The following is a 57,407-nucleotide window of genomic DNA, read 5'->3' on the forward strand; positions in this document are numbered from 1 at the left end:
GTCCGCCTGGCCCAGGCCGGGCTCGACGTCGAGGTGCTCGAGGCGGCCACGGACATCGGTGGGGGAACCCGCAGCAGCGAGCTGATGCGGCCGGGTGTCCTGCACGACCACTGCTCGGCGTTCCATCCGCTCGGGGTGGCCTCGCCGTACCTCGCATCGTTGCCGCTGGAGCGGTACGGGCTGCGGTGGCGGTGGCCGGAGATCGACTGCGCCCATCCCCTCGACGACGGCACCGCCGGACTGCTGTACCGCGATCTCGATGCCACCGCGCGGGCGCTGGGTGCCGACGGTGCGCGGTGGAAGGCGCTGTTCGGCCCTATCGCAGCGCGAATGGACGACGTCGCCGTGGAGATCCTCCGGCCCGTCGCGCACCTGCCACGGCATCCGCTGGTCCTCGCGCGCACGGCCCTGCGGGTGCTGCCGCCCGCAACGATCCTGGCGCGCTACCTGCGCACCCCGCAGGCGCGTGCGCTGCTCACCGGGATGGCCGCGCACGGCTTCACCCGGCTCGACCGGCCGGGGTCGTCGGCAGCCGGCGTGATGCTCGTCGCCGCCGGGCATCGCCACGGGTGGCCGGTCGCGCAGGGTGGCTCGTCGTCGATCACCGCGGCGCTGGCGGCGCTGCTGGGTGATCTGGGTGGCCACGTTCACACCGGCGTGCACGTCCGTGATCGCGCCGATCTCGCCGACGCCGACGTCGTGGTGCTCGACGTGTTGCCGGAGGCCGCCGCGCAGATCCTCGGTGATGCGATGCCCCGTCGGATACGCCGCACGTTCGGACGCCGACGACCGCGTGCGGCGGCGTTCAAGGTCGACTACGTGATCGACGGTGAGGTCGGCTGGACCGCGCCGGGCTGCGAGCGTGCCGGCACGGTCCACCTCGGCGGGACCTACACCGAGATCGCCGACGCAGAACGACAGGTGCTCGCCGGGACGATGCCGCAACGGCCGTTCACCCTGGTCGGGCAGCAGTGGCTCGCCGACCCGGGTCGCGCGGCCGGCAACCTGCATCCGTTGTGGGCGTACGCCCACGTACCCGCCGGATATGACGGTCCGGCGGCCGAGGCGATCACCGCGCAGATCGAACGATTCGCGCCGGGTTTCGCCGAACGCATCGTCGACATGCACGTCACCTCGCCCGCTCAACTGGCACAGGACAATCCGAACAATGTGGCCGGTGACATCGGCGGCGGTCCGAATGATCTGCTGCACCTCGTGGCGCGGCCTCGGGCCACGGTGCGGCCGTACGGTACCGGCGTGGACGGGGTCTATCTGTGCTCGTCGTCGACCCCGCCGGGCGGTGGTGTGCACGGCATGTGCGGGTTTCACGCTGCCGGAGCGGCGCTTACCGATCTCGATCGGTAACGGTGAGTGGTCGGGGCCTCCATGAACAGTGTGTGGCAGCAACGGACACGTCGTGTCGGGCGCGTCGCTGATGGTTCGCTGTGAGCTAGTCTCGGTTCGGGTTGGGGTGACCGCAACTCGCCACGTCCACCGAATATCGAGGGCCGATGCAGCAGGAAAATGACCGGATGTTGGTACAGCGAACTCTGTTCGCGGGGCCGAATCCCCGTGTGGTTCCGGGGATGTACGTCGACGCCAACGCCGCGTTGGTGCGTTCGGATCGGACCGCGGTCCGGATGGAGCCCGGTGCGATCCTCAGTACCAACACGTATTTCGGCCGTTTCGCCGCAAGCTACTGGCAGCGCTACACCACGCTCTCGTCGGTCCGGCTGGAGTTCGATCACGAGTGTGCGCCCGATGCGCTGTTGCGAGTAGAGGTCAAGGCCTCCGATCCGAGCGGCCGGTGGCGTCCGATCGACGCCGTCGAGGTGACCGGTCGTGGCCGGGCGGTTCTCGATCTCGATGTCCGGCGCTTCGTCGACGGTGGCGCAATCTGGTTCGACGCCACCGCAATCGGTGGTGGTGCACGGATCCGGGAGGTGACGTGGTCGGTGCCGCGGCCGCAGCGCAACCGGCTGATGTCGGTGGTGATGTGCACGCACAACCGCCCCGCCGACGCCATCTCGACGCTACTCACCCTGGCCTCGGACCCGGTGGCGCTGGACCTGATCGACTCGGTGTACGTCGTCGACCAGGGCACCGCGCGCGTCGACGCCCACGAAGACTTTCCGAAGGTCAAAGATGTTCTGGGGCCAAGGCTTCAGTACCTGATCCAGCCGAATCTCGGTGGTGCGGGAGGATTCAACCGCGGTATCCACGAGCTGACGAAGACCGGCGAATGTGAGACCGACATCGTCGTCATGGACGACGACATCCTCTGCGAGCCGGAGTCGGTGGTGCGACTGTCGGCGCTGGCCAACAATGCGTCCCGCCCGGTCATCGTCGGCGCGCAGATGCTGTTGTTGTCGGAGACCTATCGCGTGCACATGACCAGCGAGTGGGAGGCTCTCGACGAGCTGAAGGCCGGAACTCCCGGTGCTTTCGGCAAGTCGGGGCTCAACGCGCTCAAGAAGCATCAGGATGCGCGCAGCGACGCCGGATGGAACGGCTGGTGGACGTGTCTGTTGCCGGCCGAGGCAGTGGTGGCCGCGGGACTGTCGTTGCCGCTGTTCTTCCAATGGGACGACATCGAATTCGGCATCCGGGCCCGCAAGGCCGGGTTCGCGACGGTGACGCTGCCCAATGCCGGTGTGTGGCATGCCGATTTCCACCTGAAGGATTACGACGACTGGTCGCGATATTTCAGCTGGCGGAACGCGCTGATCGTCGCCTCGATCCACGGTCGGTTCGATCCGACGGAGGTCGCCACCACCGTGGCCCGCGAGATCACCGGGCACATCGTCTCGATGCAGTACGGACTGGCCGAGACATTCCTGCTTGCGGTGCGCGACTTCATGTCCGGCCCGTCGATACTCGCCGACGGTGGACGCACCAAACTCGCCGAGCTGTCGGAGCTGCGCTCGCACTATCCGGACACGGTGCGCCACGAAGCCGTCGAAGGGTTGGTCGGCGACCCGCGTATCGTCACCAAAGGCCATGAACCGCAGGACAACAAGCTCGACCAGGTGATGGTCAAGCGGGTGGTGCAGCAGGTGCTCGGTCGTGTCGGCGGTGGGCGGGTGGCCATCCCGGCACACAGCGCTCGCTGGTGGCATGTGGGTCTGTTCGCGGAGGCGATCGTCACCGACGCGTCGCAGACCGGCGTCCGAATCCGTCGGCGTGACAAGCAGATCGCAGTGCGACAGCTTCGCGAGCTCGCCACGCTGTGCCTGGACCTGCGTAAGAATGCACCGGCGTTGGCCGCGCAATGGCAGGCGGCGCTGCCGGAACTCACGAGTCATGAGAACTGGCAACGACTTTTCGACGGCGACTGAGGCGCCACGCACCGACCGGCGGCGACTACTCGTCGCCTGCTCGGTCGTCGGTGTGGTCGGTGTGTTGCTCTCGGCGCTGGGGTCGTGGCGTCCATCGTTCTGGTACGACGAAGCTGCCACCGTCTCGGCGGTCGATCGCAGCTACGCGCAACTGTTTTCGCTCGTGCACCACACCGACGGTGTGCACGCCCTGTACTATCTCCTGCTCAAGCCGTGGACGGCGCTCTTCGGGTTGTCGGAGTTCTCGGTGCGTTTCCCGTCGGCGATCGCGGTCGGTGCGGCCGCCGCGGCGTTGGTTGTGCTCGCGAATCGCTTGTGGGACCTGCCCTTCGGGGTGATGGCCGGGCTGGTGCTCCTCACCGTCCCGCGGGTGATGTGGGCGGGCAGCGAGGCCCGGTCCTATGCGGGCACGCTGTTCTTGGCGGTCGTGCTGACCTGGTTGCTCGTCGTGGCCGCCGATCGTGGCCGATGGTGGTGGTCGGGCTACGGGGTCGTTGCGATCGTCGCAGTGGTGTGGTTCTTTCTCGCGGTCACCCTGCTCGCCGCGCATGCCGCTTACCTGGTGTTGCGGCAGCGCAGCGCATTTCGTGGCTTCGGTGTCACGGTGATCGCAGTGATGATCCTCGTGTCACCGTTCGCCTGGTGGGTCCACGGACAGCGTGCGCAGATCTCGTGGATTCCGGAGATGTCGGTGCAGCGGGTGGTGACCTACGCCCTGTGGGAGTTCTTCGTCGGGTCGTGGCCGTATTTGATCGTCGCCGGTGTGGTGGTGGCCGTCGCGCTCGTGGCGGCGGTGTTGACGTGGTCGGTCGAGCGCGCCGGGCTGTTCGCGCTCGCCTGGTGTTGGCTGTTGATTCCGGCGGCGGTGGTCTTCGTCATCTCGTGGACCGGGACCCAGTTGTATGCCCCCAGGTATCTGGTGTTCACGGTGCCCGCCCTTGCCCTTCTGCTGGCGTGGTCGGCGAGGACGGTGGCCCGCGAGAACCGTTGGATCACCGTGGTCGTGCTGGTGGCGCTCGCAGCTGCCGCGACACCGGAATACCTTGCTCAGCGTGGCCCGTACGGCCGTATGGGCGGTACCGATTTCTCCGCCGTGGGTGACTACATCGGTGCTCACGCCGCTCCAGGGGATTGCGTCGCCTTCGATGGAGCGCCGTCGTGGAGTCCGGAGTCGCAGCGGGTGGTGTTGCAGACCAAGCCGGGCGACTTCGCCGTCCTTCGCGACATCGGACCGAAAATCGATGCCGCACAGTCGGGCCGACTGTGGGACGTCCCGAAGCCGGTGTCGGCGTACCGAGTGTTCGCGCAGGGCTGCGCGGTGATGTGGGTGGTCACCGACGGTGAACGTTCACGCGCATCGGTGCTCTACCCCGGCGGCATGTCGGACTGGTTCTTCCAACCGTTCCACTTCACCAATTCGGAGCTCTACCGAGAGATCTCGGCCGCCGGACTCCACATCACCGGCCGCACGCAGTTCAACCACTCGCAGGTCGTGCGCATGCAGCGCTGAGCGGGTTGAACGCTCGGCCGGTCTCGAGGCTCGCCGCACGCGGCTCACACCTCGACCATCGGGGGGACCGTTCCCACCCGGGCTTCGTGCCCGATGGCCGTCCTATCCCGGTGGTCGAGGTGCCGAGGAGCGTTAGCGACGAGCCTCGAGACCTCTTGTGCCGACGGGCTTCCGGTCCACGGTGGTTCGGTTCCAGCTCTGCTGCAGGTGGTCTCGAGGCTCGCCGCACGCGGCTCGCACCTCGACCATCGGGGGAAGACGTCCATCCCGATGGTCGAGGTGCCGAGGAGCGCCAGCGACGAGCCTCGAGACCCCTTGTGCTGACGGGATTCCGGGCCACGGGCGGCAGCTCGAACACCTCGACCATCGGGATGGGACTATCTCTATGGAGTTCTCAAACAACAGATGCGGTCCCGGCGATGCCGGGTGCGGGAATCAGGTTGTGGGGCAGGGTAGGTCAGGCTGCGGTGTCGTCGAGTCGCATGGTTCTGCGGTGATACGACGGTATCGGCCGTCGTTTCGGGTCGACGCTTGCGGGTGGGATCAGCCAGGGGTGTCGGTCGAAGCCCATGATGATGTCCCAGCCGTGGTGGTGCACATCGTCGTGGCAGCTGGTGCAGAGGAGGCAGCCGTTGTCGAGGTCGGTGGGACCACCGTCGGCCCAGTGGTGCAAATGGTGTCCTTGGCAGCGTCCGGCGTGGGCGCCGCATTTGATACATCCGCGATCACGCACGAGCAACGCTTTGCGTTGTCCTGGGGTGAAGAAGCGTTTCTCTTGACCAACACTGAGCGGTACACCGTTGGGATCGAGCATGATTTTGGTGATGGTGGTGTCACAGGACAGCAGTTTGGCGGTGGCTTCGGTGATCGGACCCATGTTCTGCAACTCGCCGCCGAGTGCCGGGTTGTCGGCCGACCATGTCCACAACAGGCCGTTGGTCGGTTTCGCTGAGAAGGTGGTGTCGGCCAGTCCTTGTGCCGCGAGTTCGACGATCGTCTCGAACGCGGCAGCACAGATCTGCTCAGGCGTCCGCGGATCGGGTGACCCGTCGGGTTGAGGTTTCGGCGCCGACAAGGTTTCCATCAACGTCCGGGTCTTTTCGCCGGCGATGATGTCGAGGTTCGCTGAGATCTCCAGCCGGCCGTCGTCGGTGATGCGGTCGGTGTAGGAGTTGATCTTCTTGTCCTCTGAGGCCGGTAACCCGCCGGGCGTCTCCGCGGCGAGCTCGTTGCCCAGCTGCCGTGCGTAGAGGTTGATCTCGGCGGGAGTGAATCCGGCGAAGTAGTGCGACAAGAGTTTCCGCAGGTACTCACACCGTTGGACGGTGTCGAGGGGTTCGGGGGAGCGGGTGTCGATGTGCGCCAGTCCGCGGACGATGGCGTCGGTGTGTTCGGAGGAGATGGACCCGTCCGCAGCGTGCGCCAACAACAGATCGACATCGGTGGTGCCGGCCATCCGCACGTACCGACCTGCGACCGAGGGTGCGAAACCCATGCTGATCAACAACTCTCGCAGTCGGGTCGTCTTGTGGTCGGCGACCCCGAGTCGGTCCATCTCACCGGTGAGGGTCGTGGCGTGGTGATCAACCAGGTTCCGCAACAACAGGACCTGCTTCATCGCACCGAAGGCCTGGGGCCCGGTCATCTCCGGATTCCATTGCAGGCCGCTGAGTTGGGTGACGATGTCGGCGAAGACTGCCTCGGCGTCAACATCTTTGATGTCAAGAGAAGTGGTGGTGTCGATCATGGGCCCTCCCCAGCGGCTGATCGGTGCGATGCCTCTATGGTACTCGAACGTATGAAGTAAGGCAAGGGTGTTCGACAGATCTGTGCAGGGAAAGATGCTTGTGGACAACGGGATTGAGTGCCGGGCCCAACTGGAATCTCATGTCGGTGGGGTGTGATAGTGGCCTGTCGGCATTCGAGTTGCATCGGTTCGACGCTCCGCGCGCCACCCGCCGGCGAACTGGGTGCATGCGGAAGTGAGCACTGTGGTGACGGCCGGCCGCGGCAGCATGGGAAGTGAGTGGTGCGTGGCCCCGTCGATGATGTCAACCTGGCAGTGAGACAGAGAATTTCGTGCTGAGTCGGCGATCTTGCCGACGTCGTGGACTCTGCTGTTTGCCGCGAGGATCACCGACACCGGCACCGTCAACTCGGCCAGCGCCGCCGTCTTCGGTCGGCGCGGGACGCGTGGTCGAGTGGAGGGGAAGTGTGCGGCGCCGATCGCCGACAATTCGAGCCACTGATGATCCAACGCGGCACCGCCGGTTTCCCATTCGAGAAACGTGCGCTGCCGAGAGCGACTCGGCCGTAGCAGAATCGGTACTGCGTGGGCGAGGTATTGCATCCGCATTGGTCCAAAACATGAATTGGGGTCGAGCAGCACCAGTCCGCTCACCTGTTCCGGATGCCTGAGTGCAAAGGCCAGGGCGACCATCGCGCCGTAGGAGTGGCCGACGAGGATCGGACGGTCTGCGCGCAGAGAAGCCAGCGTCGTTTGGAGCCATTCGAGAACATCGTCGACCGACCGGATGCGGTCGCGTCCAGGGACGGATAGCCCGGGGTCTCCGATGAAGTCCACTGCGTGGCAACGCCGATGCGCGCCCAGGGGTTCGGCGACGGTGAACCATTCCGTCAGTGTCGCACCGGCTCCTGGCAGCAGTACGAGATCCGTGCCGCTGCCGCGGCCCCATGATGTCGTGTGAGTCGTGCCGAATCGGGATGGCAGATCGGCGTCTGTGGCGTCTGTCGGCCAGTGCTCACGTAAGGCTTGGTAGAGGCCGAAGAACTCGCGACCAGCGGGGGTTGAAGTGAACGCGTGGCCGTCAGCCATGACAGTCCTCTCGAAAATCGAGTAAGTCGATCATCAAGGTAATTGATCGATGAGGTACTGTCGAGCGATGCGCCGCGACGACAACCTCGACGATTCGCGACCGGAGTATCGGCTCATTCGTGAGTTGCGCGCGTTGACGGTCGAATTGGACCTGTTCGGGGCGCAATTCGCGAAGTCCGAAGGGCTTCACGCCACCGATCTGCGAGCGTTGATCGTCCTGCTGGAGGCCGAACGCGATGATCAGGCGGTAACGCCGGCGGTGCTCGGTCGTACCCTGGGTGGACTCAACTCGGCGACAGTGACTGCCATTCTCGATCGGCTAGAACGACGCGGGATGGTCGTGCGAACGCCGGATCGCGACGACCGGCGCCGAGTCCTCGTCGAGGTGACCGAGCACGCGGGAACTGTTGGAAGAGGTTTTTTCGGTCCGCTGATCGTCCCGGCGGTGGAGGCACTGAAGGACTATGGTCAAGCCGATCTGCGGCTCATCGAGCGCTTTCTCGACGATATGACGCGAATCGTCACCGACGTGCGGAAGAAGTGATCGCTGCCCTCAGTTGTTGACCTTGGCGATCACGTTGTCGGCGTACCAGTTCAGGTGATCGAGCTTCTTCTGTAGGGGTTCGGTGTCTTTGCCGATGATGTAGGGCAACCGGAAGCCGACGATGACATCGGTGATGCCTTTGTCCTCCAGTCGCTTACAGCCGTCGACGGTGTAGGCGTCGAGCGAGATGACGTGGATCTCGAAGGGGTCGTTGAGTTTTCCCTCGGCCTTGCGGATGTCGGTGATCTTGTCTAGCAGGGCGTCGAGTTCCTCGGGCGGCCCACCACCGTGCATCCAGCCGTCGCCGCGGACCACCGCTCGGCGCAGCGCCGCGTCGGCATGACCGCCGACGAGCAGGGGAATCGGTTCGGTCGGAGCAGGTGCCATCTTGATCTTCGGGATGTCGTAGAACTCGCCGTGGAACTCGAAGTACTCCCCGGAGGTGAGCCCACGGAAGATGTCCATGCATTCGTCCATACGCTTTCCGCGCCTGCGGAAGTCGACCCCCATGAAGTCGTAGTCCTCGGGCCAGGGGCTCGTGCCGACCCCGAGCGCGAGCCGGTTGTTGGTCAGGTACGCAACCGAACTCGCCTGTTTGGCGACGAGGGCCGGCGGGCGGACCGGCAGCTTGAGCACGAACGGTGTGAAGCGAATCGTCGAGGTGACCGCTCCCAGGGCGGCCGCCTCGATGAAGGTCTCGATGAACGCCTTGCCCTCAAGGAACTCTCGATTGCCGTCGGGCGTGTACGGATAGGTCGCGTCGGACTCTTCGGGGTAGGCGAGTGAGTCCGGAATCGTGAACCCCGCATATCCCGCTGCCTCGGCGGCTTGCGCGAGCGGCGCGTAGTAGGCCGGATCGGTCATCGCCTCGGCGAAGGTGAAACGCATGCTCTACTCCCGGATAGCCCGTCGTGGTCCGTCTCCACAGTAGAACACGTTCTAGTTTTGCGGGGCAAGGTTGCCGAATCGCTGACAAAGAGCCCAACGCGCAGGCTATCGAACCGCCGATCAGCCCGCCTATGCCGCCGGTGCAGTATCCGACGCCGGGAAGGGGCGGGAGTTGCCGGTATCAGTCGAGGGCGAGTTGACTCCGCCATCGGTCTTCTCGGCCGGCACATCGGAGGGCGCGCTCTGTTCGTCGGAGGCAGAATCTCCGGTACCCGACGAACCTCCGGCATCCGACGCTCCGACCGTGCCGCTCTCGGTCCTCGTGGTGGGGGCTTCCGGCGCTGCGTGTCGGGGAGTCGTCGTGCCGCTGCTGGAGAACTGCGACGCCTGGTCGTCCGGGAGTGCATGGCGTCCCGAGGCGGTGACATCCGGCAAGGGGGAGCTCTCGGCCGATGCGTTCGACGGCGCCGGGGCGTTCAACTCCGGGATCTGGGTTGCCGCAGTCGCGAGGGCGCCGGTCGATTCGGCTGCCTGAGTCGACGCCTCGACGAGTTGCCCGGACGATTGGTTGATCGCTGCGGTGGCGGCGTCGGCGAGCGCCTGCGAAATCTGTGTCGCGGTGGGCGTCACATATTTGGTGAACAGCGGTGACAGAACTCTCTGCAGAGTGCCGATCGGATCACTCAGGGCCCCGCCGGTGGGGTCTTCGATCTGGGCCAGCTGGAAGATCATGGCGGGCGTCAGTGCGATCACCGAGTTCGGGACGCTGCCCAGCAGATCCGAGATCACCTCGGGAATGGCTGTCGACGGCGATCCCGCAGGTGCGGAGCCGATTTGGAAGCCGGGTAGACCGACTCCCATGAACGACGGCCCGCTCATCCCGAAGCCGTTGGGGCCCATGTTGAATGATCCGAGCGAGTACACGATCGGGATGGTGGCCTCACCGAGGTCGATGGTCGCGATCGTCCATCCCGAATCGTAGGCAAAGCCGTCCGGTCCGAGATGGCTCGACTGCAGCAGCGATGTCTGCTGCGCTCCGATCCCCAGCGACGGGATCGACCACGACGACGACCGGCTGCCCAGCACGGTGTCGACCGACTGGCCGGTGGTGGTCACCAGACCGGGTGACAGTTGCATGCCGGTGGTGAAGAGGTTGTCGGGCAGGCTGATTCCCGCTGCGTAGACGGGGACGGTGATCACCTGGTCGTCGGCACCGTCAACGCCGGGGACGACCACCTGGGTCGCCGCGGCCAGCCATCCGGCAGTCCCGCCGAGTGCGCCGGCGTAGCTGCCGCCCGCCTGCCGCTGGATCACCGAGAAACCGCCGACCCTGATGCCATCAAGAGCCGAGAGCGCCTCCGAAACAGCACTATTCGGATCATACGTGGTGGTGTGGACCTGGTTGCCGTGTTCGTCGGTCTCGCCGACCCACTTGGTGCCGATGGGAACACAGATGCCCCACACGCATTTCGTCACGATCACCGTGGACCCCTCCGCCACCACCAGCGCATCGGGGTGATTGAGGTTCTGGCCGAACAGTGCTTTCAGTTCGTCGGAGGTGATGCCGTTCATCGTCACCTTGTCCTGGCTGATCCAGGTGGTGCCGGTGGCTCCGAGCCAGCTGGTACTTCCGGTCCAGCTCGTCGAGGTGCGGGTGCCGGTCCAGAAACCGAGAGCGTCGTCAATCGAGGGGATGCCTGTCAGCGTTCCGGCGTGTTGGGTCACGCGATCGCCGCCGAGTCCGTCGACGACGTCGGCCAGCCCATTCTGAATGGTCGTATTGACGTTGATCCCGTTCAGCTGCAGTAACGCGGCGCCCATCTTGGTGTACACGGATGCCCCGCTTCCCAGTGTGCCGGCGAGTGGAGCGGCTGCCAGGGCCTGCGCGACCTGTGGGCTGATCCCCGACAGCGTCGTCGTGGCGCCGGGTACGTGGCTGGTGTCGGGTACTGCGAGCAGCAACTGCCCACCCTGTGTCAGGGCTTGCAGAAAATTGAGCTGTTCTGTGCTGGTGGAGTATTCGCTCGTGGTCACCGGAACCCACCCGGCCGGCAGCGCGGCGTGCGCCGGTGCCAGCAGGGCGATCTGGGTTCGGCCGAGGTTGTCGGCAATGGTGATGAGGTTCTGGACCGTCGCATACGTGTTCTGCGAAACCTGTTGTGAATCGATGGATTCCGCATACGCTTGCCCGGCTGTTCCCGCGGCGATGACCACGCCGGCGCCCAGTGCGACGACGGCTCTGCGGAGCTTGCGAGTTCGGCGGGTCTCGGCGCGGGCGGCCATGCGGCGTTCTTTCCTGGTGGCTGACAGCATCGTTGCCGGTCCTCTCGTCTCGCGCCCCGCCCAGGAACGAGTGAAACGCAGGCAATCGAGGCCCGGTGTCGGTTTCGCGCACTTTCATCCGATCGAAGGAAAGTCGTCCGCCGCCCGAAGGATTCGCGTACATGTCGCCGATTCGGCTGCCGCACAGACGATCCAGCGATCCTTTGTCGGCGGAAAGGGGGACCTCGGCCTCGTCCCCGACTACTGGTTCGGCCGGACGAACCGCTCCCGCCGGCCGAGCCGCTGCAGGCGCAGCCACTCGGAGAAGCCCTTGACGTCGTGCTGTTGCACCAGGAAGTACCAGCCGAAACGCGCATACTCCTGCGGGAGCAGCTTGCGCATCCCGGGCTGACTCATCAGGTAGCCGCGGTTGCGGTAGGTGAAGAACCGCTTGGTCGGGTTGTCCGGGTACTGGGTGTGCATCCGGCCGCCCATGATCGGCCGGAACTCGTCGGAGCCGTAGGGGTGCAGATACGCAGTGGTCAAACAGGTTCCGAATGGCAGACCGGACCGCTGCAGCCGGCGATGCATCTCGACCTCGTCACCGCGGAAGAACAGACGCAGGTCCGGCACGCCGACCATGTCCAGCGTGTCCGCGCGGAACAGGGCTCCGTTGAACAGCGACGCGATGCCGGGCAACAGATCGTCGCCGCTGTCCTCGCCGTTCTCGAACAGCTCGGAACGCTTACGCCGCCAGGCGATTCCGCGTCGAAGCGGAAATGCAAGGGTATCCGGATCGTCGATGTTGACGACCACCGGTGACACCTCGGCGAGGTCGTGGCGGGTTGCGCAGCCCAGCAGGATCTCGAGGACCTCGGGCCCCTCGGGTCGGCCGTCGTCGTCGGCGCACCACACCCAGTCGGCGCCGAGGGCCAGTGCGTGCAGCATGCCCAGCGCGAAACCGCCCGCCCCGCCGAGATTCCGCTCGGATCCTAGATACGTTGTCGGAACCGGCTGAGCAGCAACGAGTTCGGCGACCGCTGCCTCATCGGCATTGTCGACGACGACGATGTGGTCGACGGGCCGGGTCTGCGTGGCGAGGACCGACAGTGATGCGGCCAGCAGCTCCGCGCGCCGATGGGTGACGACGACCGCAACGATCTTGTCGCGCATGCTCATTCGGCGGTGTCGGCTTCCTTCTTCAGGCCGTCGAGAACCTCACGCACATGCGATGCCGCCTCGGGACCCTCATAGGCGTTCACCACGTCCTCGATGCCGCCGTCCATGCGCACCTCGCCGTGATCGATCCACAGGGCGCGGTCGCACAGCTGGGCGAGGAATTCGTTGGAGTGGCTGGCGAAGACGAGGATGCCCGAGCGCTCCACGAGTGCCTCGAGGCGGGTCCGCGCCTTCTTCATGAACTCGGCGTCGACGGCGCCGATGCCCTCATCGAGGATGAGGATCTCTGGATCGATGCTGGTCACCACGCCGAGGGCGAGTCGCACCCGCATACCGGTGGAGTAGGTGCGCAGCGGCATGTTCAGGTAGTCGCCGAGCTCGGAGAACTCCGCGATCTCGTCGGTCTTCTTGAGCATCTCCTTGCGGGTCAGTCCCAGGAACATGCCGCGGATGATGATGTTCTCGTAGCCGGAGATCTCCGGATCCATGCCGACCCCGAGGTCGAAGACAGGCGCGACGCGGCCGGTCACCTGACAGTGGCCGCGCGTCGGCTCGTAGATCCCCGACAGTAGTCGCAGCAACGTCGACTTACCGGCACCGTTGTGCCCGACCAATCCGACGCGATCGCCGTGCTCGAGATGCAGATTGATGTTCTTGAGGGCCTCGACGACGATCACGTTCGACGCATTGGCGCCGATCACGCCGCCGGCCGCACCGATCACCGATTTCTTCAGCGAGCGCGTCTTGGCGTCGAATATCGGGAAGTCGACACACGCATCCCAGGTGTCCACCCGGACAGTGCTCTTGCTGGTCGCCATGGTTGTCGCCTTATCTCCGCCGGTCACACCCAGTAGGCCACGCGGGCGCGGTAGTTGCGCATCACGGCCAACGCCATCAGCCAGCCGACGATCGTGCAGCCGATCACGACCGCCCAGTGATAGAAGGCCACCGACTCACCGAGCAGCGGGCCGCGCGCGATGTCGAGGTAGTGATACATCGGGTTGAGTTCGACGAGTTTGAGTCGCTCGGACTTCTCTCCGGTCTGCTTGCCGAGGTTCTCGGTGGTCCAGATGATCGGCGTCATGAAGAACACCAACTGCACCGCGGTGGTCAGCAACTGGCCGATGTCGCGGAAGCGGGTCGAGAGGATGCCGAAGACGATCGACACCCACACACCGTTGATGACGAACAGCGCGATGGCCGGGATGACCAGCAGGGCAGTCCAATTCAGCGGCTGCGGGAAGATGATCAGGATCGCGATGTAAATGACGATGTTGTGGGCGAAGATGATCAGCTGCCGCCACACCATCCGGTAGACGTGCACGCTCACCGGCGACGGCAGCTGTTTGATCAGTCCTTCGTTCTTCGAGAACACCTCGGCGCCCTCGAGGATCGAGTTCTGGATGAAGTTCCAGAAGATGAACCCGAGCGTCACGTACGGCAGGAACGACTTGATGTCCATGTGGAACAGCTCGCCGTAGAGCAGGCCCATCGCGACCGCGGTGACACCGGTGGCGATGGTGATCCACAGGGGACCGAGCAACGAGCGGCGGTAGCGCTGCTTGATGTCCTGCCACCCGAGATGCAGCCACAGTTCGCGGGCGTTCAGACCCGCCGACAGGTCGTCGAACGCCCGGCGCATGGACCGCGACGTCGCACCTGTGGGCGGCGGAGGGACCCGCCCCTGCATCACTTCGGCTGACACGAGGCCACAGCATACAAGCGCCGGGCCCACCGCCGGCGTTCAGAGGTGCCGATCAGAGGTACTGGCCGGTGCTGCCGTGTCCGCCCGCCGACGGTGTCATCCCCGGGGGCAGCGCACCCTGACGCATCTGCTCGAGTTGAGCGCGAGCAGCCATCTGCTGGGCGAACAGGGCGGTCTGGATGCCGTGGAAGAGCCCCTCGAGCCAGCCGACGAGCTGGGCTTGGGCGATCCGCAGCTCGGCGTCGGACGGGGTGGTGTCGTCGGTGAACGGCAGGGCCAGCCGCTCGAGCTCCTCGCGCAGCTCCGGTGCCAGCCCGTCCTCGAGTTCGCGGATCGACGACTCGTGGATCTCGCGCAGCCGGTTACGGCTCGCCTCGTCGAGCGGAGCCGCACGGACCTCTTCGAGCAGTTGCTTGATCATCGTGCCGATCCGCATGACCTTCGCCGGTTGCTCGACCATGTCGGCGACGTTGGATCCGTCAGAGGACTCCGAGGAGGAGTCTTCCGACGCAGCCTGGGTACCCAGCGGCGAATCGGCACCCAGGACGACGACCGAATCGTTGTCGGTCTCGGACGCTCCGTCGCGATCGGGGGTGGCAAAGGGATTCGCATTGTTGCCGTCTATGACCATGTTCTCCATTGTGCCCAACCCGCTTGCGGCCAACGCACGGAACCGGTCATCGGATACCCGCCGATCGGCGCGCAGGCCGCGTCTATCGTGGGGCCATGCCCTTCGACGTCGCCCATGCGCGTGGACTTTTTCCCTCGCTCGGCGACGGCTGGATTCGCTTCGATCCGCAGGCCGGGATGGTGATCCCGGACTCGGTGGCCTCCGCGGTGTCCCGCGGATTCCGACAGCTCGGGGCGTCGGCGCGGGGCCGGTATCCGGCGGCGCGGGAGACCGCCGAAGCCCTCGACGGCGCCCGCCGGGCCATCGCCGATCTGGTTGCCGGGCAGGCCTCCGGCGTCGTCCTCGGACCGTCGCGTTCGGTATTGCTGTGGACGCTCGCCGAGTCGATCAACCCCAACACATGGCTGTCGGGCAACGTCGTCGTCAGCCGCCAGGACGACGAGCCGAACATCCTGCCGTGGGTGCGCGTCGTCGACCGTGTCGGCGGCACTCTTCGATGGGCCGAGATCGACGTCGAGACCGGAGAACTGCCGACCTGGCAGTACGACGATCTGATCGACCGGCACACCGCCGTCGTCGCGGTTCCGCTGGCTTCGTCGACGCTGGGCACCCTCACCGATGTCGGCGACATCGCCGCGCGGGCGCGGGAGGTCGGCGCGATGGTCGTCGTCGACGCGTCGAGCGCCGCGCCCTACCTTCCGCTCGACATCGACGAACTCGGCGCCGACGTCGTCGTCGTGTCCGCCGAACGGTGGGGTGGGCCGCGGATGGCGGCGATGGTCTTCGCCGAGCCGCGCGCGATCGACCGGTTGAACACGATGTCATCGGATCCGCATGCGGTGGGGCCCGAGCGGCTCGAGATAGACGAGCATCAGGGCGCTCTGCTCGCCGGTCTGGTCGCTTCCGTCGAGCATCTCGCGGGTCTCGACGAGACTGCGCTGGGTAAGCGTCGGCGACGGCTGACGACCGCTCTCGACGGCGTCAACGAGTATTTGCAGCGGCTCGGTTTCTACCTCGTCAATTCGCTTGACCAGCTCAATCATGTGTCGGTGATCGGCAAGAGCGACAACCGGGTGCCGTTGGTCAGCTTCGCCGTCGACGGCGTCGGGGCCGATACCGTGGTCCGCAGGCTTGCCGACAACGGAATCTGTGCGCTCGCCGACCTACCGAGCCGTGCGCTCGCCCGGATGGGCGCCGGCGATTTCGGAGGAGCTGTCACCGTCGGGCTCGGGCCGTATTCGACACCTTACGAAGTCGATCATCTCGTGCGGACACTCGGTTCGCTGGCGTGAAGTGGACAACTTCTGTCGGTCGCCTGACCCACTGAGTTAGTAAGTTCTGCTCTGGTGCACTATTTTGTGGAAAGTGAACACCGAGGAGTCTGCGCGGCTGTCCGACGCTGAGTTGGCCGTGTGGAGCGCTTTCGTCGACGGGGGCTGGGCCCTGATGGCCGAGGTGACCGCGGGCTTCAGCGCCGCGGGGGTCTCGGTCAATGACATGCGGGTGCTCGAGATCATCGCCGCCCGGGAGTCGATCGGGATCAGTGAGATCGCCGCGGCGATGCATGCCGGCGTGAGCACGGTGTCGCGCGTGGTCGCCCGCCTCATCGACGACGAAATCCTCGAACGCGTGCACTCCCGCTCGGATGCCCGGCACCGACTGGTCCGCCTCACCGCCCACGGACGGGCCCAACTGCGCGCACAGCTCGACATCCGCGACGCGGTGGTTCGCAAGCATGTCATCGAGGTGCTCAGCGCCGAGGAGTTCGAGTCCCTCGGCCGCATCTTCGGCAAGATCCGCGACGGATCCTCGGCCCGACCCTGTCCGGACGGGCTCGCCTGAGCCGTCAGCTCTTGGCGCCGGGGGTGACCGGCCTTGGGTGATCAGTCTGCAGTGATCAGACTGCAGTGATCAGTGATCAGACTGCGGCCACGCGCAGCAACACCTTGCCGATCGCCTCGCCGCTGTCGAGGCGATCATGCGCTGCCGCGGCGTCGTCGAGGTCGTAGACGCTGTCGATGACCGGCAGCACCTTGCCCGCCTCGATCAGCGGCCAGGTCACCGTTCGCGTGTGCGTCACGATCTGGGCCTTGCCGCCGTCCCCATCGACCGGTCGGGATCGCAGCGTCGTCCCGATCACCGACGCGCGTTTACCCATCAGCGCGGCGATCGACAGCTCGGCCTTGGTGCCGCCCTGCATGCCGATGATGACCAGGCGGCCGCCGGTGCGCAGCGCAGAGATGTTCTGCGTCAGGTACTTTGCGCCGATGATGTCGAGAATGACGTCGGCGCCTCCGCTTTCGGTGATCGCCTCAACGAAATCGTCTGTGGCGTAATTGATCAGGATGTCGGCGCCGAACCCGGCGCATCGATCGAGCTTGGCCGCGGTACGTGCGGTGACGGCGACGCGGGCGCCGAGTGCGTGGGCGAGCTGAATGGCGTGGGTGCCAATACCGCTCGATCCGCCGTGGACGAGGAGCAGTTCACCAGCTCGCAGACCCCCGGCCTCGATGACGTTGGAAACCACCGTGCACGCCACCTCCGGTAGCGCCGCGGCGTCGGCGAGAAGAACCCCGGCCGGGACCGGCAGCACCTGCGCCGCGGGAACCGCCACCCTCTCGGCATATCCGCCGCCGGCGAGCAGTGCGCACACCTCGTCGCCGACCGACCAGCCCGACACCCGTGCCCCGACCTCGCTGATCCGGCCCGAGACCTCGAGCCCGAGGGTCTCCGGCGCGCCGGGCGGCGGCGGATAGTTGCCGCGACGTTGGAGCAGATCGGCGCGGTTCACCCCGGCCGAGACGACGTCGATGACGACCTCGCCGAGGTCGGCGACCGGATCGTCGATGGTGGAGACGGACAGATCGCCTGACGAAGAAACGGTGACGGCACGCATGTCACGATCGTGACACAAGGCGGCCCACCGTGCGCGGTCGGTGCTGGTAGGCGCGCTGCGCGCACGGGCCGCGTCCGCCAGCTGGCGACGCGTCAAGAGATCGGTGACGACCCGTGAGCCGATTCGGCCGGCTGCAGGGCCCTCACGTACCCTTTTCGGCAGGGAAGCGTGGCAGAGCGGCCGAATGCACTCGCCTTGAAAGCGAGCGTGGGTAAAACCACCGGGGGTTCAAATCCCTCCGCTTCCGCCAAGAGTTCGTCGTCGAATCGGCACGTTGTAGCAGAACGTTCGCCCCTGGCGTGACCTTCTGCTACATCTCGCCTCGTGGCGGGCTGCATCCCGCACGTCTGTGCCACAATCCGCGAGTGCACTCGATACGCAGGCGGGAACTGGCGCTGGCAATGGTGTTGGCGGCGATCGCCGGCTACCTCGACGCCGTCGGCTTCCTGCATCTCGGTGGCTTCTTCGTGTCCTTCATGAGCGGCAACACCACGAGGGCGGCCGCGAATGCCGCTTCCGGTGACTGGGTGCAGGCCGGGCGGGCCGCCGGGCTGATCGGGCTGTTCTTCTTCGGCGTCGTCGCCGGGTCGGTGCTGTCACGCTTCGCGCACGGCAGAGTGGTGGTGTTGTGGGCGACCACGGGGATCGTCGGTTGCTCCGCCCTCGCACAGTCGCTGGGTGTCGGAGTGCCTGCGATCCTGGTGATCTCGGTGGCGATGGGCGTGCTCAACGCCACGTTTCAGCGCGGAGGCGAGGTGTCGATCGGGTTGACCTACATGACCGGAACCCTGGTCAAGGCCGGGCAGCGTCTTGTGGACGGCTTCTTCGGTGGGTCCCGCACCGCGTGGTTGCGTTACCTGGTGATGTGGATTGCCTTGTCCGCCGGAGCCATTGCCGGTGCGTACGCGTACACCCGCATCCCCGACGCCGTGCTCTGGATCGCTGCGGGCGGACTCCTGCTGGCAACGTCGGTGACCACGATCGTGCGCCGACGCTCGGTACTCACCGCGACAGACGCCGAGTAGCTGACACCGACAAGCCCCGAATGCCGGCAGATCTCAGAACCCCGTACCCGTGAGCCTTTCGGCCGCCTCCCAGAGTCGGCCGGCGAGCGTGAAATCGCAGGCCGTTGTCGAGCGGCCGAACAGCACCGGCCGGCCGCGGAGCGCGCCGATGCCGTCGACGCCGACGTAGCTTCCGGTGGCGATCGGCTGGGTGAGGCAGTAGATCGTGGTGGCGGCACCGGCGTCGACGTCGTTGGCCAACAGCTCGGCACCGGCGTGCACGATGCGATGCGCCAGTCCGAGGTGCGGTTTGTTGGAGATGTTGGACGCCACCCAGCCGGGCGTGGTCAACATCGTCTCGATCGGCGAACCCGTTGTGCGCAAACGCCGGTCGAGCTCCAGACCCCACAACATCACCGCGAGCTTGGATCGGGCATAGGCGCGCGGTGGGCTCCACGACGCGCCGGAGTAGTTGAGATCGTCCGGGTCGATCCGCGCGGCCTTGTGCGCGTCGGACGCGACACACACGATGCGCCGACGGACCTGTGCGAGAAGGAGATTGGTGAAAGCGAACGGGCCGAGGAAATTGGTGCCGATGCCGAGTTCGAATCCGTCGACGGTCTGGGAGTGCGTGTGCGGGAACATGCCGGCGTTGTTGACGAGGAAGTCGATGGGCCCCTCGATGGATGCCGCGCAGTCGCGCACCGACGACAGATCCGCGAGGTCGAGCCGAACCACCGAACAGTCGCCGCCGAATTCGTCGGCGCGGCGGCGCCCCAACTCGACGTCACGGGCGGGCAGGATCACCGAGGCGCCCGCGCGGGCGAGTGCGCGCGCCGTCGCCAACCCCAATCCGTTGGTGGCGCCGGTGACCACCGCACGTGTACCGTTCAGCGACGCGAGATCGAGGCCCGCGAACGGATCCCGCTTTCCCCGACGTCTCGCCATCACGCACTCACCTCGAGAGCGTCGTCGAGCCAGTCGAACATCCGCTCGGCGGTCACCGCCCGGCCCATCGGCTGGCAGTGCCAACTGGCGCCCTCGGCGGCGGTGAAATCGACGACGGTCGACGACGTTCCGGTCAGCATCGCAGCCAGCCGGGCCGATTGCCCGGGCCAGAACTGCTCGTGTTCGGGGGCGGTGATCAACATCGGGGTGGTGATCGCGGCGGCCGCATCGGCGTCGAGGCGGTACCGCATCACCTCGCGCATCGTGTCGAAGTACTGCCCGTTGTGCCCATAAGGTCGTGCCCGCCACGCCCACATGCGTTGGGTTGCTTTCTGTCCGGTGAGCCCGAGGGCCATCTCCTGATCGAATCGCTTCGCCTTCGACGAATCGTCGAGCATGCCCACCAACGATTTCGGCAGGTGCGTCGTCCACGACGCCGACACATCGACCACCCCGGGATCGACCACGGCCGCCCGATAACGGTGCTCCACCGACAACGCCTGCGGCACCCAGAAACCTGCCTGCGAAATCCCGTACACCGCAAGGCGTTGCGCATCCACGCCCGGCTGCCCGATGACGGTGTCGGTGACCGGGGTCAGCACCGCCTCCCAATCGGGGCGGAACAGCACCGATTTCTCGAACAGCATCGACTGCTGCCCCGGGCCGTCGAACAGCACGACGTTGTACCCGCGGGTGAGGGCGGGCTGTCCGGCCGCGCACCACAGAGCCGAGATCGACCCGTCGCTCCCGTTCACCAGAACCAGTGTCGGGCGGGGCCGCTCGTCGTCGGCGGGCCGCACCAACCAGCCGGGCATGGTGGTTTCGTCATAGGGGATGGAAAGGCGTTGTGCCGCAAAGGAGCCGGCGCCGACGAAACCGTCCCACGCGGCGCGGTGTTCGGCGAACACCGTCATCCGTTGCGTCTCGGTACCCAGCCCGTCGAGGCCGTCGAAGGCGGTCGAGAGATAGTTCGCCGCACGCAGATACGCCGATGCGGCACTCACTCGATGCCCGTGGGCAAACGAGTCGCGCGCAGAGCCGGCCACCCGACGGCCCACCGACAGCCAGGCATCGGCCCACGCCTGCTCGTGCCCGGAGTCGAGGCCGTCGATGGTCGCGAGAACCTCCCCGGCGTCGGCGCCCCCGGATGTGCAGTAGCCGAGCAACAGTCGGACCGCGTAGTCGCGGCCCGAATCGGAATAGAAACCACGCGAGAATGCCTGATGGATCGGGTGGGTCAGCTGCATCTACCGCTCCTTCTCCGCCCCCGGATCACAGCTTACGTTCGGCCCCGGGGCGAAACGCCCTAAACTGGCGCCATGAGCACCGATGAGGTCGTCGAACAGATCCTGCGTACCTACGACACCATCACGGTGGTCGGGGCCAGTGCCAATCCGACCAAGGCCGCCAACGAGGTTCCGGAGTACATGAAGTCGAAGGGATGGCGGATCATCCCGGTCAATCCCACCGCCACCGAGATCGTCGGGGAGCAGGTGTACCCGACGCTGGCCGACGTGCCCGAACAAATCGGTCTCGTCGACGTCTTCCGCCCGTCCGCCGACACCCCGGAGATCGCCCGGCAGGCCGTGGCCGCCGGCGCCACCGCACTCTGGCTGCAGTTGGGTATCGCTTCACAGGAGGCCCGGGAGATCGCCGAGTCGGCCGGCCTGCTCTACGTCGAGGACCGTTGCCTCATCATCGAGCAGCGCCGCACCGGGATCACCGCGGGCGCCTGACGCTGCCGTGAGCGCCGTCGACACCTTCTGGCATTCGGGCCGGTTGCCGCTGTCGTTGCTGTTCCTCGCGTTCCTGCTGACCTTTGTCATCACCCGCACCATCACGCGGTTGATCCGCGCCGGCCGAGGGCCCTTCCACAACAATGTGCGCGGCGGCGTGCACATCCACCACGCCGTGCCGGGGCTGGTGTTGTTGTTGGTCGGTGCGGTGATGTCGGTGACCGTTGCCGGCCATCGTCCGGGCGCGCTGATCGCTGCGGTCCTCATCGGCGTCGGCGCGAGCCTGGTCCTCGACGAGTTCGCCTTGATCCTGCATCTCGGCGACGTCTACTGGAGCACCGAGGGCCAACTCTCGGTACAGGTGGTCTCGCTGACCACGGCCGTCCTCGGGCTGTTGGCGTTGGGCGTCAATCCCTTCGACGACACCACCGCCGCGGAGAACACACAGCTGCACGGGAATTGGGGCGTGCTGGTGGTGCTTCCGATCCACATCGCGTGTGTTCTGGTGTGCGTCGAGAAGGGCAAGTACTCGACCGCCGCGGTCGGCGCGTTCATTCCGCCGGTCGGCTGGATCGGCGCGATCCGTCTGGCCCGGCCGCACTCGCGGTGGGCCGGCCGTCGCTATTCACCGGCAAAGAAGGCACGGGCCGCCACACGCGCCGACGGTTTCGACGACCGCTTCGGCAAGTGGGGACTGACCATCGAGGACTGGGTGGCGGGCAAACCGTCGAGCGGACCGCCCCCGGCCGCCGGGCCTACCATGTGAGGCATCACTGGAGTCATCGGGTGGAGGGACATGGCGGAAGCGACGATCGGCGAACCGGAGGTGGTCGCCGGCCCGGACCTCGGCGAGAACCCGTTGCTGCTGGAGCGACAGGTGTGTTTCGCCCTGGCCGTCGCCAACCGATCGGTCCTGCGCATCTATCGCCGGCTGCTCGAGCCCCTCGGCCTGACCCACCCGCAATATCTGGTGATGCTCGCGCTGTGGGAGTCCTCGCCCCGCGCGGTCAAGGACCTCGGCGCGGTGCTGCAACTCGATTCGGCGACGCTCTCGCCGCTACTGAAGCGACTGGAGACCAACGGGCTGATCGAACGCCGCCGTCGTGACGACGACGAACGCAATGTCGACATCGCCCTCACCGACACCGGGTGGGCGCTGCGCGAGCAGGCGCTGTCGATCCCGCCGGCGGTCGTCGACGCCCTCGGCGTGGACCTCGCCGACCTCGAGGACCTGCACCGGGTGCTCACTCGCGTCAACGCCGCTGCGGTCCGCGCCGCGCATGCGACGGAGCCGCTCGCATGACGTGGTCCCGCCTGCCGGTGCCGCAGCCGCGCAGGGTCGCGACGGGACTGGGCTAAGGTCGCACTATGTCGGCCATCGCGATCGTTGTCATCGGCGTCATCGTCTTCGTCGCACTGTTCATCCTGATCGGCGCGATCTGGTTCGCCTGGGATTCCGACAAGCGGGTCCGGGCGTTCGCGCGGTCGACCGACCTGATCCCGGGCAAACCGAGCCGCGCCCCCGACAACTGGACGACGGCGACCTCGCCGGAGGCGTTGCTGCATCGGCGGGTTCGGTACGCGATCGCCGACGTGCACCAGAATCCGGCGATCCCGCACGACAAGGCGACTCTGGCCGACCGCGACCGGCTCGACGACGCCGTCTTCGCCCTCGACGATCAGCTGATCGCGGCGGCCGATCTCGACGGCGACGACAAGACCGACCGCCTGCAACAACTCGAGGGTGTGGTCGAACAACTCGAGGAACTGCCCCGCAAACTGTGGGAAGCGCCGTTCGAGAAACAACGCGAGGACATCGAAGCCGTCACCGCGGCACTGCTGCGCGTCTGACCGGTGGCACTGCTGCGCGTCTGACCGGTGGCACTGCTGCGCGTCTGACCGGCGGCGCCGGGTTCAGGCCTCGGCGAGATCGACCAGTGTGCGCACTGTCCGCAGGTTGCGGCCGGTCCCCGTCACCCCGAGTCCCCGGGCGATCTTCGGCACGCTCAGCGTGGTCCCGGCGACGCCCGCCGCGTAGTGGATGTGCAGGTCGGTGCCGATGAGCGCTAGTTCGTCGGCGCCGAAGTCCTTGGCCACGAAGGCTTCTGCCTTGTCGGTATCGGGTTCACCGGTCAGGAAATAGATGTGGGCGAACTTCTCTTCGCTCGCCTCGAACGGGTAGGCCTCGAGTGCGTCGCGGAGTTGCGTCGCCGACCGGGCGATCACCTCACGGGAGAAGCCGTAGCGTTCCTCGATGGCGGTCTCGAGCGCACGTGCGAAGTCGTCGGCGGAGTCGGGTGGTGTGCAGATCAGATTGCCGGACGCGATATGGGTGGTCACGTCGGTGGCGCCGAGTTCGGTTGCCATGGAGCGCAATTCCGCCATCGGTAGTTTCGCGCCACCGACATTGATCGCGCGGATGAGAAAGACCAATCGTGCCATGCGATCAGTCTGGCACGGCGGCGGGTGCGGCCGGGGGCGGACCGACATACCGTGCCGCGGGCCGGATGATCTTGCGAGAGCGGGACTGCTCGAGGATGTTCGCACACCAACCCACGACCCGACTGACCGCGAAGGTCGGCGTGAACATCGACCGCGGCACGCCGCAGCACTCCATCACCACACCGGCATAGAACTCGACGTTGGCGTACCGCGGCTGATCGGGGTGGGCCTGCGCCAGGACCTCGGTGATGGCTGCCTCGGCGGCGATGGCCTGCTCGACGAGGGGCCCGCCGAGTTCACCGGCGATGTCGCGCAACATCATTGCGCGCGGATCAGCCGTGCGATAGACGGCGTGCCCGAATCCCATGATGCGCCGGTGCTCCTCGACCTGACGGCGGGCCCACTCGGTGGGGTCGCCGAACGCGGCGATCTCGTCCAGCGCGTCGAGCGCGCGGTCGGGGGCACCGCCGTGCAGCGGCCCCGAGAACGAACCGATGGCCCCGCACACCGCCGCGACGACGTCGGCGCCGGTGGAGGCGATGACCCGGGCGGTGAACGTCGATGCGTTGAAACCGTGGTCGATCGTGGCGATCAGATAGTGCTCGATGGCCCGCACGTGCTCCTGCGTCGGCTCTCGACCGGAGATCAAGTAGAGCCAGTTGGCCGCCGCGGACAGGTCGCGGCGCGGCTGCAGCGGCTCCTCACCGGCGCGGATGCGGGCGAGCGCACCGAGGATCGTCGGGGTGAGGGCGGCCACCCGAATGGCGTCGGTGCGGCGCTGTTCGTCATCGCTGTCCCAGAGCGGCCGGACCCCGGTCGCGCTGCCCGCCGCCGAGAGCACGGTGCGCAGCCCCGACAACGAGTCCCGCTCACCGCCGAGCAGCGCCGCCGCGGTGAGGATGCCCCCGACCTCCGGCGGCAGCACCGACATCCGGTGCACCACCTCGATGAAGTCGTCGAGTTCGGCGGCACTCGGCAGATGGCCGTACAGGAACAGGAACCACACCTCCTCGAATGAGCGGGTGCGCGCCAACTCGATCGCCGAGTACTGGCGGTAGTGATAGAAGCCCTCGGCGCCACGCACGTCGCCGATCTCGGTATCGGCGACGACGAGGTCGTGTAGTCCCGGCGGGGCGATCAGTGGTTCGGTCATCACAACTCCTGACGCTGCTGGAGGCCGCTCCGTCGACGGCTCCGTGCTCTCAGGGTGGCGAGGTTGAGCGGTGTGGTCAATGTTGATTCAATCAATGTGTGACCCGCGCGCACACCCGCCGATTCCCGACGCCCATCCGGCACGACGGGCGCGACTACCTGACCACCGAACAGGTCGCAAAGGTGTTGGGCGTCAAGCTCTCCACCGTCTACGCCTATGTCAGCCGCGGGCGCCTGCACAGTTCCCGCATCGCCGGATACGACGGCAGCATGTTCGCCGTCGACGAGGTCGACGGGCTACTGCAGGGCTCGCGACATCGGCCGCCGGCCGGCGTCGCCGAACGCATCCGCACCCAGCTGACCTATCTGCACGACGATCGGCTGCACTATCGTGGCCACGACGTCGCCGACCTCGCCCGCACGACGGGCTATGAAGATGTCGCGCAATTACTCTGGGGCGAACCGTGGACCGCGGCCCCGCCGGCGCAGGGAATCGGGGCCGCGGTGCGACGTGTCGCCGGAACCAACTCGCGCGGGCTGGACCGGATCCGGCTCACCGTCGACCTACTCGGGGCTCGAGACCCGTTGCGCCATCACATCGAACCCGCAGCCGTCACCGAGAAGGCCACCCGCGTCCTCGTCACCGCGGTCGACGCACTGGCTCCCGGGGAATCAGAAGGTTCACTGGCGCAACGACTGTGGCCGCGCCTGACCGACGAGCCCGCGACACCACGCGCGGTCAAGGTACTCAACGCGGCATTGGTCGCGCTCGCCGACCACGACCTGGCCGCGGGCACCGTCGCCGCGCGGGTCGCGGCCAGCGCGCGGGGCAGCGTCTACGCCGTCATCGGCGCCGGACTCGGTGCCTTCGACGGCCCGATGCACGGTGGCGCAACCACATTGGCCTACCGATTCCTCGCCGACGCCCTCGACGACCCGACCGCGGCCATCGCCGACGCCCTCTATGCCGACACCCACATCCCCGGGACCGGCCACGTGATCTACCGGGCCCGCGATCCCCGGGCGACGGTGCTGCTGCAGATGCTGGCGCGCAGCGGTGGTGGTGATCGACGCGTGCAGCCTGCGGTCACCACGATCGTCGAGGCGCTCGGGCCGTCGACCTTCGTCAACTCCGACCTGGCGCTGGCGGCACTGGCGTTGCGGTACCGGATGCGTCCGGATGCCGCCGAGACGATCTTCGCGCTGGCACGGATCGCGGGCTGGATCGCGCATGCGCTCGAGGAATACCAGGCGCCGCGGTTACGGTTTCGGCCCGAGGGCGTCTACACCGGGGTGCGTCCGAGCGGGGCCCACGCCACCTGAGCAGTTCAGATGTGCGGTTGCGGGGAGGCGACGGCGAAGGTCCGCCGGAACGGCAGCGGCGTCCCCCAGGGCCGCGACGGGAACGCCGCACGAAGACGCGCCTTGTACTCGTCGGTGAAGCCGTCGACGAGGTCGTCGGGAAGACCTTGCAGGAACGGACGCGCCCCGGTCCCGGAAATCCACTCGAACACCGGGTCCTCGCCGTCGAGGACGTGCAGGTAGGTCGTCTCCCAGGCGTCGACGGAGTAGCCGCGGTCGGCGAAGAACTCCAGGTACTCCTGCGGACCGGTGGTCGGCAGCCGCCGCACATCGTGCAGGTGCTCGGCGTAGGGCTCCTCGCGGGAGAGTTCGTCGAGCAAGGTGTGGGTGGCCGAACTCGCGTTGTTGGGCACCTGCACCGCGAAGGCACCGCCGGGCGTCAGATGGTCGAGGAGGTCGCCGATCACCGAGAACTGGTCCGGGACCCATTGGAACATCGCGTTGGAGACGATCAGGTCGACCGGCTCGTACGGCTTCCAGGTGGTGACGTCGTGGACGTCGTAGTTGGCGTCGGGATCGGAATTGGAACGCAGCGCCTCGTCGATCATCTCCGCCGACGAATCGATACCGAGGATGTGCGCGTCGGGCCAGCGTGCACGCAGGTAGCGGGTGAGGTGGCCGGGCCCGCAGCCGAGGTCGATGATCGTGGCGGGCTCGATCGGGACGCGCGCGATGAGGTCGAGAAACGGTCGCGAGCGGGCGTCGGCGAACTGGAGATAGCGCGTCGGATCCCAGACAGGCATGGCTCCACCCTAGTCGTTTCGTGCAAGCGTTGCGTGTCTCGTAATCTCGGAGGAATGGCGAACGATCCTGACACGACCCCCGGTTCCGACGATGTCGTGGAGATCTCCACCGATGGCGCCTGCCTGGGCAATCCGGGCCCCGGTGGATGGGGAGCGGTGTTGCGGTACAAGGGCACCGAGAAGGAGATCTCCGGCTCGGCGCCCGACACCACCAACAACAAGATGGAGTTGCAGGCGGCGATCGAGGGTCTCGCGGCGCTGAAGCGGCCGTCGACGGTGATCCTCTACACCGACTCCAGCTACGTGCGCAACGGCATCATGAAGTGGGTCGCCGGCTGGCAGCGCAACGGCTGGAAGACCGCCGACAAGAAGCCGGTGAAGAACGCCGACCTGTGGAAGCGCCTGATCGACGAGGAGAAGCGGCACCAGGTGGAGTGGCGCTGGGTCAAGGGCCACAACGGTGATCACTACAACGAGATCGCCGACCGCCTCGCGACCTCGGCGGCCCGCGAGATCGCGCAGGTGCGCTCATGACCACCCGGGTGCCGGTCGCCGTCGAACCGATCCGTGACGAGCACGTCGTCGCCGCCGTCGAGGAGGCGGGCGGAGAAATTGTCGGACTCGACGGGGCGCGGGTGCTGGTCTGGCTCGGCGACCCCGACGGCTTCCCCGCGCTGCCCGACGCCGTCGAGTGGGTGGCGCTCAAGACGGCCGGGATCGAGGGGTTCGTCAACGCCGGGGTACTCGACGACAAGCGGACCTGGACCAACGCGTCGGGCTTCTACGCCGAAAACGTCGCCGAGCACGCGCTGGCGCTGCTGCTCACCGGGCTGCGACAGATCCACACGTCGATTCGCGACCACTGGGACAAAGAACCCATCGACACCGCGGTGCGCACGTTGCGCGGTGCGACGGTGGCCATCGTGGGCGCGGGCGGAATCGGTGCGTCGCTGACGCCGCGACTCAAGGCCGGTGGCGCGCGGGTGCTCGCGGTCAACCGGTCGGGCCGACCGGTCGAGGGCGCCGACGAGACACTGCCGTCGTCGCGGATGGACGAGGTGTGGCGCCGCACCGACCACGTCGTGCTCGCGGCGCCGTCGACGCCGGAAACCCACCACCTGATCAACGCCGAGAGCTTGGCCGCGTTGCCCGCGCACTGCTGGATCGTCAACGTCGCCCGTGGGCCCCTCGTTGATCAACAAGCCCTCTATTGGGCACTGCGCGGTGGTGAGATCGCCGGTGCCGCACTCGATGTCACCGATCCTGAGCCGCCGGCCGCCGACGACCCGTTGTGGTCGCTGCCCAACTGCATCATCACCCCGCACATCGCGAACCCGTCGTCGGGACTCACGCGAGAACTCGCGCCGTGGGTGGCCGAGAATCTCCGGCGGTTCGTCGCCGGGGAGGAGTTGATTTCCACGGTGTCGGCCGACCGCGACTACTGAGTCGCCGGCTGGGCCCAAGAGTAGGGGAATACCGTTCTTCCCCTACTTTCCGGTTCCTCCCCCAGAGATTTCTGCCGGAAGAACGAAAACCCCGCGGAAGAGCGTGTAGGTTCGGTCTTGCCTTCGAGCGCGCTCAAAGGCCTAGCGTTGCTGCCATGAGCACAGAACATCTGATGCGCAAGGCGCTCGACGCGCTCGGCGGCCTCGACGGACCGCTGTCGGTGGAGGTGATCCACTCCCTCGTTGGTCTCGACGAGATCGCCGAACCGATGAGCGTCGCGCAGGCCGCCGAGGCGCTCGACATCTCGCCGCACACCCTGCGCTACTACGAGCGCATCGGGCTCGTCGAGGTCCCCCGAGACGCCGTGGGCAACCGGATCTATGACGCCGACGCGATGCGCAGGCTCGTCTTCTTGACCCGGATGCGGTTGTCCGGCATGGCAATCCGAGATCTCCAGCACTACGTCGAGCTCGTCGACGCCGGAGACGACACCGTCGATGAACGCCTCGACATGCTGCTCGAACACCGCGACACCATCCGCAGACAGATCGCCGAACTGACGCTGTCGCTCGCGGCCACCGAATACAAGATCGCCACCTACGGAGGAAGGACCCAACCATGACCCCCCGCTCTCCCCGCCGTATCGGCTCCCTTGAGGTCTCCGGTATCGGATTGGGCTGTATGGGAATGAGTTTCGCCTACGGCCCGGCCGACCAGGACGAAGCACTAGCCACCCTGCACCACGCTCTCGACACCGGGATCACACTGCTCGACACCGCCGACATGTACGGCGGCGGCGCCAACGAGAAGCTGCTGTCGACGGTGCTCGCCGACCGCCGCGACGAGATCGTCCTCGCCACCAAGTTCGGGATTCTCACCGATCCCGACACCGGATTGCCCAGCGGTGTCGACGGCTCACCCGACTACGTCCGACGCTGTGTCGACGCGTCGCTGCAACGCCTGGGTGTCGACGTCATCGACCTCTACTACCTGCATCGAGTGGACCCGACCCGTCCGATCGAGGAGACCGTCGGCGCGATGGCCGACCTCGTGGCCGCGGGCAAGGTCCGCGAACTCGGCCTCAGTGAGGCGGGCGCCGACACCCTCCGGCGAGCGTCGGCCGTGCATCCGATCGCCGCTCTGCAATCGGAGTGGTCGCTGTTCAGCCGCGACATCGAGACCTCCGACGTGCCGGCGGCGCGCGAACTCGGTGTGACCGTGGTGCCCTATAGTCCGCTCGGTCGCGGCATGCTCACCGGCTCGGCGGCCGCCGCCGCACCCGGCGCGGGTGACTTCCGCGCGACCTTGCCGCGGTGGCAGGCAGACAATCTCGACCACAACCTCGCCCTCGTCGACGAGATCCGATCGGTCGCAGGTGAAGTCGACGCGACGGCCGGGCAGGTCGCGCTGGCCTGGCTGCTCGCCCAGGGTGACGACGTCGTCCCGATCCCGGGTACCAAGCGTCGCACCTACCTCGACGAGAACATCGGCGCGCTGTCGGTGACGCTCACCGCCGAGCAGCTCGAGCGACTCGCGGCGTTGCGACCGGCGGGAGAACGTTATCCCGACATGAGTTGGGTGGCCGGGGCCTCGGCCTGAACGAGCGGGCGAGAAGGTAAGGGATGAATGTTCTTCCTGAAGCAATTCGTTCGTCCCTCAGCAATTGCCGGGGGACGAACGAAACTCCCGAGGAAGAACGTCACCCTCTCCGCCAATCACTAGAACACGTTCTAGTTCTGTGGCATTGTCGAGTCGTGATACTCGACAGGTTCCGGATGACCGACACCGTTGCCATCGTCACCGGCGCGGGCCGCGGACTCGGTGCGGCGATCGCCATCGGCTTCGCCGAGGCGGGGGCCGACGTGCTGATCAGCGCACGCACCGCCGAGCAGCTCGACGCCGTCGCCGACGAGGTGGCCGCGCGGGGACGGCGGGCGCACGTCGTGGCCGCCGATCTCGCCGACCCCGACACCGTCGCCGCCCTGGCGCAGGCGGCGATCGACGAGTTCGGCCGCCTCGACACCGTGGTCAACAACGTCGGCGGGGCGCTGCCACGGCCGCTGCTCGACACCAAACCCCACCACCTCACCGACGCGTTCACGTTCAACGTGACCGGCGCGCACGCGCTGGTGCGGGCGTCGGTGCCGCATCTGCTGGCCAACGCCGACGGCGGCTCGATCATCAACATCACCTCGGCGGTGGGCCGCACACCGGGGCGCGCCTATGCCGCCTACGGCACGGCGAAGGCCGCGCTGGCCCACTACACCCGGCTCGCGGCGATGGACCTCAATCCGCGCATCCGCGTCAACGGCATCGCGCCCGGGGCGATCCTCACCTCGGCCCTCGACATCGTCGCCGCCGACGAGACCATGCGCACCACCATCGAGGGTGCGACGCCCCTCCACCGACTCGGCGACCCCGCCGACGTCGCCGCGGCCGCGGTGTATCTCGCCTCGCCCGCCGGCGCGTACCTGACCGGCAAGATCATCGAGGTCGACGGCGGCATCGTCACACCCAACCTCGACCTGCCGATTCCGGATCTGTAAGGCTTCACGGCCGTTCGTCGCGGGCGGCCTTCTCGACGATGACGGTGATCCGACGCGCCTTCGTCTCGGGTTTGCGTGCCATGGCGATCTGGGTGAGGGCGGCCTTGCGTGCCCCCGGCGGGAACGCGTCCCAGTGGGCGCGGGCCGTCGGGTTCGCATCCAGCGCGACGGTCAGGTCGGGATGCTCGACGCCGGCCTCGGCGTCGTCGAGCAGGTTCCACAGGCCGCGTGCCTTCGCGTCGTCGATGACGGCCAGGCCGGGTGGCTGCATCCGGCCGGAGTCGATGAGCTCGGCGACCCGTTGTTTGTTCGACGCCGCCCACGCGCTGCCGCGTCCGCGTCGGGTGAACCACATGCCACGCCGATGCGCGTCGATCGTGCGGGTGACCCCATCGATCCACCCCCAACACAACGCCTCCCGGACAGCGTCGTCATAGTCAAGGGGCTCGTTGCCGGATTCTTTGCGCCAGAACACAAGCCACACCCCGGACGCCGACGCGTGATGCCCGGCGAGCCACTCCCGCCACGCGTCGATGTGCTCGACGAGCAGTTCCGGGGCGTCGGGGTCGGCCATCCACTCACCCTATCCACGGTGCGATCGCCCGGTAAGGTTGTGACGTGGACCAATTCCTCCACTTCGCGGGCGACTACTGGTGGCTGATCTTCCCGGTCGGCGGCATCGTCGGCGGCTGGGCCAACCACGTTGCCCGATACAACGAGAAGCGCCGACGCGACAAGATCGAACTCGCACGCATCAAGGCGACCGCCAAGGCCGAGGAATTGCGCAGCACCCGTGCCGACAAAGCCCAGGTGACCAAGGTTCTCAAACGGCACGACGAGATCAACGAGAAATGGTTCGCCTACGAACTCGACCTCGCGACGCTCATCGAATTCCCGATGCTCATCGACATGCGTGAACCGCTCACCCTGGCCTTTCATCAGGCCAAGGTGCGCGCCGACGACATGCGACCCGCGCCCGGTGAAACCCTCGATCCGGAGACCTTCGCCGAGTACCGCGACGCCGTCGGTGTCTATGCCGCGTCATTCGACGCCGCCGAGCGTGAGGCGCGACGCCGCAAACAATCGGACTTCTCGCCCATCGAGCGCGAATCCCTGGACCGCGCACGCAAACTCATCTCCGTCGCCGCCGACGCCGCAGCCACGCCGGCCGAGCGGCAGGCCGCCTACCGCAAGGCTCGGGCCGAGCTCGACGGACTCATCGACGTGCCGACGCCCGCCGCCGAACAACTCGAACGCGGCATTGCCGGCGAATTGGAGCGCGGCCAATCCTGACCGGCCGCGGGGCCCGGATGGGCCCCGCAGCCGGTCGGTCACGAGGTCGGCTGGGTACGCCGGGTCGGTTCCAGTGACTTGCACGCGGCCAGCGCCTTGGTCCAGGTGGCCTGATCGACCCCCGGGGGCGCCGTCATGGTGTGCTGACGGGCCGGGGGAGTACCGCCCGAACCGCCCTCGGGTGCCTGGCCGGGCGCACCCGACGGCGCTCCGGCCGGTGCCCCCGACGGCGGGGTCCCGTCCTCGGATCGTCGCCGCATCCCGTTGCGCGCGGGCATGGTGACGCCGTTGTTGGCCATGCACTTGTCGAATGCCGCCATCTCGGTGGCCCGGGTCGAGCCCGCGGTGGTGGAGGTCGACGACGACGCCGACGAGGACGTGGCGGCGGCGTTGGTCGGTGTGGACGAGCTGTCGGTCGACGAACAGCCCGTCAACACCGCGGCGAGCACCGCAGCCCCACCCACGCCCATGGTCACCAGACGAATCTTCATGAAAACCCCATCTCGGTCTTTCGGATCGCCGCATCCGTTGCGGCGGTGATGATCCTGTGTACCGGGGCTTCTTGGTAGTCGGCTGTAGAGGCGCTAGCAGTCTTCTGGCCGGGGCTCGATCAGTCGGGGCTCGGTCAGTCGGTGTCCAGCGCGCCCGCGAACTGGCTGCGGTAGAGGCGACAGTAGGCGCCCTGGGCGGCCAGCAGCTCGTCGTGATTACCCTGTTCGACGATGTGCCCGTCCTCCATGACGATGATGGTGTCGGCGTCGCGGATCGTCGAAAGGCGATGGGCGATCACAAAACTCGTGCGATCGGCCCGCAGGTTGGCCATGGCCTGCTGGATCAGCAGCTCGGTGCGGGTGTCCACCGAGCTCGTCGCCTCGTCGAGGATCAGGATCGTCGGCCGGGCGAGGAAGGCACGGGCGATCGTGATGAGCTGTCGCTCACCGGCACTCACGCCACCACCCTCGTCGTCGAGGACGGTGTCGTAGCCGTCGGGCAGGATGCGGACGAAGTGGTCGACGTGGCTGGTCATCGCCGCGGCCATGACCTCCTCGCGGCTGGCGGTCGGGTCGCCGTAGGCGATGTTGTCGTAGATCGTCCCGCCGAAGAGCCACGAATCCTGTAGCACCATCCCGGTTCGCTCACGCAGGTCGTCGCGCGTCATCGCGCGGGTCTCCACACCGTCGAGCCGGATCTGCCCGGAGTCGACGTCATAGAACCGCATGATCAGATTCACCAGCGTCGTCTTGCCCGCGCCGGTGGGCCCGACGATCGCGACCATGTGCCCCGGGCTCGCCACCAGTGACAGGTCCTCGATCAGGGGCTTGTCCGGCAGATAGCGGAACGCGACGTCGTCGAACTCGATGCGGCCCTTGTCCTCCGACGGGCTCAGCGGCTGCGCCGGATCGGGGGTCTGCTCCTGCGCGTCGAGGATCTCGAAGATCCGCTCGGCCGAGGCGACGCTGCTCTGCATCAGGTTGATCATCGAGCCGATCTGGGTGAGCGGCTGGGTGAACTGTCGCGAGTACTGGATGAACGCCTGCACCTCACCGAGACTCAGTGATCCCGACGCCACCCGCAGGCCGCCGACCACGGCGACGGCCACGTAGTTGAGGTTGCCCAGGAACATGATGGTCGGCATGACCATGCCCGAGATGAACTGCGCACGCCAACTCGACTGGTAGAGCTTCTCGTTGCGCTCGTCGAAGGTCTGCTCGATCTCGCGCTGCCGACCGAACACCTTGACCAATTCGTGCCCGGTGAACGCCTCCTCGATCTGGGAGTTGAGCTTTCCCGTCGACGACCACTGGGAGATGAAGTGCGGCTTGGACCTTCGGGCGATGATCGTGGTCGCGGCCACCGCCAGCGGGACCGTCACCACCGCGATCAGCGCCAGCAGCGGCGAGATCCAGATCATCACCACCAACAGTGCGATGACCGTCAGCACCGAGTTCACGAACTGGGAAATTGTCTGCTGCAAGCCCTGTGACAGGTTGTCGAGGTCGTTGGTCACCCGGCTCAGCAGGTCACCGCGCGGGGTGGTGTCGTAATAGCGCAGCGGAAGCCGATGCACCTTCTGCTCGATCTCGGCGCGCAACTCACGCACCGTGTTGACCACGATGACGTTGAGAATCCGGAATGCCAACCACGACAACAGGGATGACGCCACGTAGCAGATCAGCACGATCAGCAGCGTCCAGGCGACGGTTGTGAAGTCGATCCCGACACCCGGGGTCAGATTCATCGCCGACACCATGTCGGCGAAGGTGCCCTGCCCGCGCGCACGCAACCCCTCGACGGCCTGCTCCTTGGTGATGCCCGACGGCAACGCCTTGCCGATCGCACCGTCGAAGATGAGATCGGTGGCGTGGCCCAGAATGCGTGGTGCCGCCGCGAGGAGGATGACCGACCCGACGATGGCGGTCAGCACCGTCGCCATGCGCCACCGATAGGCCATCAGCAGGCGCACAAGACGTTTCATCGACGGACCGAACGACTTGGGCTTCTCCAGGACGGGGCCGGCGGCCATCGGGCCGCGGCCGGGACCCGGGCCGCCTGCGGGGCGGGTCATGCGGGTTCTCCGATCGACAGCTGCGAACGCGCGATCTCGGCGTAGGTCTCGCAGGAGGTGAGCAATTCGTCGTGGGTACCGAGACCGACGACGTGGCCGCGGTCGAGGACGACGATCTGATCGGCGTCGACGATGGTCGAGATGCGTTGGGCCACGATGATCACCGCGGCATCGGCGGTGGCGGGCCGAAGGGCGGCACGCAGTTTCGCGTCGGTGGTCAGGTCGAGCGCGGAGAACGAGTCGTCGAACAGATAGACCGACGGCCGCCGGACCAATGCCCGCGCGATCGCCAGACGCTGGCGCTGTCCGCCCGAGACGGTGGTGCCGCCCTGCGCGATCGGGGTGTCGAGTTGCTGGGGCATCGCGGAGACGAAATCGGTTGCCTGCGCGATCTCCAGTGCCGCCCACACCTCCTCGTCGGTGGCGTCGGGTTTGCCGTGCCGGACATTGGTGGCCACCGTCCCGGAGAACAGGTAGGGCCGTTGCGGGACGAGTCCGATCACCGACCGCAACTCGTCGGGATCGAGTTCGCGGACGTCGGTGCCGCCGACGCGAACCGCGCCCGCGGTGACGTCGATGAGTCGTGGGACCAGGCCGAGCAGCGTGGTCTTGCCCGAGCCGGTGGACCCGACGACGGCGGTGGTGGTCCCCGGACGCACGTCGAAGGTGATGTCGGACAACACGTTCTCGTCGGCTCCCGGATACCGGAACTGCGCGGCGTCGAACTCGACGGAGGCGGGATCGCCGGTGAAACCGGCAGGGGTACTCGACGGCACGACCGACGTCTCGGTGTCGAGGACCTCGCAGATGCGCTCGGCGCACACCGCGGCGCGCGGCGCCATCATCGCCAGGAACGACGCCATCATCACCGACATCATGATCTGCATGACGTAGCTCATCATCGCCGTCAGTGCCCCGATCTGGGCGCTGCCGTCGGAGACCGCGTGACCGCCGAACCAGATGATCGCGACAATCGTCACATTGGTGATCACGGTGACCGATGGGAACATCAGGGCCATCATCCGGCCCACGCGCAGCGAGGCGTCGCTCAACTGGTCGTTGGCGACGGAGAACCGTTGCATCTCATGGCGTTCGCGCACGAACGCCCGCACCACGCGGATACCGGTGATCTGCTCACGCATGATGCGGTTGATGGCGTCGAGGCGCTCCTGCATGGCGCGGAAGCCGGGGATCATCCGGGCGATGATGAAGCCCATCGTGATGCCGAGGATCGGTACGGCGATCAGCAGCACCCACGACAATCCCGGCGCCACATGGACGCCCATGACGATGCCGCCGATACACATGATCGGTGCCATCACCAGGATGGCGGTGCTCATGACGAGCAGGAGTTGCACCTGCTGCACGTCGTTGGTGGTGCGGGTGATCAGCGACGGTGCGCCGAAGGTGCCGACCTCGCGCGCGGAGAACGAGTTGACGCGGTGCAGGAGATCGTGGCGGATGTCGCGGCCGGCACCGAGCGCGGCCCGTGCACCGAAGTACTGGGCGATCAGCGTGCACACGATCTGGACGAAGGTCACCGCCAGCATCCACGCGCCGATCCGCAGGATGTAGCCGGTGTCGCCCTTGGCGACGCCCTTGTCGATGATGTCGGCGTTGAGCGTCGGCAGATACAGCATGGCCACCGTCGCCACGAGTTGCAGCAGGATCACCGCGGTGATGTGCGCGGGGTAGCGGGACAGGTAGGTCCGGATCAGACGGGTCAGCATGGGGCGATCACCTGATTGACGGTAGCAACGGGACGTTCTCTCGGCGAACGGTTTGCCGGCGGCCGCACATCGGATCACAGGGTGACCGGATGCGCCGAGGGTGTGGATCGGCCGCTGTTCACGCCAGCAGCGGCGCCAGTCGCGTGGCGTACTCGGTCATCGCCGGCACCTGCCGCGTCATGATCTCGGCTTGGTCGGCGCGACCCGAGAGTGCCAACGCGGCGACAAGTGTTCCGCCCGGCGATCGGACGCCGACCGCGATGCACGCGCGGTCGGGATCGAGTTCGCCGACCTGCAGCGCGAAGCCGTCCCGGGCCACGGCTACCAACTGGTCGGCCAACGCGTCGCGGGTGGTCGGCGTACGGGAGGTGATCGCGGTGAGCGGGAAGGTGACCACGTCGTTCACGTCGGCCTTCTCGCCGAGCAGCAGTTTTCCGATGGCGCTGGCATGTAGATAGGTGTTGAGTGTCCGCTCGTTGGCCGCCGGCGGGAACTCGGTGTCGAGGTCGGCCGCCCGCACCGAGGTGTTGGTGAAGTAGTAGAGATGCGCGCCGAACCGGATGGACAACCGGAATTCGGCGAGCACTTCCCGCGCCGCGGTACAGACGCGCGGGATCAGGGTGGCGTCCACCAGCGCGCCGGTGCGCGGGCCGAGCGCAAATCCGGACAGATCCGGCATTCGCACCACAAACCCTTCTGCGACGAGCAGATTCAACAGCCGGTAGATCGTCGCCGACGGAATGTCCAGGCGATCGGACAGGTCCTTGGCGGTCACGCCGACGCCGGATCGCGCCACCTCCTCGAGGACGCGGAGCGCGCTCTGCACCGCTTTCGGCTGACGACCGGACAGGCTCGTCCCGCCTGGGCTCATCGCAGAACCTGCCACGGGTCGTAGTCGTTGAGGACCTGATCGGCGGTGGTCTCGTCGAATACCCCGACCTGTTCGGGCAGCCTCGGCTCGATGCGGCGTCGAATGAGAAAGACCGCCATACCGGCTGCCACCAGCACCGCGTAGGTGATCGTCGCGATCCACACCGGGGCGTCGATGGTCAGCGCCGCCCACACGATGATCCCGACAAAGGCTGCGGCAGTACCGATCCCGATGATCGTGGGCAGTCGTCCCGGCTCGCCGATGCGGCGCAGGAACACCGGCGCCCCGACGCACACGAGAAGATAGGCGCAGATGTAGCCGTGCGCCGACACCGCGAGCAATCCGATCAGCGTCGACCGCGCGGAGCCGACGACGAGCAGATACACCACCGGGACCACCGTGATCACCGGTACCGATGCCAGCAGTGCGACGGACGGGGTCCGAAAACGCTTGTGCGTCTTGCCCAATGCCGGTGGGAGCACGCCTTCACGGCCCATCGCGAACAACGTGCGCGACAGTGCCGTGCATGATCCGATCACGCAGGCGAACCAGGAAGCGGTGATACCGAGTTCCAGCACCACCGACAACACCGTCGATCCCGGGCCGTCGGATCCGGGCAGACTCAGCACGATCGGTGCGGCGTTGCCGCCGGCCACCTGATGGCCCGATTGGGTGACGGCAGCGAAGACGTAGAGCACGCCCAAGGCCAGCGGTGACCAGCGCACGGCGCGGGTGACGGTCTCGAACGGCCGCTTGGCCTCCCGTGCCACCGTCGTCGCGCTCTCGAATCCGACGAATGCCGTGGTGGCCAACAGAAGTGCGAAGCCGGGTGCGTCGTGCACATCCGACGACGCCGTCGGGGTCGATCCGCCGCGCACCGCGAGGACCGTCAGGACCACCGCGGCGGCGACGACCGCGAACATCTCGATCGCCAGGGAGATCCGTGCGGACAGCTTGATGCCGCGGATCATCAGTGCGAGTGCCACGGCGCCGACCGCCAACGTGAGGAGGGCGACGATCAGCGGACTGTCGCGCACGCCCACCCGGTTCAGGAGCGCGGCCAGGTAAGCGCCCGCCCCCAAGGTGCTGGCCATCGCGGCGCCGGCGTAACCGATCATCACCGACCAGCCGGCAAACACCCCTGCGCCGGCGCCGAGGCCCTTGACCGTGTAGCTGTAGATGCCGCTGACCGCGACCATGCGCGTGGAGAACTGGGTGATGCAGTAGCCCACCGCGAGAAACAAGAAGGTGGTCGCGACGAACACCGGCACCGTCGCGTGGCCCGCGGCGGGGAGGATGAGTACCGGGACGGTGACCATGACGGCCGACGGGGCCACCGCGGCCACCGACTGACCGAGGACCTCGACGAACGACAGTCGGCCTCGCGGTAGACCGGCGACCGGTGACCGACGCCGAATGCCCTCGTGGTTGTCCATCGCCTCACCTGCTTCCGCGCGACCCCGCACCACAACGCAACGTAGCCCATCGGGCGCGTCGGCTCATCATTTCGACGATGAATTCTCGTCGGAGTTCAAATGGGAACCATCCTGTTCGGTGATTCTCATTTGACGGGATTTCGTCTGTTCGGGCTGCGCGATCCATGTGTACTCGCCGTTGCACGACGCCGATGCCAACGCGCTCAAATGAGAATTCGGGCCCTGGAAATACCCATTCAGAATCCATGGTGACACAGGTCATATCGCGGGCGTAGGGTCAGCTCGTGAGTCACTCGATACCGACTCTGTGGTGCGAAGACCGGTGTGGACCCGCCGGATGCACAGAGCCTGTCGTCGAGCGAGATCGCCTCCCGGACATGTCGCACTGACCGATTGACGGCACTCTCGACAATCGACTCACCGGCGTGAATTTCTCGCGTGAATTCACTGTTGCGCGAAATGAGAATGGTTCACGCATGCTTTCTCATTGGTGATCGCGCAATTCTTACCGATGGGCAACACCACGGCAAGCGGATGCGACCACGATGATCTCCGGCAATAACAATCGATTCTCTTCTGTAGCGAAGGACGACGTACAGACATGACCACCAAGGCTTCCTCGGCGGCGGCGCCGCCCGCGACCGCGGCCCGCACACTCACCGGTCGACTCGGGACCACCGCGATCGTCTTCATGGTGATCGCGGCGGCCGCACCGTTGACCGTGATCGTCGGCACGGTGCCGCTCGGTATCTCGGCCGGCAACGGCGCGGCCTATCCCGCCTCGTACCTGATCTGCACCGTCGTTCTGCTGCTCTTTGCGGTCGGCTTCACCGCCATGGCCCGGCACATCCCCGGCGCCGGCGCGTTCTACACCTACGTCGCACACGGACTCGGTCGGCATGCCGGTCTCGGCGCCGCATTTCTCGCCCTGCTCTCGTACACGGCGGTGCAAGGTGCCGTCTACGGATACATCGGTGCCGCCATCAACGAACTCGTCACGTCCCACGGCGGGCCGTCGGTGCCCTGGTACGTGTACGGGCTCGCCATCCTCGTCGTCGTCGCGACTCTCGGCTACCGCCACATCGAACTGTCCGGCAAGGTTCTCGGCGTTCTGCTGGTCTGCGAGGTCGGCATCGTGATGGTCATCAACCTGTCGGTCCTCGGGCATGGTGGCGGAGCCCACGGCCTGTCGACGACAGCGCTTTCGCCGTCGGCGTTCTTCCACGGTGCCCCCGGCATCGCACTGATCTTCGCGCTCGCCGGGTACATCGGATTCGAGGCCACCGCGGTCTTCCGCGATGAAGCGCGCGACCCGGCCCGCACCATTCCGCGCGCGACGTACTGCGCGCTGCTGATCATCGGCGCCTTCTACGCGGTGAGCAGCTGGCTGATGGTCAGCGCGTGGGGTGACACCGAGGCGATCAAGATGGCCACCGACAACCCGGAGGGCATGATCACCGAGACCGCGGTCCGCTATGTCGGATCCGCCGCCGGTGATCTCGTCCAGATCCTGTTGGTGACCAGCCTGTTCGCGGCCATCCTCTCGTTCCACAACGTCCTGGCCCGCTACATCCACTCGCTCGGCAACAGCGGTGCCCTGCCGTCGGCGTGCGGTCGTTCGCACGCCCGTCACGCCTCACCGCACATCGCCTCGGTCGTGCAGACCACGACGGCGGTCGTGCTGGTCGTCGCGTCCGCGCTCGGTGGCCTCGACCCGGTCACCCAGGTGTTCGCGTGGTACGCGGGGGTGTCATCGGTGGGCATCGTCGCCCTGATGACGCTGACCTCGGCCGCGGTGATCGTCTACTTCCGACGCACCCGCAAGGACACCCGGCCGTGGCAGACCCTCATCGCGCCCGGACTCGGCCTGCTCGGTCTCGCCGCGCTGCTCGTGCTGACCGCGCTGAATCTCCCGTTGCTCGTCGGCGGTTCGGACACCCTCGCCGTCATCATCGCCGTCCTGCTCGTCGCGGCCTTCGCCGCCGGCGCGATGGTCGCGGTGACCAGGCCGCACGCCGCCCATCACCTCACCTCTGCCGACAACTGAATCCCGCCACCGCTGACCACCATCGCTGAACAACACCACTGCTGAATCCCGTTACTGCACAGATCTATTCGAAGGAGAACTGCTCATGAGTACTGCCGTCACCACCGCCCCCGAGATGATCGGCCAGGCCGGCCCCGACCATCCGTTGACCCCGCTGTCGGCTGCCGAGATCACCACGGTCCGCGGCATCGTCGACGAAGCCGGGCTGCTGAGTGAGCACACCCGCTTCGTGTTCGTGACCCTCGACGAACCGGCCAAGGATGTCGTGCTCGCCTACCGGGCCGGCGATGAGATCGTCCGGCAGGCCCGGGTACTCCTCCTTGACCGCGAGACCGGGACGGGCAGCAGCCTGCTGGTGTCGTTGACGGAGGCAAAGGTGCTCGAGCGCGCCATGATCGACGCCGCGACCGAGGGTCAGGTGCCGATTCTGGACGAGGAGTTCGAGGACATCGAGGCCTATCTCCTCGCTTCCGACGACTGGCTGGCCGCGATGAGCAAGCGCGGCCTCGAGCCGGCCAACGTGCGCGCGGTCCCGTTGTCGGCGGGTGTCTTCGGCCACGAGGACGAGGTCGGTCACCGGATCGTCCGAGTCCTCGCGTTCTACCAGTCCGACCAGGCCGACCTGCCGTGGGCGCATCCGATCGACGGCGTCGTCGCCTATGTTGACCTCACCGGCCGTCAGGTACTCAAGGTGATCGACGAGATCACCTTGCCGGTGCCGGCCGAGCGCGGCGAGTGGGATGCGGCCCCGCATGCCGTGCCGACCCGCACCGACCTCAAGCCGATCGAGATCACTCAGCCCGAGGGCCCGAGCTTCACCGTCGAGGGAAACCAGATCAGTTGGGCGGACTGGACTTTCCGCTTCGGATTCGACATCCGTGAGGGCCTGACGCTGCATCAGCTCTCGGTGCGCGACGGCGACGAGCAGCGCCCGGTCATCTATCGGGCGTCGATCGCCGAGATGGTGGTCCCCTACGCCGATCCGTCACCGGTTCGGTACTGGCAGAACTACTTCGATCAAGGCGAGTATCTGTTCGGTCGCTATACCAACGCTCTCGAACTCGGTTGTGATTGCCTCGGCGACATCACCTACTTCGACGTGACCATCGCCGACGAACAGGGCAATCCGCGGGTCATGAAGAACGCGATCTGCCTGCACGAGGAGGACTACGGCGTGTTGTGGAAGCACACCGACATGTTCAACGGGATGGCCGAGACCCGACGCTCCCGACGACTCGTCATCTCGTTCTTCCTCACCATCGGCAACTATGACTACGGCTTCTACTGGTACCTCTACCTCGACGGCACCATCGAACTCGAGGCCAAGGCCACCGGTATCGTGTTCACCTCTGCCCACCGCGGACCCGAAGGTTTCTCCACCGAGATGGCCCCCGGCCTCGGTGCGCCGTTCCACCAGCATCTGTTCTCGGCGCGACTCGACATGGCCGTCGACGGCAACCGCAACACCGTCACCGAGGTGGATGCGGTGCCCGTCCCGATGGGCCCGGACAACCCGTGGGGCAACGCATTCCGGGCCCAGAAGACCACACTGCACACCGAGTCCGAGGCCATGCGCAGCGCGGATAACCTCAAGGCCCGGGTCTGGCACATCACCAACCCCGACAAGCAGAACCGGCTCGGCCAAGACGTCGGGTATGCCCTGCATCCCGAAGGACAACCGAGCTTGCTGGCCGACCCACAGAGCTCCATCGCGAAGCGGGCCGCATTCGCCACCAAACACCTCTGGGTCACGCAATACGATGCAGCGCAGCGGTATCCGGCCGGCGACTACGTCAACCAGCATCCGGGTGACGCCGGCCTACCGGCCTACGTCGCCGCCGACCGCGACATCGAGGGTGAAGACATCGTGCTGTGGCACACCTTCGGCCTCACTCACTTCCCGCGGCCCGAGGACTGGCCGGTGATGCCGGTCGATTACGCCGGATTCAAGCTCAAGCCGGTGGGCTTCTTCGGCCGCAATCCGTCGCTCGGCGTCCCCTCCGGGCCCAAGGGGCACTGCTGCGCGGACTGACCCTGCAGACAGGGGACACTGAATAATCATTGGCGCTGTCGCATTTCGGTGCTCTACGGTTGGCGCCGAGAGCGGGCCGGAGTCGATCGGTTACCACTCATAATGGGCAGGTTGCGGGTTCGAGTCCCGCCATCACCTCCGGGTGGTGTAGCTCAACGGGTAGAGCAGTGAAAACCCGGTCGGCATAACATGCCCGCTCTCGCAGAACGTCAGAAGGTCGCGGGCCGGATTCCGGTCGGTTATCACTGCGGATGATCATCCCGGTCGGAGATGACATGTCCGCGACCTTCGTTCTGTGCCATGGTTGTTCAGGAGTCAAGGATGGATGTTCTCAACACGGTCGGCACGCGCCGCACCAGTCAACTCGACAAGAGCGATTCCCGTCAGGTGGCCAATAGCGCGGGCGGCTATACCTTCGAGGTGACACCGGTTGCGCGACTCCGTCGATTCTTGATCCTCGGTACCGAGGGCGGCGCGTACTACACGAGCGCGGCCGATCTCACCAAGGAAAATACCGCTGTTGTCATGGATTTCGCGCGCAACGACGCCGGCACCCTCGTCCGTGAGATCGTTTCGATCTCCCAGAGTGGGCGTGCGCCGAAGAACAATCAGGCGATCTTCGCGCTCGCCGCTGCGGCATCGCTTGCCGACGACTCCGGTCGCCGCACAGCGCTCGCCGCGTTGCCCGACGTCGCACGTACCGGCACCCATCTGTTTCTGTTCGCCACCTACGTCGAGCAGTTCCGCGGGTGGGGTAGGGGCCTGCGCCGCGCGGTGGGTCAGTGGTATCTGGGCAAGGCCGTCGACTCCGTGGCCTACCAGGCCGTGAAATACCGGAGCCGTGAGGGCTGGTCGCATCGTGATCTGTTGCGCCTGGCGCACCCGGTCACCGACGAGGCGCAGCGTCGCGCGTTGTTCGACTACATCACCCACGGCCGCGCCGAGGGAGTTCCGCGCATTGTCGAGGGATACGAGAAGGTGCAGTCGGAGCCGGGTCGAGCTGCGGCTCTCGTGGCGCAGTACGGCTTGTCGTGGGACATGCTGCCGGACGAGTCGCTCAATGACGCGAAGGTCTGGGAAGCTCTGCTGGACAATGGTATTCCCCCAACTGCGTTGATGCGTCAGCTTCCGCGGCTGACCCGTATGGGGTTGCTGCCGGCGACGGGTGGTCGGACGCCGGAGGTGGCGGCGCTGCTCGCCGATCCCGACCGGCTGCGCAAGGGGCGCGTGCATCCGCTCGCTGTCCTGGTGGCTCAGCGTACGTACGCGTCGGGTCACTCGGCGCGCGGCAACAGCTTGTGGGCACCGACGCGCGGAGTGGTCGACGCGCTCGATGCGGCGTTCTACGCGGCCTTCGGCGTCGTCGAGCCTTCGGGTAAGACGCACTTGCTGGGTCTCGACGTGTCGGGCTCGATGGGCGCACCGATCTCGGGAATGCCGATCACGTGCCGCGAGGTGTCGGCGGCGTTGGCGTTGGTGACTGCGGCGACCGAGCCGGAGCACATGATGATGGGATTCACCTCGGCGACAGGTCGAAGTGGGTTCGGTGGTGGCACGGAGCTCACGCCGCTGCCGATCAGTTCTCGTCAGCGACTCGACGACGTGCTGCGCACCATCTCCGGGCTGCCGTTCGGTGGCACGGACTGCGCGTTGCCGATCCGATGGGCACGGGAGACCAAGACCCACGTCGACGTCTTCTCGATCTACACCGACAACGAGACGTGGGCCGGTCCGATTCATCCGCACCAGGCGCTCGCGCAGTACCGGCGTGAGGTGAATCCGAACGCGAAGCTGGTCGTCGTCGGCATGACGTCTACGGGCTTCACGATCGCTGATCCGAGCGATGCCGGAATGCTCGACGTCGTCGGATTCGACTCGGCAACGCCGCAACTATTGTCGGGGTTCGCTCGAGGAAACGTCTGAACGGCTTCTCCGTTCGCGCGGGCGGGTGTCCGTGCCGCAGGGTACGAATCCAGCACTCTAGCAGTCGGTCTCGAGGCTCGCCGCACGCGGCTCGCACCTCGACCAGCGATTGATGAATCTCGGGCCGTTCCCCATCCCGGTGGTCGAGGTGCCGAGGAGCGCCAGCGACGAGCCTCGAGACCCCGTGTGCCGAAAGGATTCCGGGCCACAGTCGGCACAACACCTCGACCATCGGGTGGGAACAATCTCTATGGAGTTCTCAAACAACAGATGCGGTCCCGGCCGGGCCGGGTGCAGGGAATCAAGTTGTGGGGCAGCGCAGGTCAGGCTGCGGTGTCGTCGAGTCGCATGGTCCGTCGGTGATACGACGGCACTGGTCGTCGTTTCGGGTCGATGCTGGCGGGTGGGATCAGCCAGGGGTGTCGGTCGAATCCCATGATGATGTCCCATCCGTGGTGGTGGACGTCATCATGGCAGCTGCTGCAGAGGAGGCAGCCGTTGTCGAGGTCGGTGGGCCCACCATCGGCCCAATGGTGCACATGGTGTCCTTGGCAGCGTCCGGCGTGGGCTCCGCATTTGATGCATCCGCGATCCCGGACGAGTAGGGCTTTGCGTTGGCCGGGGGTGAAGAATCGTTTCGTCTCGCCAACACTGAGCGGTACACCGTTGGGGTCGAGCATGATTTTCGTGATGGTGGTGTCACACGACAACATTCGGGCGGTGGCTTCGGTGATCGCACCCATGTTCTGCAAATCCCCACCGAGTGCCGGGTTGTCCGCCGACCAGGTCCACAACAGGCCGTTGGTCGGTTTGGCCGAGAACGTAGTTTCCGCCAGGCCTTGTGCCGCCAACTCCACGATCGTTTCGAACGCGGCCGCGCAGATCTGTTCGGGTGTCCGAGGATCCGGCGAGCCGTCGGGCTGAGGCTTGGGCGCCGACAAGGTTTCCATCAGAGTTCTGGTTTTCTCCCCGGCGACGATGTCGAGGTTCGCCGAGATCTCCAACCGTCCGTCGTCGGTGATGCGGTCGCTGTAGGAGTTGATCGACTTGTCTTCGGCAGCAGGCAAGCCACCGGGTGTCTCGGCCGCCAACTCGTTACCCAACTGCCGCGCGTAGAGATTGATCTCGGCGGGGGTGAAACCGGCGAAGTAGTGCGACAGCAACTTCCGCAAGAGCTCACAGCGTTGGACGGTGTCCAAAGGTTCGGGGCATCGGGTGTCGATGTGCGCCAACCCACGCACGATGGCATCGGTGTGTTCGGACGAGATGGACCCGTCCGCTGCATGCGCCAACAACAGGTCGACATCGGTGGTGGCGGCGACCCGCACATACCGACTTGCGACGGCGGGTGCGCAACCCATGCTGATCAACAGTTCTCGTAGCCGCGTGGTCTTGTGGTCGGCCACTCCCAGCCGGTCCAGTTCGCCGGTGAGGGTGGTGGCGTGGTGATCAACCAGATTCCGCAGTAGCAGGACTTGTTTCATCGCACCGAAGGCTTGTGGCCCGGTCATTTCCGGATTCCATTGAAGGTCACTCAGTTGGGTGACGATGTCGGCAAAGAGTGCTTCGGCGTCAACATCTTTGACGTCAAGAGTTGTGGTGGTGTCGATCATGGGCCCCTCCCCAGTGGCTGATCGGTGTGATGACTCCATCGTACTCGAACATAGGGATCAAGGCAAGGGTGTTCGATGGTTCTGGGGAGGCAAAGGTGCTTGTGGACAACGGGTTTCGGTGGTGGGCTGGCGGAAGTTTTCTGTCGGTGGGGTGTGGTAGGCGGTGCGGCTTTCGCTGTGAGCCGGATCGACGTGGTTGGGAGGCTTGTTGTCTCACCGGGTCTCGAGGCCCGGCGCCTGGGGCGCCGTGCACCTCGACCATCGGAAGGGAAGGTGAACGCCTGGGCGCCGTGCACCTCGACCATCGGAAGGGAAGGTGAACGCCTGGGCGCCGTGCACCTCGACCATCGGAAGGGAAGGTGAACGCCTGGGGCGCCGTGCACCTCGACCATCGGGGGAAGGCGGTACGCGGTGCCAACACTCAGGCGCGGCTCGTGCAAAGGCGGAGTCTACGAGTTCGGTGCGCGTTCAGGTGTCGAGGAGGTGGATGGGGTTGGGAAGCCTGCTATCTCACCGGGTTTCGAGGCCCGGCGCCTGGGGCGCCGTGCACCTCGACCATCGGAAGGGAAGGTGAACGCCTGGGCGCCGTGCAACTCGGCCATGGGGAGGGGCCGCCAACGATCTCAGCTCTTTGTCAACGCAATCGCCGCCTCACCGGTGTAGGTGAGGTAGGTGAAGGACTCCTGGAAGTAGAGGTTCACCGTGTCGCCGTCGTGCGAGTCGTAGCCGATGGAGACGTCCTGACCGATGGTCAGCTCGAAATCACCGCCGCGGGTGGACAATACGAAGGCGCCGGATATCGCGGGCGCCCACACGATGTCGCCGTCGATCAGCCGCTGGATGTGCTGGCGGATCGGATATCCGTGGTTGGAGGTCTCGTTGATCAGGTTGTAGACGTCGGCGGAGACCGCGATCGAGTACGGGCCGTCGATGGAGGCGAGTTTGAGGGTGGAGAGCGCCTGACTGAACGCTTCCGGGTAGTCGCGGACGTCCTCCGGCAGCGCGATCGGCGTGGAGCTGGTCTCGGCGCGAATGCCGGAGATCCCAGCGGCCGCATAGCCTTCGAAGATCGCTTGATCCTCGGCGAGCGCGAGCTGGCGTGCGGCGTCGACGACCGGATCCCAGTCGGAGTCCTCGGCGCCGCGGTCGACGTCGTCGATGGCCTCGCGGGTGACGGTGAACGGGACCTTCAGTTCGACGAGCGGCTGCACATGGCGCTGAAAGGCGAGGATGCCGTCGGCGGGGGAGTCGATCTTGGATCGATGCCCGCGGGTGACCGACGACGCCTCGAGTCCGAGGGGTCCCTTGACGTCGACGATCCGACGCCCGGCGCTGTTGCGCTTGAACGAGCGGGTCGCCTCTTCTTCGATCGCCTCCCACGCCGAGGTGGAGATGGGCGCGAGTTCGCGATGCAGGTTGTTCATGAGGCGTCTCCTTGGTGGTGGTCGGATCGATCGGGGTGGCAGTGCGCGTCAGTGCAGTGAACCGATGCCCAACGACCCGTCGCTCGGACGCGACGGCGCGGTGGGTCTCGGTTCGGCGGTCGTCGGTGGGGCGTCGTCGGATTCGTCGTCTTCGGTGCCGGCAGCCGGAGCCGGGGGTAGGTCGTCGAGGAAATCGACTGTCGGGGTGAAGAACTGGGCGCCGGTGACTGCAGTGGTGAAGTCCAGGAGTCGGTCGTAGTTGCCCGGCGGGTCGCCGATGAACATCTTGCGCAGCATCTCCTCGGTGACGTCGGGACCCGAGGAGTACGCGATGTAGAAGGTGCCGGCCTCTCCGGTGCCGAGTTCGCCGGTGCCGGAGACGTTTCCGTAGGGCATGTTGTCGCGGACGACGTCGATCTCCTCGCCGTTGGCGTCCTCGACGACGTTGAGCGCGATGTGCGAGTTGGCGGGCTTCACATCGTCGGACATCTCGACATTGTCCAATTTCGTTCGGCCGATGGCGTTTTCCTGTTCGGTGACGCCGATGGCGTTCCAGGCGGCGAAGTCGGTGAGGTAGCGCTGAATGGCGACGTAACTGCCGCCGGCGAATGCCGGGTCCTCGTCGCCGACGGTGATCGCGTCGATCGCCGCCTGCCCCACCGGATTCTCGCTGCCGTCGACGAAGCCGATCAGGTCACGCAGATCGAAGTAGCGGAAGCCATGGACCTCGTCGACGACGGTGATCGCGTCGCCGAGATCGTTCATGGCCAGTCTGCCGAGCTCGTAACAGAGGTCGGCCTGGTCGGCCTTGATGTGCAGGAGTAGATCGGCCGGGGTGGCCGGTGCGGTGTGCACCGGCCCCTCATAGACGACGAACGGCCGCAGCGATCGTGGTCGCGCGCCGTCGAAGAGACGATCCCACGCAGCCGAGCCGATTGAGATGATCCCGGCGAGTGCCTGATCGGGGGCACGCGAAGACACCGAGTTGATACGGGAGCCCAGTTCGGCGAGGAAGTCACGAACACCGGACTCGCCGCCCTCGTTGATCGTCATGACCAGGAACAGGGCGTGTTTGGTCTTGCGTGTCAGGATCGTCTGCGGCACCGGCACGTCGTCTACCCTATCCGACTGACCGGATGGTCGTGGTCACTGAGGCAACCCTGCGAAAGATGAGATCAGGCAAGCCTTTTCACGGGCGTCACCGCGTTGGGAAGCTACTTCCGCGCGATCGCCCGCCCCGCGACCCGCCCGGAGAAGATGCAGCCCCCGAGGAAGGTGCCCTCGAGCGCGTTGTAACCGTGGACGCCGCCACCGCCGAAACCGGCAACCTCGCCCGCGGCGTAGAGGCCCTCGAAGACCGTCCCGTCGGGACGCATGACCGCCGAATCGAGGTTGGTCTCAAGTCCACCGAGGGTCTTGCGGGTCAAGATGTTCAGGCGGACTGCGATCAGCGGGCCGTGCTCCGGGTCGAGGATCTTGTGCGGTTTGGCCACCCGGGCCACCTTGTCGCCGAGATACTGCCGCGCATTGGTGATGGCCATCAGCTGCGCGTCCTTGGAGAACTTGTTGTCGACGTCGGCGTCACGCGCGGAGATGATGCGTTCGACCTTCTGCAGATCCAGTTGTGGGCCGCGGGTGATCTTGTTCATCCCGTGCACGAGTTCGGCGAGGTTGTCGGCGACGACGAAGTCCTCACCGTGCTCGACGAACGCGGCCACCGGTCCCGGGGCTCCCTTGGCCAAGCGGCTCTTGGCGGCAAACTTCAGATCCTTGCGCGTCAGATCCGGATTCTGCTCGGAACCCGAGAGCATGAACTCCTTCTCGATGATCGACTGCGTGAGGATGAACCACGAGTAATCGTGACCGGTCGCGAGGATCGCCTTCATCGTGGAGTTGGTGTCGAAGCCGGGGAAATTCGGCGGAGCCAGCCGGTCGCCGTTGGCGTCGAGCCAGATCGACGAGGGCCCGGGAATGATCCGGATGGCGTGATTGGGCCAGATCGGGTCCCAATTGATGATGCCCTCGGTGTAGTGCCACATCCGGTCGCGATTCACCAGACTCGCACCCGCATCCTCGGCGATGCCGAGCATCCGGCCGTCCACGTGGGCGGGCACCCCGGCGATCATCGTCTTCGGCGCCGGACCGAGGCGCTCCACCGGCCAGTTCTCGCGGATCAGATCGTGGTTGTGGCCGATCCCGCCGGTGGTGAGCACGACGGCGCCGGCGCGGATCTCGAAGTCGCCGACCACCTCGCGGCCCGACGCCTTCCCGCGCTCGAGATCGGTGGGCTCGAGCAGGGCGCCGCGCACCCCGACCGCCATGTCGTCCTCGACGACGATGTCGTCGACGCGATGGCGGAAACGGAACTCGACCAGGCCGCGCCGCTCGGCGTCGAGCACCGGCTCGGCGAAGATCCGCACCACCTCGGGGCCGGTGCCCCAGGTCAGATGGAATCGCGGCACCGAGTTGCCGTGGCCATCGGCGAATCCGCCGCCGCGCTCGGCCCAACCCACCAGCGGTGCCCGCAGGCCGAGGTCGTGCAGATACTGCCGCTTCTCGGTCGCGGCGAAGTCGACGTAGGCGCGGGCCCACTGTCGCGGCCAGTAGTCCTCGTCGTCGCGATCGAAGCCGGCCGAGCCCATCCAGTCCTGCAGTGCCAGCTCGGCGGAGTCGTGAATACCGAGACGCCGTTGCTCGGGGGTGTCGACGAGGAACAGCCCGCCCAACGACCAGAACGCCTGCCCGCCGAGATTGTTGCGGTTCTCCTGATCGACGACGATCACCTTGCGTCCGGCGCGGGTGAGTTCATAGGTGGCGACAAGTCCGGCCAAACCGGCCCCGACCACGATGGCGTCGGCCTGCTGCTGCTGAGTCACTGGACCTCCCTGAGAGTCGACACCGACACTAATGCGCCCGACACCTGATCGGCACCGGTGCGGTGCGTCACGCATTCACCGACAACTCTTTAAGGACTCTCAGGACATTTCGGACCGCATCTCAGATTTCTTTTTGCGATGTGATCAAGTCGACGTCCAACCGTGATTGGCGCAGGTGACGGCAGTCACCCGAGCCTGGCAGGATCTGTCGCAGTGGGTGGTGGCCCCTCGAGCGCCTTTGCCGCGGTGTTATGGGGCCGTTACTATCGGCCGCGACGGGGATCGTCCCGGGCGGAGAGCCGCCACCACCCCGCACCACCCATGTGAACGAGCCCGCTCGGGTCACGATCGTAAGGATTGACAACTGATGCTGACTCGCGCCCGTAAGCGCCTGGTGGCGGGAATGGTGGCCTTGGCCGCCGTTGCCGGTGTCACCACGGTTGCCGCGCCAGCCGCCCATGCTGCCAACGGCTGCGGAGTGGAGAACGTCTACTCCGCCGCCATGCACCGTTCCGTGCCCGTGTGCATCGTCGACGGAGGAGGCGGAGGCCCCAAGCCGACCCTTTATCTGCTCGATGGCCTGCGTGCGCCCAACAACAACAGTGGCTGGCTGATCAACACCGATGTGGCCCGCTGGATGGGCGGCAAGGGCACCAATGTCGTGATTCCGTTCGGCGGAGGCGGCAGCTTCTACACCGACTGGGAGCGCCCCGACCCGAAGCTGGGCATCAACAAGTGGGAAACCTTCCTGACCCGCGAGCTGCCCGCCTACATGGCGAAGCAGCACAACAGCGACAACAAGCGCAACGGCATCGCCGGCTTGTCGATGTCGGGCACCTCGGCGCTCAACCTCGCTTCTCGCCACCCCAATTTCTACAAGGCCGTCGCGTCCTACAGCGGCTACCCGACGGTGACCATGCCCGGCTTCACCCAGGGCATCCAGGCGTCGGTCTCGACCATGGGCGGCGACCCCAACAACATGTGGGGCTTCTACCCGGCCGGTGAGTGGTTCCAGAACGACCCGTTCCTCTCTGCGGGGAACCTGTCGGGCCATCGCGTCTTCATCTCGGCAGGCACCGGCATGGGCAGTCGCTACGACTCATCGATCACCCCGGGCAGCCCGAACTTCAACGCGGTGCACTTCGCGCAGATGGTTCCGCTCGAGGTCGCCGCGTCGACCAGCAGCCAGATCTACATCGCACGGCTGCGCACCCTCCCGATCCAGCTCACCACCCGGATCACCCCCGATGGCGATCACTGGTGGGACTACTGGCAGGCCGACTTCAAGCAGTCGTGGGGCAGCACCTTCGCCCCGGCGTTCTTCTGATCCGCTGATCGGGGTCAGAGCGCCTGCGAGCGCCTGAACGACCACGAACGAGGGCCGGTGATCATTGATCACCGGCCCTCGTTGTTTCGTTGCGACGGGTGTGGGGAGACCTACATGGGTCGGCGGACCGGGTCCGTGCGCGTACTCGGCTGCTCCGAAGTGGGGGCGGGGTGCGCGGCCCGTGTCGGGGAGAGCATGTGTGCCGCCTGCCGTGCGGCGACGGACGTCGAGATCAGCACGCCGGCGACCGCGCCGCCCAGGGCGCAACCCAGTGCACCGAAACGCCACATATGCTCACCCACTCACCTCGGCGGACGTTCAGTCAGCCACGGTATAAGCCGACTTACACGATTGCGAGGTGAGAGCCGCGGTCGTGGGGGACCCGACAGTCGGCCTGGGTGGTGTGCTGGGCCTCGCTCTGTCGGGTCTCGATCAACTGCCCGCGATGACCTACCGCCCGCGATGAGCTACCGCCCCGCGATGACCGACCCGCCCGCGATCGGCTACTCCGTGGGCGGCCGCCGGAAGACCGACGTCTCACCGTCGTCGGGGTCGCCTTTCTCGTGGACGCCGCCGTCGTGGGCGACGTCCTCGGAACCCGTTGGCGCCGAAGGTGAATCGTCGATCGACCGGAAGTCCCGATCACCGTCGATCTTCGGTGCCGGTCCCTCGACGCGGGGGATGCGCTGGGTGGGACGATCCCACAGATAGGCGCTGTCGTCGTCCTCGGGATTGGGGGACTGCGGGGCGCTGTGCCGAGAGCGCTGGGAGGCGATGACTGCCGTCGGTGCCGCCGCCGCGGCACCGCGCGGCTCGACGACCGTCGGCTCCTCCGAGCCGGGTTCGTCCCATCCGGGTTCGTCCCATCCGGGTTCGTCACCGTCGGGCACCTCGCCGCCGCGTTCGCCGTCCCGCAGAGCCTCGCCGTCCAGGTCGTCGTCGGGATCGGTCGGGCGGTTGCGGCGGGCGCGCAGCAGCAACAGCAGCCACGCGAGTAGCAGGAGCACACCGACGATGCCGAGGATCAGCGGCAACCAGAGATTGCCGAGCTTCAGCAATCCCATGTAGTGCTTGGCTTTCGACGCCTGCTCGGAGACGGTGCCATCGGTCCAGGCGAAAGTGCCCTTCAGTGCGTCGAGTTGATAGTTGCGCACCGCGGCCGGGGTGGAGTCGTCGTCCTTGTACGGCGACCGGAAGTACTGATGCTGGTCCTCACGGCCGTCGACGATGGTGCCGGTCTCCGGTTCGACCCACAGATCACGCGTCGCCGTCGCGTAGCGGTGCATGTTGACCTGGTCGTTGGGTCGAACACCGGCACCGGTGATGCCCCACCACTTGGCCGGCATCGTCAGCATGGTGCCGAGCGCGGCCTCGTTCTGCGGGTTGGGCAGGGTCGACAGATCGGTCTCGGGGACCTGGGTCCGGAAGTGGTAGGTCTTGACGCCGTCGATGGTCTGCTCGCCGACGAACTTGGCGTCGGTGTCCTGGCGGGTATTGAGGTCATAGACCAGGTACGAACGCTTCTTGGTGTCGAACGGGAACTTGTACTGGAAGCCCTTGCGGTTGGTGAGCTGGACCGACACGTCCTTGGCGTCGACACCCTTGGGTGCGGCCTCGACCTGCAGGGAGCTGACGGTGCCATTCGGCACCGACGTCTTGCGGCTCACCGAGACCCGATCGATGCTCGCGGTCAGCAGGCCGTCGTTGCACTGCAGGTCGCCGTTGGCGTTGGGAGCCGGTGGCTGCGCCTCGTCGCCGCCCGCGGTGCGGGTGCGGTCGACCTGCACGGTCTGTGCGGATTGGACGGTGGCCTGCCGACGATCCGATGGGTCGACGATCACCGACCGGCGTTGCTGGGTCAGGTGCGCCTGCAGGGTCTCGGCCTTGGCCTGACCGATCGAGCAGCGATCGAAGATGACCGCCGGGAAACGTTCACCGGGAGAACCGTCGGCGGGCACGGTGGTCGCATTGGATGTGATGTCGAGATCGAGTGGAACCACCCGGAGCTGCGGGACCAGGGCCAGCGGAATGGCGATCGCGGCGGTGATGCAGGCCACGCCGAAGAACGCCAGCAGCGCCGGCAACACTCGTTTCATCAATCGTCTCCCTCAGGTTGGCGACGTCGAGCCATCGTCGGGCGCTCGCGACTGCGTTCCACCCTAATGGCGGGTGCCCGCGGCACGGTCCAACGCCTCGCCCATCGGCTCAGCGGCCCGCCGATCCCGCCGATCGACGATCACGCTCGGCCTCTTTCATGATCCCGGCCATGTATCCGTAGATCTCGCGGTCGCTCATCGCCTTCCACCGCGGGGCCAGCAACTTCATGTACTTCTCGACGTAGAGGAGTTGCTTGCCCACCAGCACCAGCTCGCGTGGCAGCCGGGCATCGTGGGCGCGTGCGACGGCGGCGAGCTGACGGCCCAGATCGGTGTAGCTCATCGAGCCGAGGTCGGTGCTCGACAGTGGCTTGGCGACCTTTTCGATGTCGGCGCCGCCCGCGGCGGTCGAGCCCGGATTGCGTACCGCGCCGAGCAGGAAGATCGCGCGCCCGGCCGATTCGTAGTCGTTGCGCACGATCAGATCCACGACGAGCTGACGCAAGATGCGCCGGGTGCGCGGGGTGAACCGTCCGACGATGCCGAAGTCGAGCAGCACGAGCCGGCCCGCGTCGTCGACGAGCACATTGCCCGCGTGCAGGTCACCATGGAAAAGGCCGCCGTGGAACGCCGACTCCAGAAGGGACAGAAGGAGATTGCGGCACAGTGCGACACCGTCGTGCCCGGCGGCGCGGACCGCCGCGGCATCGTCGATGCGGGTGGCGTAGATGCGTTCCATCGTCAGCACACGGGCGGTGGTGAACTCGTCGTAGACGGCGGGCACACGCACCCGGTCGCCGAACGGGCCCGGGCGCAGGCATTCGTACCACTCGCGCATTGTCGACGCCTCATTGCGGAAATCCAGCTCGGCGTCGAGGCCGGTCGCGAAGTCCTCGACGACGTGCCGGGCGCTGAGCATGCGGCCGTACTCCGACAGTTCGGCCAGCGCGGCGAGGCGATCGAGGATGGCGACGTCGGGTGCCAGCCGTTCACCGATGCCCGGCCGCTGGATCTTGACGACCACCTCGGTGCCGTCGGCGAGTGTGGCCGTGTGGACCTGGGCGATCGACGCCGACGCGATCGGCTCGGTGTCGAAGGTCGCGAAAACCTCCTCCGGAGGCCGCCCGAACTCCTCGATGAACAACGCACGGATGTCGGCATCGTCGGCCGGGGAGACCCGGTCGAGCAGCGACTCGAACTCCGACGCCAGGGTCTCGGTGAAGACTCCCGGGCTCGATGCGATCAGCTGACCGAGCTTCACGTAGGTGGGGCCGAGATGCTCGAAGGTGGTGCGGACCTCGTGGGCTGCGCGTCGGGCCGTGCGCTGTGCGGTCGGCGGGCGCAGCCGCAGCGCGTCGGTGGCGGTCCCGAGCGCGAACCGGGCCACGCCGGCCGTGGCGTGCACGGCCGTCGAGCCGAATCGGTAGGCCTCCGACAGCGGCGACACCGGCCGCAACTGCGTGCGCACCGATCCCTGCTCATGCGGATCGAGAAGACCGGAGGATTCCGTGCGGGGGGTGTTGACTAGGGGTTTGTTCATGATCGTCACCGCCGGCCAGTGTACCGAGCGTCACCTCGTCCACCCGGCTCGTGGGCCTCCGGTTGCTACTCGTGGGCGGGTTCTCCGGTGACGCGATGATCGGCGTGATTGATTGCCTCGGCGACGAGACGGCTCACGTGACCGTCGCGGATGCGATAGATCACCCGGCGACCGTCCCGTCGGGTGTCGACGAGTCCGGTGAAACGCAGTTTGGCCAGGTGCTGACTGACCGCGGTACGTGACGCGCCGACCGCTGTCGTGAGCGCGGAAACATCGGCCTCACCCTCGGTGAGCAGCCACAACAGGTGCAGGCGCGTGGGGTCGGCGAGCATCGAGAAGGTAGACGCCGCGGTGCCGAGGAGCTCGGGGTCGGCGTGCACGCGATGGTGCAGACTCGGCGTCGGTGAGTCGTCCTCGACCTTCATCTGACCCCGTCCACGTGACCTCGCTTGCGGTGCGGCGGCTCCGGCGCGCCGTGAGGTCATCGTAGGGGAGAGATCGCGAGCCGCGCGGGCGACGACGCCGACTCGGACGACGCGGACTCGTCGGCGGTGTCGGCGCGCCCGGTCCACGTCGCGAATCCGGTGGCCACCGCGGCCACCACTGCCAATACGCCGACGGTTCCGGCCGAACCGACGAGTGCCGGACCCCAGCCGGCGATCGAGTAGGTGACCAGGAACCCGGCGTGGGACAACGAGAACTGCGCGGCGAAGACGTCGTCGCACACCGCCGTCGGGGTACGGTCACGGATCAGCCGGGGCACGGTGGTGTTGACCAGTGAGGTGGCTGCACCGAGCACCACCCAGGTCAGTAACAGGGCCGCGGCGCTGGGCTGTGCGGCCAGCCACCAGGCGGCGCCGGCCAACCCGACGGCACACGTACCCGCGCCGGCGAGCAAGACCATCGCCACCCCCACGCGTCGGGACAGCACGGGTACGAGCAGTGTCGCGACGAGCGATCCGCCGCCGAAGACCGCCAGCGCGACGGCGACGGTCGAGTCGCTGGCGTGCAGATCGGCGCGGACGTAGACCACCGTGCCGACGAATACCACCGCGGTCGCCGCCGCGACGGCGAGGTTGGCCCACAGGGTCCGACGGAACACGCGGTGGCCGAACATGATTCGCACACCCGAGCCGAGCCTGTCGACAAAGGTGGTCATCGTCGGAGAGGTGAGGTGGGTGCGGTGTAGGCCGGAGGAACGCACGAGCAGCGCCGAGCACACGAAACCGACTGCGGTGCAGGCGAAAAGCGTCGAGTAGGACCACACGGTCAACAATGCGGCCGCGAGTAGCGGGCTCAGCAGCGCCTCGAGATCGTAGGCGGCGCGCGACGCCGAGACCGCGGCGGTGTAGTCGACCTCGTCGGCAACGACGTGGGCCAGCGTCGCGGAGAACGTCGGCGTGAACGTCGCCGACGCCGTCTGCAGGGCGAAGATGAGCAGATAGATCTGCCACGTGTGTTCCAC

General features: G+C 66.6%; 50 protein-coding genes and 1 tRNA gene (2 of these 51 running past the window's edge). 23 read left to right on the forward strand and 28 right to left on the reverse strand.

The window, feature by feature from the left end:
• The 3 genes from GOPIP_RS08735 to GOPIP_RS08745 form a co-directional block, all read left to right on the forward strand.
• Positions 1-1,365, forward strand: partial view of a phytoene desaturase family protein gene (locus GOPIP_RS08735; RefSeq protein ID WP_006369272.1) — the 3' portion only. The gene continues 51 nt to the left of window position 1, outside the view; only the last 1,365 of its 1,416 coding nucleotides appear in the window; its start codon lies off the left edge, out of view; its stop codon occupies positions 1,363-1,365.
• Positions 1,366-1,511: 146 nt separating this feature from the next.
• A complete protein-coding gene (locus tag GOPIP_RS08740) occupies positions 1,512-3,338 on the forward strand; it encodes a glycosyltransferase (RefSeq protein ID WP_020172657.1) in 1,827 nt (608 codons plus the stop codon).
• Positions 3,304-4,848 carry a glycosyltransferase family 39 protein gene (locus GOPIP_RS08745; protein WP_196813436.1) on the forward strand — a complete coding sequence of 515 codons (1,545 nt, stop codon included), beginning with the start codon at positions 3,304-3,306 and terminating at the stop codon, positions 4,846-4,848. Before GOPIP_RS08740 ends, GOPIP_RS08745 begins: the two co-directional genes overlap by 35 nt.
• Before the next feature lie 457 nt (positions 4,849-5,305).
• Here the strand turns inward: GOPIP_RS08745 and GOPIP_RS08750 are convergent, their stop codons facing one another.
• Both GOPIP_RS08750 and GOPIP_RS08755 read right to left on the reverse strand, forming a co-directional pair.
• Positions 5,306-6,595: an HNH endonuclease signature motif containing protein gene (locus GOPIP_RS08750; protein ID WP_006369275.1), complete on the reverse strand. Its 1,290-nt coding sequence runs from the start codon at positions 6,593-6,595 to the stop codon at positions 5,306-5,308.
• A gap of 138 nt (positions 6,596-6,733) precedes the next feature.
• Complete coding sequence (locus GOPIP_RS08755) at positions 6,734-7,684, reverse strand: alpha/beta fold hydrolase (protein WP_006369276.1); 951 nt, start codon at positions 7,682-7,684, stop codon at positions 6,734-6,736.
• 67 nt (positions 7,685-7,751) lie between these two features.
• On the opposite strand from GOPIP_RS08755, the gene GOPIP_RS08760 reads away from it, so the two are divergent.
• Entirely contained in the window at positions 7,752-8,228 is a 477-nt protein-coding gene (locus GOPIP_RS08760) for a MarR family winged helix-turn-helix transcriptional regulator (protein WP_006369277.1), read from the forward strand.
• A 9-nt stretch (positions 8,229-8,237) separates the two neighbouring features.
• Here the strand turns inward: GOPIP_RS08760 and GOPIP_RS08765 are convergent, their stop codons facing one another.
• The 6 genes from GOPIP_RS08765 to GOPIP_RS08790 all read right to left on the reverse strand — a co-directional run bounded on the left by GOPIP_RS08765 (position 8,238) and on the right by GOPIP_RS08790 (position 14,893).
• Positions 8,238-9,116 carry a TIGR03619 family F420-dependent LLM class oxidoreductase gene (locus tag GOPIP_RS08765; protein ID WP_006369278.1) on the reverse strand — a complete coding sequence of 293 codons (879 nt, stop codon included), beginning with the start codon at positions 9,114-9,116 and terminating at the stop codon, positions 8,238-8,240.
• A 129-nt stretch (positions 9,117-9,245) separates the two neighbouring features.
• Positions 9,246-11,429 carry a hypothetical protein gene (locus tag GOPIP_RS08770; RefSeq protein ID WP_231386795.1) on the reverse strand — a complete coding sequence of 728 codons (2,184 nt, stop codon included), beginning with the start codon at positions 11,427-11,429 and terminating at the stop codon, positions 9,246-9,248.
• Between the two features lie 210 nt (positions 11,430-11,639).
• Positions 11,640-12,557: a galactofuranosyltransferase GlfT1 gene (glfT1, locus tag GOPIP_RS08775; RefSeq protein ID WP_006369280.1), complete on the reverse strand. Its 918-nt coding sequence runs from the start codon at positions 12,555-12,557 to the stop codon at positions 11,640-11,642.
• Positions 12,554-13,375, reverse strand: coding sequence for a galactan export ABC transporter ATP-binding subunit Wzt/RfbE (gene wzt / locus GOPIP_RS08780; RefSeq protein ID WP_006369281.1), 822 nt, complete (start codon positions 13,373-13,375; stop codon positions 12,554-12,556). The genes glfT1 and wzt overlap by 4 nt, the downstream gene beginning before the upstream one ends.
• A 23-nt stretch (positions 13,376-13,398) precedes the next feature.
• Positions 13,399-14,247 (reverse strand): galactan export ABC transporter permease subunit Wzm/RfbD, encoded by an 849-nt coding sequence (wzm, locus tag GOPIP_RS08785; protein WP_165776348.1) that lies wholly within the window; start codon positions 14,245-14,247, stop codon positions 13,399-13,401.
• 67 nt (positions 14,248-14,314) lie between these two features.
• Positions 14,315-14,893 (reverse strand): bacterial proteasome activator family protein, encoded by a 579-nt coding sequence (locus GOPIP_RS08790; RefSeq protein WP_006369283.1) that lies wholly within the window; start codon positions 14,891-14,893, stop codon positions 14,315-14,317.
• 95 nt (positions 14,894-14,988) lie between these two features.
• Here GOPIP_RS08790 and GOPIP_RS08795 point away from each other — a divergent pair, with 95 nt between their 5' ends.
• Positions 14,989-16,185 carry an aminotransferase class V-fold PLP-dependent enzyme gene (locus GOPIP_RS08795; protein WP_006369284.1) on the forward strand — a complete coding sequence of 399 codons (1,197 nt, stop codon included), beginning with the start codon at positions 14,989-14,991 and terminating at the stop codon, positions 16,183-16,185.
• Between the two features lie 73 nt (positions 16,186-16,258).
• On the forward strand, positions 16,259-16,735 hold the full coding sequence (locus GOPIP_RS08800) for a MarR family winged helix-turn-helix transcriptional regulator (protein ID WP_014358531.1): 477 nt from the start codon (positions 16,259-16,261) through the stop codon (positions 16,733-16,735).
• A 76-nt stretch (positions 16,736-16,811) separates the two neighbouring features.
• Here GOPIP_RS08800 and GOPIP_RS08805 read toward each other — a convergent pair whose 3' ends face one another.
• Positions 16,812-17,789, reverse strand: a complete 978-nt coding sequence (locus tag GOPIP_RS08805; RefSeq protein ID WP_006369286.1) for an NAD(P)H-quinone oxidoreductase — start codon at positions 17,787-17,789, stop codon at positions 16,812-16,814.
• A gap of 162 nt (positions 17,790-17,951) precedes the next feature.
• Here GOPIP_RS08805 and GOPIP_RS08810 point away from each other — a divergent pair.
• Positions 17,952-18,039, forward strand: a tRNA-Ser gene (locus GOPIP_RS08810).
• Between the two features lie 139 nt (positions 18,040-18,178).
• On the forward strand, positions 18,179-18,814 hold the full coding sequence (locus tag GOPIP_RS08815) for a YoaK family protein (protein WP_170320191.1): 636 nt from the start codon (positions 18,179-18,181) through the stop codon (positions 18,812-18,814).
• Positions 18,815-18,847: 33 nt separating this feature from the next.
• Here the strand turns inward: GOPIP_RS08815 and GOPIP_RS08820 are convergent, their stop codons facing one another.
• Both GOPIP_RS08820 and GOPIP_RS08825 read right to left on the reverse strand, forming a co-directional pair.
• Positions 18,848-19,741 (reverse strand): SDR family NAD(P)-dependent oxidoreductase, encoded by an 894-nt coding sequence (locus tag GOPIP_RS08820; RefSeq protein ID WP_006369288.1) that lies wholly within the window; start codon positions 19,739-19,741, stop codon positions 18,848-18,850.
• A complete protein-coding gene (locus GOPIP_RS08825; RefSeq protein ID WP_006369289.1) occupies positions 19,741-20,988 on the reverse strand; it encodes an alpha/beta hydrolase family protein in 1,248 nt (415 codons plus the stop codon). The genes GOPIP_RS08820 and GOPIP_RS08825 overlap by 1 nt, the downstream gene beginning before the upstream one ends.
• Positions 20,989-21,060: 72 nt before the next feature.
• Here GOPIP_RS08825 and GOPIP_RS08830 point away from each other — a divergent pair, with 72 nt between their 5' ends.
• The 4 genes from GOPIP_RS08830 (at position 21,061) to GOPIP_RS08845 (ending at position 23,328) form a co-directional block, all read left to right on the forward strand.
• A complete protein-coding gene (locus tag GOPIP_RS08830) occupies positions 21,061-21,477 on the forward strand; it encodes a CoA-binding protein (RefSeq protein ID WP_006369290.1) in 417 nt (138 codons plus the stop codon).
• 7 nt (positions 21,478-21,484) lie between these two features.
• The gene (locus tag GOPIP_RS08835) at positions 21,485-22,243 is read left to right on the forward strand and encodes a hypothetical protein (RefSeq protein ID WP_006369291.1); all 759 of its coding nucleotides are present in this window, start codon (positions 21,485-21,487) and stop codon (positions 22,241-22,243) included.
• Positions 22,244-22,273: 30 nt separating this feature from the next.
• Entirely contained in the window at positions 22,274-22,780 is a 507-nt protein-coding gene (locus GOPIP_RS08840; RefSeq protein WP_006369292.1) for a MarR family winged helix-turn-helix transcriptional regulator, read from the forward strand.
• Between the two features lie 65 nt (positions 22,781-22,845).
• On the forward strand, positions 22,846-23,328 hold the full coding sequence (locus tag GOPIP_RS08845) for a hypothetical protein (protein ID WP_006369293.1): 483 nt from the start codon (positions 22,846-22,848) through the stop codon (positions 23,326-23,328).
• Between the two features lie 63 nt (positions 23,329-23,391).
• On the opposite strand, the gene GOPIP_RS08850 is transcribed toward GOPIP_RS08845, so the two are convergent.
• Both GOPIP_RS08850 and GOPIP_RS08855 read right to left on the reverse strand, forming a co-directional pair.
• Positions 23,392-23,919, reverse strand: a complete 528-nt coding sequence (locus tag GOPIP_RS08850) for a DUF1697 domain-containing protein (RefSeq protein WP_006369294.1) — start codon at positions 23,917-23,919, stop codon at positions 23,392-23,394.
• Between the two features lie 4 nt (positions 23,920-23,923).
• Complete coding sequence (locus GOPIP_RS08855) at positions 23,924-25,072, reverse strand: citrate/2-methylcitrate synthase (RefSeq protein WP_006369295.1); 1,149 nt, start codon at positions 25,070-25,072, stop codon at positions 23,924-23,926.
• Between the two features lie 98 nt (positions 25,073-25,170).
• Between GOPIP_RS08855 and GOPIP_RS08860 the strand changes: the two genes are divergently transcribed.
• Positions 25,171-26,394, forward strand: coding sequence for a citrate synthase (locus GOPIP_RS08860; protein WP_006369296.1), 1,224 nt, complete (start codon positions 25,171-25,173; stop codon positions 26,392-26,394).
• A gap of 5 nt (positions 26,395-26,399) precedes the next feature.
• On the opposite strand, the gene GOPIP_RS08865 is transcribed toward GOPIP_RS08860, so the two are convergent.
• Positions 26,400-27,176: a methyltransferase domain-containing protein gene (locus GOPIP_RS08865; RefSeq protein ID WP_006369297.1), complete on the reverse strand. Its 777-nt coding sequence runs from the start codon at positions 27,174-27,176 to the stop codon at positions 26,400-26,402.
• Between the two features lie 54 nt (positions 27,177-27,230).
• Between GOPIP_RS08865 and rnhA the strand changes: the two genes are divergently transcribed.
• The 5 genes from rnhA to GOPIP_RS08890 all read left to right on the forward strand — a co-directional run bounded on the left by rnhA (position 27,231) and on the right by GOPIP_RS08890 (position 31,168).
• Positions 27,231-27,710: a ribonuclease HI gene (gene rnhA / locus GOPIP_RS08870; protein ID WP_006369298.1), complete on the forward strand. Its 480-nt coding sequence runs from the start codon at positions 27,231-27,233 to the stop codon at positions 27,708-27,710.
• Entirely contained in the window at positions 27,707-28,621 is a 915-nt protein-coding gene (locus tag GOPIP_RS08875) for a D-isomer specific 2-hydroxyacid dehydrogenase family protein (RefSeq protein ID WP_006369299.1), read from the forward strand. The genes rnhA and GOPIP_RS08875 overlap by 4 nt, the downstream gene beginning before the upstream one ends.
• Before the next feature lie 155 nt (positions 28,622-28,776).
• Positions 28,777-29,244, forward strand: coding sequence for a MerR family transcriptional regulator (locus GOPIP_RS08880; protein ID WP_014358544.1), 468 nt, complete (start codon positions 28,777-28,779; stop codon positions 29,242-29,244).
• Positions 29,241-30,221 (forward strand): aldo/keto reductase, encoded by a 981-nt coding sequence (locus tag GOPIP_RS08885; RefSeq protein ID WP_006369301.1) that lies wholly within the window; start codon positions 29,241-29,243, stop codon positions 30,219-30,221. The genes GOPIP_RS08880 and GOPIP_RS08885 overlap by 4 nt, the downstream gene beginning before the upstream one ends.
• A gap of 155 nt (positions 30,222-30,376) precedes the next feature.
• A complete protein-coding gene (locus tag GOPIP_RS08890; protein ID WP_035727517.1) occupies positions 30,377-31,168 on the forward strand; it encodes an SDR family oxidoreductase in 792 nt (263 codons plus the stop codon).
• Positions 31,169-31,172: 4 nt separating this feature from the next.
• Here the strand turns inward: GOPIP_RS08890 and GOPIP_RS08895 are convergent, their stop codons facing one another.
• Positions 31,173-31,742, reverse strand: coding sequence for a YdeI/OmpD-associated family protein (locus tag GOPIP_RS08895; RefSeq protein WP_006369303.1), 570 nt, complete (start codon positions 31,740-31,742; stop codon positions 31,173-31,175).
• A gap of 44 nt (positions 31,743-31,786) precedes the next feature.
• Between GOPIP_RS08895 and GOPIP_RS08900 the strand changes: the two genes are divergently transcribed.
• Complete coding sequence (locus GOPIP_RS08900) at positions 31,787-32,461, forward strand: hypothetical protein (RefSeq protein ID WP_006369304.1); 675 nt, start codon at positions 31,787-31,789, stop codon at positions 32,459-32,461.
• 38 nt (positions 32,462-32,499) lie between these two features.
• Here the strand turns inward: GOPIP_RS08900 and GOPIP_RS08905 are convergent, their stop codons facing one another.
• From GOPIP_RS08905 to GOPIP_RS08925, 5 genes are all read right to left on the reverse strand, one after another.
• The gene (locus GOPIP_RS08905) at positions 32,500-32,952 is read right to left on the reverse strand and encodes a hypothetical protein (protein ID WP_006369305.1); all 453 of its coding nucleotides are present in this window, start codon (positions 32,950-32,952) and stop codon (positions 32,500-32,502) included.
• Positions 32,953-33,086: 134 nt separating this feature from the next.
• A complete protein-coding gene (locus tag GOPIP_RS08910; protein ID WP_006369306.1) occupies positions 33,087-35,027 on the reverse strand; it encodes an ABC transporter ATP-binding protein in 1,941 nt (646 codons plus the stop codon).
• On the reverse strand, positions 35,024-36,757 hold the full coding sequence (locus GOPIP_RS08915; protein ID WP_006369307.1) for an ABC transporter ATP-binding protein: 1,734 nt from the start codon (positions 36,755-36,757) through the stop codon (positions 35,024-35,026). The genes GOPIP_RS08910 and GOPIP_RS08915 overlap by 4 nt, the downstream gene beginning before the upstream one ends.
• A 118-nt stretch (positions 36,758-36,875) precedes the next feature.
• Positions 36,876-37,628, reverse strand: a complete 753-nt coding sequence (locus GOPIP_RS08920; protein WP_006369308.1) for an IclR family transcriptional regulator — start codon at positions 37,626-37,628, stop codon at positions 36,876-36,878.
• Positions 37,625-39,064, reverse strand: a complete 1,440-nt coding sequence (locus GOPIP_RS08925) for an APC family permease (RefSeq protein ID WP_006369309.1) — start codon at positions 39,062-39,064, stop codon at positions 37,625-37,627. The genes GOPIP_RS08920 and GOPIP_RS08925 overlap by 4 nt, the downstream gene beginning before the upstream one ends.
• Positions 39,065-39,665: 601 nt before the next feature.
• On the opposite strand from GOPIP_RS08925, the gene GOPIP_RS08930 reads away from it, so the two are divergent.
• From GOPIP_RS08930 to GOPIP_RS08940, 3 genes are all read left to right on the forward strand, one after another.
• Positions 39,666-41,111 (forward strand): APC family permease, encoded by a 1,446-nt coding sequence (locus tag GOPIP_RS08930; protein ID WP_006369310.1) that lies wholly within the window; start codon positions 39,666-39,668, stop codon positions 41,109-41,111.
• Between the two features lie 85 nt (positions 41,112-41,196).
• Positions 41,197-43,143 carry a primary-amine oxidase gene (locus GOPIP_RS08935; protein ID WP_006369311.1) on the forward strand — a complete coding sequence of 649 codons (1,947 nt, stop codon included), beginning with the start codon at positions 41,197-41,199 and terminating at the stop codon, positions 43,141-43,143.
• Positions 43,144-43,464: 321 nt separating this feature from the next.
• Positions 43,465-45,066, forward strand: a complete 1,602-nt coding sequence (locus GOPIP_RS08940; RefSeq protein WP_006369312.1) for a TROVE domain-containing protein — start codon at positions 43,465-43,467, stop codon at positions 45,064-45,066.
• 323 nt (positions 45,067-45,389) lie between these two features.
• Here the strand turns inward: GOPIP_RS08940 and GOPIP_RS08945 are convergent, their stop codons facing one another.
• From GOPIP_RS08945 to GOPIP_RS08960, 4 genes are all read right to left on the reverse strand, one after another.
• Positions 45,390-46,679, reverse strand: a complete 1,290-nt coding sequence (locus tag GOPIP_RS08945; RefSeq protein ID WP_006369313.1) for an HNH endonuclease signature motif containing protein — start codon at positions 46,677-46,679, stop codon at positions 45,390-45,392.
• Between the two features lie 623 nt (positions 46,680-47,302).
• Positions 47,303-48,103: a family 1 encapsulin nanocompartment shell protein gene (locus GOPIP_RS08950; protein WP_006369314.1), complete on the reverse strand. Its 801-nt coding sequence runs from the start codon at positions 48,101-48,103 to the stop codon at positions 47,303-47,305.
• Positions 48,104-48,151: 48 nt separating this feature from the next.
• Positions 48,152-49,213, reverse strand: a complete 1,062-nt coding sequence (locus GOPIP_RS08955; RefSeq protein ID WP_006369315.1) for a Dyp-type peroxidase — start codon at positions 49,211-49,213, stop codon at positions 48,152-48,154.
• Between the two features lie 104 nt (positions 49,214-49,317).
• Positions 49,318-50,979, reverse strand: coding sequence for an FAD-binding dehydrogenase (locus GOPIP_RS08960; RefSeq protein ID WP_006369316.1), 1,662 nt, complete (start codon positions 50,977-50,979; stop codon positions 49,318-49,320).
• 367 nt (positions 50,980-51,346) lie between these two features.
• On the opposite strand from GOPIP_RS08960, the gene GOPIP_RS08965 reads away from it, so the two are divergent.
• On the forward strand, positions 51,347-52,306 hold the full coding sequence (locus GOPIP_RS08965; protein ID WP_006369317.1) for an alpha/beta hydrolase: 960 nt from the start codon (positions 51,347-51,349) through the stop codon (positions 52,304-52,306).
• A gap of 503 nt (positions 52,307-52,809) precedes the next feature.
• On the opposite strand, the gene pgfA is transcribed toward GOPIP_RS08965, so the two are convergent.
• From pgfA to GOPIP_RS08990, 4 genes are all read right to left on the reverse strand, one after another.
• Positions 52,810-54,402, reverse strand: coding sequence for a cell envelope lipid trafficking protein PgfA (gene pgfA, locus GOPIP_RS08975; RefSeq protein WP_035727525.1), 1,593 nt, complete (start codon positions 54,400-54,402; stop codon positions 52,810-52,812).
• Positions 54,403-54,511: 109 nt separating this feature from the next.
• Positions 54,512-55,951 (reverse strand): ABC1 kinase family protein, encoded by a 1,440-nt coding sequence (locus tag GOPIP_RS08980; RefSeq protein WP_035727531.1) that lies wholly within the window; start codon positions 55,949-55,951, stop codon positions 54,512-54,514.
• 56 nt (positions 55,952-56,007) lie between these two features.
• The gene (locus tag GOPIP_RS08985) at positions 56,008-56,367 is read right to left on the reverse strand and encodes an ArsR/SmtB family transcription factor (RefSeq protein ID WP_006369320.1); all 360 of its coding nucleotides are present in this window, start codon (positions 56,365-56,367) and stop codon (positions 56,008-56,010) included.
• 56 nt (positions 56,368-56,423) lie between these two features.
• Positions 56,424-57,407 carry the 3' portion of an MFS transporter gene (locus tag GOPIP_RS08990; RefSeq protein WP_006369321.1) on the reverse strand. Its footprint extends 282 nt past the window's final position, so 984 of the gene's 1,266 nt are visible here — the last part of the coding sequence; its start codon lies beyond the right edge, outside the window; it ends in the stop codon at positions 56,424-56,426.

Source organism: Gordonia polyisoprenivorans NBRC 16320 = JCM 10675, assembly GCF_000241325.1.
In the GTDB taxonomy this organism is placed as follows: Bacteria; Actinomycetota; Actinomycetes; order Mycobacteriales; family Mycobacteriaceae; genus Gordonia; species Gordonia polyisoprenivorans.

Bases quoted from the DNA above. Each gene is read 5' to 3' on its own strand.
- GOPIP_RS08920 (WP_006369308.1), bottom strand. From the start codon at position 37,628: ATGAGCCCAGGCGGGACGAGCCTGTCCGGTCGTCAGCCGAAAGCGGTG.
- GOPIP_RS08935 (WP_006369311.1), top strand. From the start codon at position 41,197: ATGAGTACTGCCGTCACCACCGCCCCCGAGATGATCGGCCAGGCCGGC.
- GOPIP_RS08925 (WP_006369309.1), bottom strand. From the start codon at position 39,064: ATGGACAACCACGAGGGCATTCGGCGTCGGTCACCGGTCGCCGGTCTA.
- glfT1 (WP_006369280.1), bottom strand. From the start codon at position 12,557: ATGAGCATGCGCGACAAGATCGTTGCGGTCGTCGTCACCCATCGGCGC.
- GOPIP_RS08950 (WP_006369314.1), bottom strand. From the start codon at position 48,103: ATGAACAACCTGCATCGCGAACTCGCGCCCATCTCCACCTCGGCGTGG.
- GOPIP_RS08850 (WP_006369294.1), bottom strand. From the start codon at position 23,919: ATGGCACGATTGGTCTTTCTCATCCGCGCGATCAATGTCGGTGGCGCG.
- wzm (WP_165776348.1), bottom strand. From the start codon at position 14,247: ATGCAGGGGCGGGTCCCTCCGCCGCCCACAGGTGCGACGTCGCGGTCC.
- GOPIP_RS08795 (WP_006369284.1), top strand. From the start codon at position 14,989: ATGCCCTTCGACGTCGCCCATGCGCGTGGACTTTTTCCCTCGCTCGGC.
- GOPIP_RS08755 (WP_006369276.1), bottom strand. From the start codon at position 7,684: ATGGCTGACGGCCACGCGTTCACTTCAACCCCCGCTGGTCGCGAGTTC.
- GOPIP_RS08865 (WP_006369297.1), bottom strand. From the start codon at position 27,176: ATGCCTGTCTGGGATCCGACGCGCTATCTCCAGTTCGCCGACGCCCGC.
- GOPIP_RS08830 (WP_006369290.1), top strand. From the start codon at position 21,061: ATGAGCACCGATGAGGTCGTCGAACAGATCCTGCGTACCTACGACACC.
- GOPIP_RS08750 (WP_006369275.1), bottom strand. From the start codon at position 6,595: ATGATCGACACCACCACTTCTCTTGACATCAAAGATGTTGACGCCGAG.
- GOPIP_RS08790 (WP_006369283.1), bottom strand. From the start codon at position 14,893: ATGGTCATAGACGGCAACAATGCGAATCCCTTTGCCACCCCCGATCGC.
- wzt (WP_006369281.1), bottom strand. From the start codon at position 13,375: ATGGCGACCAGCAAGAGCACTGTCCGGGTGGACACCTGGGATGCGTGT.
- GOPIP_RS08965 (WP_006369317.1), top strand. From the start codon at position 51,347: ATGCTGACTCGCGCCCGTAAGCGCCTGGTGGCGGGAATGGTGGCCTTG.
- GOPIP_RS08770 (WP_231386795.1), bottom strand. From the start codon at position 11,429: ATGCTGTCAGCCACCAGGAAAGAACGCCGCATGGCCGCCCGCGCCGAG.
- GOPIP_RS08760 (WP_006369277.1), top strand. From the start codon at position 7,752: ATGCGCCGCGACGACAACCTCGACGATTCGCGACCGGAGTATCGGCTC.
- GOPIP_RS08880 (WP_014358544.1), top strand. From the start codon at position 28,777: ATGAGCACAGAACATCTGATGCGCAAGGCGCTCGACGCGCTCGGCGGC.
- GOPIP_RS08885 (WP_006369301.1), top strand. From the start codon at position 29,241: ATGACCCCCCGCTCTCCCCGCCGTATCGGCTCCCTTGAGGTCTCCGGT.
- GOPIP_RS08855 (WP_006369295.1), bottom strand. From the start codon at position 25,072: ATGACCGAACCACTGATCGCCCCGCCGGGACTACACGACCTCGTCGTC.
- GOPIP_RS08985 (WP_006369320.1), bottom strand. From the start codon at position 56,367: ATGAAGGTCGAGGACGACTCACCGACGCCGAGTCTGCACCATCGCGTG.
- GOPIP_RS08825 (WP_006369289.1), bottom strand. From the start codon at position 20,988: ATGCAGCTGACCCACCCGATCCATCAGGCATTCTCGCGTGGTTTCTAT.
- GOPIP_RS08895 (WP_006369303.1), bottom strand. From the start codon at position 31,742: ATGGCCGACCCCGACGCCCCGGAACTGCTCGTCGAGCACATCGACGCG.
- GOPIP_RS08820 (WP_006369288.1), bottom strand. From the start codon at position 19,741: ATGGCGAGACGTCGGGGAAAGCGGGATCCGTTCGCGGGCCTCGATCTC.
- GOPIP_RS08940 (WP_006369312.1), top strand. From the start codon at position 43,465: ATGGATGTTCTCAACACGGTCGGCACGCGCCGCACCAGTCAACTCGAC.
- GOPIP_RS08905 (WP_006369305.1), bottom strand. From the start codon at position 32,952: ATGAAGATTCGTCTGGTGACCATGGGCGTGGGTGGGGCTGCGGTGCTC.
- GOPIP_RS08740 (WP_020172657.1), top strand. From the start codon at position 1,512: ATGCAGCAGGAAAATGACCGGATGTTGGTACAGCGAACTCTGTTCGCG.
- GOPIP_RS08915 (WP_006369307.1), bottom strand. From the start codon at position 36,757: ATGCTGACCCGTCTGATCCGGACCTACCTGTCCCGCTACCCCGCGCAC.
- GOPIP_RS08930 (WP_006369310.1), top strand. From the start codon at position 39,666: ATGACCACCAAGGCTTCCTCGGCGGCGGCGCCGCCCGCGACCGCGGCC.
- GOPIP_RS08745 (WP_196813436.1), top strand. From the start codon at position 3,304: ATGAGAACTGGCAACGACTTTTCGACGGCGACTGAGGCGCCACGCACC.
- rnhA (WP_006369298.1), top strand. From the start codon at position 27,231: ATGGCGAACGATCCTGACACGACCCCCGGTTCCGACGATGTCGTGGAG.
- GOPIP_RS08805 (WP_006369286.1), bottom strand. From the start codon at position 17,789: ATGCGTGCCGTCACCGTTTCTTCGTCAGGCGATCTGTCCGTCTCCACC.
- GOPIP_RS08845 (WP_006369293.1), top strand. From the start codon at position 22,846: ATGTCGGCCATCGCGATCGTTGTCATCGGCGTCATCGTCTTCGTCGCA.
- GOPIP_RS08875 (WP_006369299.1), top strand. From the start codon at position 27,707: ATGACCACCCGGGTGCCGGTCGCCGTCGAACCGATCCGTGACGAGCAC.
- pgfA (WP_035727525.1), bottom strand. From the start codon at position 54,402: ATGAAACGAGTGTTGCCGGCGCTGCTGGCGTTCTTCGGCGTGGCCTGC.
- GOPIP_RS08840 (WP_006369292.1), top strand. From the start codon at position 22,274: ATGGCGGAAGCGACGATCGGCGAACCGGAGGTGGTCGCCGGCCCGGAC.
- GOPIP_RS08910 (WP_006369306.1), bottom strand. From the start codon at position 35,027: ATGACCCGCCCCGCAGGCGGCCCGGGTCCCGGCCGCGGCCCGATGGCC.
- GOPIP_RS08945 (WP_006369313.1), bottom strand. From the start codon at position 46,679: ATGATCGACACCACCACAACTCTTGACGTCAAAGATGTTGACGCCGAA.
- GOPIP_RS08765 (WP_006369278.1), bottom strand. From the start codon at position 9,116: ATGCGTTTCACCTTCGCCGAGGCGATGACCGATCCGGCCTACTACGCG.